The organism is Marivita cryptomonadis, from assembly GCF_002115725.1.
GTDB classification, from domain to species: Bacteria; Pseudomonadota; Alphaproteobacteria; order Rhodobacterales; family Rhodobacteraceae; genus Marivita; species Marivita cryptomonadis.
In genome coordinates this window covers 230,025-287,695 of record NZ_JFKD01000001.1, presented here as the reverse complement: position 1 = coordinate 287,695, position 57,671 = coordinate 230,025, and the positions used below count along the sequence as shown (strand labels likewise).

General features: G+C 59.2%; 49 protein-coding genes (1 of these 49 only partly in view). 32 read left to right on the top strand and 17 right to left on the bottom strand.

All coding sequences use genetic code 11. From position 1 onward, the window contains the following. The first annotated feature begins 105 nt into the window (after positions 1-105). From MCRY_RS01335 to MCRY_RS01310, 6 genes are read left to right on the top strand one after another with little or no spacing between them, the layout of a single operon-like run. A complete protein-coding gene (locus MCRY_RS01335) occupies positions 106-1,287 on the top strand; it encodes a 2-aminoethylphosphonate--pyruvate transaminase (RefSeq protein ID WP_085627769.1) in 1,182 nt (393 codons plus the stop codon). 10 nt (positions 1,288-1,297) lie between these two features. Beyond that, the gene (gene phnA / locus MCRY_RS01330; protein WP_085627651.1) at positions 1,298-2,557 is read left to right on the top strand and encodes a phosphonoacetate hydrolase; all 1,260 of its coding nucleotides are present in this window, start codon (positions 1,298-1,300) and stop codon (positions 2,555-2,557) included. Further along, positions 2,554-3,996 (top strand): phosphonoacetaldehyde dehydrogenase, encoded by a 1,443-nt coding sequence (gene phnY, locus MCRY_RS01325; RefSeq protein WP_085627650.1) that lies wholly within the window; start codon positions 2,554-2,556, stop codon positions 3,994-3,996. The genes phnA and phnY overlap by 4 nt, the downstream gene beginning before the upstream one ends. Positions 3,997-4,025: 29 nt before the next feature. Then, entirely contained in the window at positions 4,026-4,784 is a 759-nt protein-coding gene (locus MCRY_RS01320; RefSeq protein ID WP_203276155.1) for a metallophosphoesterase, read from the top strand. Beyond that, entirely contained in the window at positions 4,784-6,127 is a 1,344-nt protein-coding gene (pbfA, locus tag MCRY_RS01315; protein ID WP_085627648.1) for a (R)-1-hydroxy-2-aminoethylphosphonate ammonia-lyase, read from the top strand. The genes MCRY_RS01320 and pbfA overlap by 1 nt, the downstream gene beginning before the upstream one ends. Next, positions 6,124-6,951, top strand: coding sequence for a DMT family transporter (locus MCRY_RS01310; protein WP_171046055.1), 828 nt, complete (start codon positions 6,124-6,126; stop codon positions 6,949-6,951). The genes pbfA and MCRY_RS01310 overlap by 4 nt, the downstream gene beginning before the upstream one ends. A gap of 2 nt (positions 6,952-6,953) precedes the next feature. On the opposite strand, the gene MCRY_RS01305 is transcribed toward MCRY_RS01310, so the two are convergent. Next, entirely contained in the window at positions 6,954-7,820 is an 867-nt protein-coding gene (locus tag MCRY_RS01305) for a MurR/RpiR family transcriptional regulator (RefSeq protein ID WP_085627647.1), read from the bottom strand. Between the two features lie 103 nt (positions 7,821-7,923). On the opposite strand from MCRY_RS01305, the gene MCRY_RS01300 reads away from it, so the two are divergent. From MCRY_RS01300 to MCRY_RS01265, 8 genes are all read left to right on the top strand, one after another. Beyond that, positions 7,924-8,694, top strand: a complete 771-nt coding sequence (locus tag MCRY_RS01300) for an N-formylglutamate amidohydrolase (protein ID WP_085627646.1) — start codon at positions 7,924-7,926, stop codon at positions 8,692-8,694. Next, on the top strand, positions 8,691-9,272 hold the full coding sequence (locus MCRY_RS01295; RefSeq protein WP_085627645.1) for a TRAP transporter small permease subunit: 582 nt from the start codon (positions 8,691-8,693) through the stop codon (positions 9,270-9,272). The genes MCRY_RS01300 and MCRY_RS01295 overlap by 4 nt, the downstream gene beginning before the upstream one ends. Beyond that, entirely contained in the window at positions 9,272-10,597 is a 1,326-nt protein-coding gene (locus tag MCRY_RS01290; protein WP_085627644.1) for a TRAP transporter large permease, read from the top strand. Before MCRY_RS01295 ends, MCRY_RS01290 begins: the two co-directional genes overlap by 1 nt. Before the next feature lie 59 nt (positions 10,598-10,656). Next, entirely contained in the window at positions 10,657-11,694 is a 1,038-nt protein-coding gene (locus MCRY_RS01285) for a TRAP transporter substrate-binding protein (RefSeq protein WP_085627643.1), read from the top strand. 71 nt (positions 11,695-11,765) lie between these two features. Then, positions 11,766-13,127: a glutamine synthetase family protein gene (locus MCRY_RS01280; RefSeq protein ID WP_085627642.1), complete on the top strand. Its 1,362-nt coding sequence runs from the start codon at positions 11,766-11,768 to the stop codon at positions 13,125-13,127. A gap of 2 nt (positions 13,128-13,129) precedes the next feature. After that, on the top strand, positions 13,130-13,531 hold the full coding sequence (locus tag MCRY_RS01275; RefSeq protein WP_085627641.1) for a YybH family protein: 402 nt from the start codon (positions 13,130-13,132) through the stop codon (positions 13,529-13,531). Next, positions 13,528-14,904: an aldehyde dehydrogenase family protein gene (locus tag MCRY_RS01270; protein ID WP_085627640.1), complete on the top strand. Its 1,377-nt coding sequence runs from the start codon at positions 13,528-13,530 to the stop codon at positions 14,902-14,904. Before MCRY_RS01275 ends, MCRY_RS01270 begins: the two co-directional genes overlap by 4 nt. Before the next feature lie 5 nt (positions 14,905-14,909). Next, positions 14,910-16,055 (top strand): iron-containing alcohol dehydrogenase, encoded by a 1,146-nt coding sequence (locus tag MCRY_RS01265; RefSeq protein WP_085627767.1) that lies wholly within the window; start codon positions 14,910-14,912, stop codon positions 16,053-16,055. A gap of 55 nt (positions 16,056-16,110) precedes the next feature. Here the strand turns inward: MCRY_RS01265 and MCRY_RS01260 are convergent, their stop codons facing one another. After that, positions 16,111-17,337: a urate hydroxylase PuuD gene (locus MCRY_RS01260; RefSeq protein WP_085627639.1), complete on the bottom strand. Its 1,227-nt coding sequence runs from the start codon at positions 17,335-17,337 to the stop codon at positions 16,111-16,113. Positions 17,338-17,436: 99 nt separating this feature from the next. On the opposite strand from MCRY_RS01260, the gene MCRY_RS01255 reads away from it, so the two are divergent. Then, entirely contained in the window at positions 17,437-18,345 is a 909-nt protein-coding gene (locus tag MCRY_RS01255; protein WP_085627638.1) for a LysR family transcriptional regulator, read from the top strand. A gap of 13 nt (positions 18,346-18,358) precedes the next feature. On the opposite strand, the gene MCRY_RS01250 is transcribed toward MCRY_RS01255, so the two are convergent. Together MCRY_RS01250 and uraH are read right to left on the bottom strand one after the other, a co-directional pair. Continuing rightward, positions 18,359-19,387 carry a DMT family transporter gene (locus MCRY_RS01250; RefSeq protein WP_238939721.1) on the bottom strand — a complete coding sequence of 343 codons (1,029 nt, stop codon included), beginning with the start codon at positions 19,385-19,387 and terminating at the stop codon, positions 18,359-18,361. Between the two features lie 289 nt (positions 19,388-19,676). Continuing rightward, positions 19,677-20,033, bottom strand: coding sequence for a hydroxyisourate hydrolase (gene uraH / locus MCRY_RS01245; RefSeq protein ID WP_085627637.1), 357 nt, complete (start codon positions 20,031-20,033; stop codon positions 19,677-19,679). Between the two features lie 149 nt (positions 20,034-20,182). Between uraH and puuE the strand changes: the two genes are divergently transcribed. The 5 genes from puuE (at position 20,183) to arsB (ending at position 25,344) form a co-directional block, all read left to right on the top strand. Then, a complete protein-coding gene (gene puuE / locus MCRY_RS01240; RefSeq protein ID WP_244897870.1) occupies positions 20,183-21,595 on the top strand; it encodes an allantoinase PuuE in 1,413 nt (470 codons plus the stop codon). Next, a complete protein-coding gene (locus MCRY_RS01235; protein ID WP_085627635.1) occupies positions 21,592-22,074 on the top strand; it encodes an ureidoglycolate lyase in 483 nt (160 codons plus the stop codon). The genes puuE and MCRY_RS01235 overlap by 4 nt, the downstream gene beginning before the upstream one ends. 52 nt (positions 22,075-22,126) lie before the next feature. Then, positions 22,127-22,528 carry a hypothetical protein gene (locus MCRY_RS01230; protein ID WP_085627634.1) on the top strand — a complete coding sequence of 134 codons (402 nt, stop codon included), beginning with the start codon at positions 22,127-22,129 and terminating at the stop codon, positions 22,526-22,528. A gap of 144 nt (positions 22,529-22,672) precedes the next feature. Continuing rightward, complete coding sequence (locus MCRY_RS01225; protein ID WP_085627633.1) at positions 22,673-24,088, top strand: uracil-xanthine permease family protein; 1,416 nt, start codon at positions 22,673-22,675, stop codon at positions 24,086-24,088. Positions 24,089-24,288: 200 nt separating this feature from the next. Next, a complete protein-coding gene (arsB, locus tag MCRY_RS01220; protein ID WP_085627632.1) occupies positions 24,289-25,344 on the top strand; it encodes an ACR3 family arsenite efflux transporter in 1,056 nt (351 codons plus the stop codon). A gap of 4 nt (positions 25,345-25,348) precedes the next feature. Here arsB and bhcD read toward each other — a convergent pair whose 3' ends face one another. The 6 genes from bhcD to MCRY_RS01190 form a co-directional block, all read right to left on the bottom strand. Continuing rightward, positions 25,349-26,314, bottom strand: coding sequence for an iminosuccinate reductase BhcD (gene bhcD / locus MCRY_RS01215; RefSeq protein ID WP_085627631.1), 966 nt, complete (start codon positions 26,312-26,314; stop codon positions 25,349-25,351). 136 nt (positions 26,315-26,450) lie between these two features. Next, on the bottom strand, positions 26,451-27,614 hold the full coding sequence (gene bhcC / locus MCRY_RS01210) for a 3-hydroxy-D-aspartate aldolase BhcC (RefSeq protein ID WP_085627630.1): 1,164 nt from the start codon (positions 27,612-27,614) through the stop codon (positions 26,451-26,453). Positions 27,615-27,720: 106 nt separating this feature from the next. Continuing rightward, entirely contained in the window at positions 27,721-28,689 is a 969-nt protein-coding gene (gene bhcB / locus MCRY_RS01205; RefSeq protein WP_085627629.1) for a beta-hydroxyaspartate dehydratase BhcB, read from the bottom strand. Further along, the gene (gene bhcA, locus MCRY_RS01200; protein ID WP_085627628.1) at positions 28,686-29,879 is read right to left on the bottom strand and encodes an L-aspartate--glyoxylate aminotransferase BhcA; all 1,194 of its coding nucleotides are present in this window, start codon (positions 29,877-29,879) and stop codon (positions 28,686-28,688) included. The genes bhcB and bhcA overlap by 4 nt, the downstream gene beginning before the upstream one ends. 209 nt (positions 29,880-30,088) lie before the next feature. Next, positions 30,089-30,922 carry a bifunctional allantoicase/(S)-ureidoglycine aminohydrolase gene (locus tag MCRY_RS01195; protein ID WP_085627627.1) on the bottom strand — a complete coding sequence of 278 codons (834 nt, stop codon included), beginning with the start codon at positions 30,920-30,922 and terminating at the stop codon, positions 30,089-30,091. Between the two features lie 132 nt (positions 30,923-31,054). Next, complete coding sequence (locus tag MCRY_RS01190; protein WP_085627626.1) at positions 31,055-32,059, bottom strand: NAD-dependent epimerase/dehydratase family protein; 1,005 nt, start codon at positions 32,057-32,059, stop codon at positions 31,055-31,057. A 176-nt stretch (positions 32,060-32,235) separates the two neighbouring features. Between MCRY_RS01190 and MCRY_RS01185 the strand changes: the two genes are divergently transcribed. From MCRY_RS01185 to MCRY_RS01170, 4 genes are all read left to right on the top strand, one after another. Next, on the top strand, positions 32,236-32,973 hold the full coding sequence (locus tag MCRY_RS01185) for a metallophosphoesterase (protein WP_238940437.1): 738 nt from the start codon (positions 32,236-32,238) through the stop codon (positions 32,971-32,973). Between the two features lie 92 nt (positions 32,974-33,065). Continuing rightward, entirely contained in the window at positions 33,066-35,273 is a 2,208-nt protein-coding gene (locus tag MCRY_RS01180) for an NADP-dependent isocitrate dehydrogenase (protein WP_085627625.1), read from the top strand. 960 nt (positions 35,274-36,233) lie between these two features. After that, positions 36,234-36,440 carry a hypothetical protein gene (locus tag MCRY_RS01175; RefSeq protein ID WP_085627624.1) on the top strand — a complete coding sequence of 69 codons (207 nt, stop codon included), beginning with the start codon at positions 36,234-36,236 and terminating at the stop codon, positions 36,438-36,440. A gap of 30 nt (positions 36,441-36,470) precedes the next feature. After that, complete coding sequence (locus MCRY_RS01170; RefSeq protein WP_085627623.1) at positions 36,471-36,677, top strand: hypothetical protein; 207 nt, start codon at positions 36,471-36,473, stop codon at positions 36,675-36,677. A 118-nt stretch (positions 36,678-36,795) separates the two neighbouring features. Here the strand turns inward: MCRY_RS01170 and MCRY_RS01165 are convergent, their stop codons facing one another. Together MCRY_RS01165 and MCRY_RS01160 are read right to left on the bottom strand one after the other, a co-directional pair. Beyond that, positions 36,796-39,042, bottom strand: a complete 2,247-nt coding sequence (locus tag MCRY_RS01165) for a glycosyltransferase family 2 protein (protein ID WP_085627622.1) — start codon at positions 39,040-39,042, stop codon at positions 36,796-36,798. A 44-nt stretch (positions 39,043-39,086) separates the two neighbouring features. After that, complete coding sequence (locus MCRY_RS01160) at positions 39,087-40,055, bottom strand: glycosyltransferase family 2 protein (RefSeq protein WP_085627621.1); 969 nt, start codon at positions 40,053-40,055, stop codon at positions 39,087-39,089. A gap of 224 nt (positions 40,056-40,279) precedes the next feature. Between MCRY_RS01160 and MCRY_RS01155 the strand changes: the two genes are divergently transcribed. Beyond that, positions 40,280-42,490 (top strand): hypothetical protein, encoded by a 2,211-nt coding sequence (locus tag MCRY_RS01155; RefSeq protein WP_085627764.1) that lies wholly within the window; start codon positions 40,280-40,282, stop codon positions 42,488-42,490. A 27-nt stretch (positions 42,491-42,517) separates the two neighbouring features. Next, positions 42,518-43,840, top strand: a complete 1,323-nt coding sequence (locus MCRY_RS01150) for an MFS transporter (protein WP_085627620.1) — start codon at positions 42,518-42,520, stop codon at positions 43,838-43,840. 23 nt (positions 43,841-43,863) lie between these two features. Here MCRY_RS01150 and galE read toward each other — a convergent pair whose 3' ends face one another. Further along, positions 43,864-44,880: a UDP-glucose 4-epimerase GalE gene (gene galE / locus MCRY_RS01145; RefSeq protein WP_085627619.1), complete on the bottom strand. Its 1,017-nt coding sequence runs from the start codon at positions 44,878-44,880 to the stop codon at positions 43,864-43,866. 236 nt (positions 44,881-45,116) lie between these two features. Between galE and MCRY_RS01140 the strand changes: the two genes are divergently transcribed. Continuing rightward, positions 45,117-46,163: a glycosyltransferase family 2 protein gene (locus MCRY_RS01140; protein ID WP_085627618.1), complete on the top strand. Its 1,047-nt coding sequence runs from the start codon at positions 45,117-45,119 to the stop codon at positions 46,161-46,163. Between the two features lie 16 nt (positions 46,164-46,179). On the opposite strand, the gene epsE is transcribed toward MCRY_RS01140, so the two are convergent. The 4 genes from epsE to MCRY_RS01120 form a co-directional block, all read right to left on the bottom strand. Further along, positions 46,180-47,403 (bottom strand): exopolysaccharide biosynthesis GT4 family glycosyltransferase EpsE, encoded by a 1,224-nt coding sequence (epsE, locus tag MCRY_RS01135; RefSeq protein WP_085627617.1) that lies wholly within the window; start codon positions 47,401-47,403, stop codon positions 46,180-46,182. 91 nt (positions 47,404-47,494) lie between these two features. Next, entirely contained in the window at positions 47,495-48,373 is an 879-nt protein-coding gene (locus MCRY_RS01130; RefSeq protein ID WP_085627616.1) for a DMT family transporter, read from the bottom strand. Further along, complete coding sequence (locus MCRY_RS01125) at positions 48,370-50,703, bottom strand: PIG-L family deacetylase (RefSeq protein WP_085627615.1); 2,334 nt, start codon at positions 50,701-50,703, stop codon at positions 48,370-48,372. Before MCRY_RS01125 ends, MCRY_RS01130 begins: the two co-directional genes overlap by 4 nt. Before the next feature lie 3 nt (positions 50,704-50,706). Further along, positions 50,707-51,882 (bottom strand): ROK family transcriptional regulator, encoded by a 1,176-nt coding sequence (locus MCRY_RS01120; RefSeq protein ID WP_138487782.1) that lies wholly within the window; start codon positions 51,880-51,882, stop codon positions 50,707-50,709. A gap of 119 nt (positions 51,883-52,001) precedes the next feature. Here MCRY_RS01120 and MCRY_RS01115 point away from each other — a divergent pair, with 119 nt between their 5' ends. From MCRY_RS01115 to MCRY_RS01095, 5 genes are all read left to right on the top strand, one after another. Next, on the top strand, positions 52,002-53,270 hold the full coding sequence (locus MCRY_RS01115; protein WP_085627613.1) for an extracellular solute-binding protein: 1,269 nt from the start codon (positions 52,002-52,004) through the stop codon (positions 53,268-53,270). A gap of 62 nt (positions 53,271-53,332) precedes the next feature. Next, positions 53,333-54,220, top strand: a complete 888-nt coding sequence (locus MCRY_RS01110) for a carbohydrate ABC transporter permease (RefSeq protein WP_085627612.1) — start codon at positions 53,333-53,335, stop codon at positions 54,218-54,220. Continuing rightward, positions 54,220-55,095, top strand: coding sequence for a carbohydrate ABC transporter permease (locus MCRY_RS01105; RefSeq protein WP_085627611.1), 876 nt, complete (start codon positions 54,220-54,222; stop codon positions 55,093-55,095). Before MCRY_RS01110 ends, MCRY_RS01105 begins: the two co-directional genes overlap by 1 nt. 64 nt (positions 55,096-55,159) lie before the next feature. Beyond that, positions 55,160-56,647: an argininosuccinate lyase gene (gene argH, locus MCRY_RS01100; RefSeq protein ID WP_085627610.1), complete on the top strand. Its 1,488-nt coding sequence runs from the start codon at positions 55,160-55,162 to the stop codon at positions 56,645-56,647. Positions 56,648-56,649: 2 nt separating this feature from the next. Next, a protein-coding gene (locus MCRY_RS01095) for an ABC transporter ATP-binding protein (protein ID WP_085627609.1) crosses the window boundary here: on the top strand, positions 56,650-57,671 show its 5' portion. The gene runs 34 nt beyond the window's last position; 1,022 of the gene's 1,056 nt are visible here — the first part of the coding sequence; it begins with the start codon at positions 56,650-56,652; the stop codon falls past the right edge of the window.

Genomic DNA, 57,671 nt, shown 5'->3' with positions numbered 1-57,671 from the left:
GCTAAATTTTCATAACCCTAGCCTATCAATCAATAGAGAACAAAGATTTTACATATGCCTGACAGCACCGCATATCCAAGACCAGATCAGCTTTGGAACCACACCATGTCTACTACACCGCTGCCTGCCCCGGAACTTGGGGAACCCTATCTTCTGACCCCTGGCCCACTGACTACGGCTTATGCCGTCAAGCAGGAGATGCTCAAGGATTGGGGCAGTTGGGATGACGATTTTCGGTCGATGACCCGCACGATGCGCACCCGGTTATTGGGGTTGATCGGCGATGGCGCGCCTGAATACGACTGCGTTCCGATCCAAGGTTCCGGCAGCTACTGCGTCGAAGCGATGTTGGGCAGCTTTGTCCCCCGCGACGGCAAAGTACTTGTACTGGCCAACGGCGCGTACGGCCTGCGCGCCGCGCAAACGCTGGGCTATCTGGGCCGCGCGTGTCATCTGCTCGACAAGGGCGACTACCTGCCACCGCGCGGAGATGAGGTTGCGACGATCCTCGCCAACGACCCCGCCATCACCCATGTTCTCGCGATTCACTGCGAAACCTCCAGCGGCATCCTGAACCCGGTCGAGGAAATAGCCGCTGCCACGCAAGCCGCCGGGCGCAAGCTCCTGATCGACAGCATGTCGGCCTTCGGTGCGCTGCCGCTAGACCCGATCAAACTGAACTGCGCCGCTTTCGTGTCGTCGGCCAACAAATGTATCGAAGGTGTCCCCGGTTTCGGCTTTGTCATCGCCCGCAAGGACGAGATCGAAGCCTCCAAAGGTAATTCCCACTCCCTGTCGCTCGACGTTCATGCGCAATGGTTCACGATGGAGAAAACCGGCCAGTGGCGGTTCACGCCCCCGACCCATGTTGTCGCCGCCTTTCTCAAGGCGCTCGACCTGCACGAAGTCGAAGGCGGTGTCCCCGCCCGTGGCGCGCGGTACACCCGCAACCGTGATGTGATGGTACAGGGTATGCGCGATCTGGGCTTCGAGACTCTGCTCGCCGACCGTTGGCTCAGCCCGATCATCGTGACCTTCTTCTGCCCCGCCGATCCGAACTTTACCTTCAAGGCGTTTTATGACGCCATGAAGCAACGCGGGTTCATCATCTATCCCGGTAAGCTGACAGTCGTGGACAGTTTTCGCATCGGGGTGATCGGGCAGATGGATGAACACGTGATGCGCCGCGTGGTGGATGCCGCCCGTGATGCGCTCGCAGATATGAACGTCAGCAGCGCGGCACCCCCTGCCGCCGCTTTGGAAGAACGCAAGAAACTCGCCGCCTGAAGGAAAAGATATGCCGATTAAGAGCCCCGTGGTCGCCAATGACCGCACCTACCCCGCGCCCAAGACCTGCGCGATTGCGATCTGTCTGGATGGCTGCGAACCCGAATACCTTGAGGTTGCCATTGCCGAAGGCCTGATGCCGACGCTCAAGCGCATCCGCGAAACCGGGACAGACCGTCTGGCCCATTCGGTGATCCCGTCCTTCACCAACCCCAATAACATGAGCATCGCCACCGGGCGCCCGCCCGCCGTTCACGGCATCTGCGGCAACTTCCTCTATGAGCCGGAAACTGGCGAAGAGGTAATGATGAACGACGTGCGCTTCCTGCGCGCGCCGACCGTGTTCTCCAAGTTCTACGAGGCAGGCGCACGCGTCGCTGTCGTCACCGCCAAAGACAAGCTGCGCGCGTTGCTCGGCGCTGGCCTGAAGTTCGACGAAGACCGCGCGATCGCGTTTTCATCCGAGCGGTCTGGCGACACGACCAAAGCGGAACACGGGATCGACAAAGCATCCGATTGGCTCGGCATGCCGGTGCCCGAGGTCTATTCCGCCGACCTATCGGAATTCGTCTTCGCCGCTGGTGTAAAGCTGCTGAAAGAGTGGATGCCGGACGTGATGTACCTGTCCACGACCGACTACATCCAGCACAAGTTCGCGCCGGATGAGCAAGGTGCGAAAGACTTCTACTCGATGTTCGACCGTTACCTAACGGAGCTGGACGCCATGGGTGCGGCAATCGTCGTCACCGCCGACCACGGCATGAAGCCCAAGCATGACACCAATGGCGATCCGGCGGTGATCTACGTTCAGGATTTGCTCGACGACTGGCTGGGCGAGGCGGCGGCGCGGGTGATCCTGCCGATCACTGACCCCTACGTGGTGCATCACGGCGCGCTAGGATCGTTCGCCACCGCATACCTGCCATCCGAAGCCGATCAGGCGGATGTCATCGCGCGACTCCGCGCTCTTCCAGAGATGCTCGAAGTGCTGGACAAAGCCACTGCGGTGCAGCGGTTCGAACTCCCCGCAGACCGCATCGGCGACATCGTGATGATCTCGACCGAGAACATGACGATCGGCACCTCGGCCCACCGCCACGACCTTGCCGCGCTCAAGGAACCGCTGCGCAGCCATGGCGGGCTGACCGAACAGGAAGTTCCGTTCATCGTGAACCGCGTGATCGACCTGCCCAACGCACCGACCCTGCGGAACTTCGATGCGTTCTTCTACGCCACAACCGCTGCCGCGCTAGAAGAGGTGCCCGCATGACTGAAATCCGTCACGAACAGATGCGCATCGGTGGTGAAAAGGTCGACACCGAGGCGCGGCTCGAAGTCCGCTATCCCTACACGGACGAGGTGATCGGCACCGTCCCCATGGGCACCGCCGAACACGCCCGCCGTGCCTTCGAGATCGCGGCGAACTATCAGTCGAAACTCACCCGCTATGAACGCAGCCAAATTCTGCAACGTGCGGGTGAGATCATTGGCGAAAAGCGCGAGTACCTTGCCAAATGGCTGACGCTGGAACTGGGCATCTGCCACCAGCATTCGATCTACGAGACCAAGCGCGCACAGGACGTCTACCAATTCGCCGCCGCCGAGGCGCTGAAGGATGATGGCGAGATTTTCTCGTGTGACCTGACCCACAACGGCAAGGCGCGCAAGATCTTCACGATGCGCGAACCCGTCCGCGCGATCAGCGCTATTACCCCATTCAACCACCCGCTGAACATGGTCAGCCACAAGATCGCGCCGTCGATTGCCACCAACAACTGCATGGTGTGCAAACCGACCGAACTCACACCGCTGACCGCGCTTACTTTGGCCGACATCCTCTACGAAGCAGGGCTCCCACCCGAGATGTTCCAGGTGGTCACCGGCATGCCCGCCGACATCGGCGATGAGATGGTGACGAACCCGAACATCGACATCATCACCTTCACCGGCGGCGTCCCCGTCGGCAAACTCATCGCCTCCAAAGCGGGCTACAAACGCACCGCACTGGAACTCGGCGGCAACGACCCGCTGATCATCTGCAACGACCTGAGCGATGCAGACCTCGACAAGGCCGCGACCATTGCTGTCGCGGGTGCCACCGGCAATTCCGGCCAACGCTGCACCGCGATCAAGCGCATCCTCGTGCAGGAAAGCGTGGCGGACAGGTTCGTCCCGCTGGTGGTCGAAAAGGCCAAGAAGATCAAATTCGGCGACCCGCAAGATCCGGCCACCGAACTCGGCTGTGTGATCCACGCCCAAGCCGCCGAACTCTTTGAAAAACGGGTCTACATGGCCGCCGACCAAGGCGCCAAAGTGCTCTACGATCCCGGTCGCAAAGGCGCGCTTCTGCCGCCCATCGTCGTGGACCATGTCCCCCATGACAGCGAACTGGTGATGGAGGAAACCTTCGGCCCGATCATCCCCATCGTCCGCGTTCCCGACAACGACGAAGAAGTGATGCGCATCTCCAACAGCACCGATTTCGGCCTGTCCTCTGGCGTCTGCACCAACGACCTGAACCGCGCGATTGCCTATATCAACGGCCTCAACGTCGGCACCTGCAACATCTGGGAACAGCCCGGCTACCGGATCGAAATGTCCCCCTTCGGCGGCATCAAGGACAGTGGCAACGGGGTGAAGGAAGGCGTTATTGAGGCGATGAAGTTCTTCACCAACGTCAAGACCTACTCCCTGCCCTGGCCCGGATAAACATGGGATTTACCCACAAGATCCTCTGGATGTCTGACCTGCACCAGACGGTCTCGGGGCAGGTCGAAGGCGTGAACAGTCGCACCCGGTTGCGGCAGGTGATCGACCAGATGAACCGCTATCACCCCGACGCGGCCTGCTGTGTCGTGTCGGGTGATCTGACCGACACGGGCACACCCGAAGAATATGCCGCGCTGACGGACAGGCTTGCGTCTTTAAACACACCCCTGCTGCCGATGATCGGGAACCATGACAACCGGGAAAATCTGCTGGCCGCACTTCCTTATTCCGGTTCGGGCCTCGAATCCTACTATCAATACCGCTTTGATATGGACGAGAACGTATCACTGCTTTGCCTCGACACCGCCCTGCCCGGCAGCGATGCGGGTGCGTTTGACCCGGTGCGCCTTGATTGGCTCGCGCAACGCCTGCACGACACGGCCGACAGGCGCGTTCTGGTTTTCACACACCACCCACCCGGCCCTTTGGGTCTCGGGTTGCTGGACGACATGCCCCTGCTCGATCATCAGCCCTTTATCGATCTGATCGCCAATGCCCCGCAGGTCGAACACCTGTTCTGCGGTCATGTGCACCGGCCCGTGTCCGGCGTGATCGGGGGCGTGCCGTTCACTGCCCTCCGATCCATTGCGCACCAGACCCGACCGCCGCATCAGACTTGGGACTGGTCCAATTTCGTCGCCCACGATGAACGCCCCCAATACGCAGTCATCCTGATCGGTCCAGATCGCATTATCGTCCAGATGACAGATATCGAGGACCCAGCCTGATGCGTCATACCGAAGGCGAAGCAAACACCAGCGCTGCACGGGCCGACTGGTCCGCACGCGAGACGCACAATGAAACGCGCGATTTGCTGGCACGCGATGCCGATGCGTTCCTGCATCAATCTCTCTCTTCGCCTTGCCTGTCGACCATCGCCAAGGCCGAAGGCATCTGGATCGAAGACACCTCTGGCCGCCGCTTCATGGATTTCCACGGAAACTCTGTGCATCACATCGGCTACGGCCACCCGCGCCTTGTGCAAGCCGTCAAAGACCAGATCGACGCGCTGCCCTTCTCTCCGCGCCGGTTCACCAATGATGTCTCGGTCACGCTTGCCGAACGCCTTGGCCAGATCGCGCCCAGCACTCTAAACCGCGTTCTCTTTACCACCGGTGGATCAGACGCCGTCGAAGTCGCCCTGCGCCTTGCCCGCGCCGCGACAGGCCGGTTCAAAACCATCAGCTTCTGGGACGCGTTCCATGGTGCTGGCTTTGGCGCGTCCAGCGTCGGCGGCGAGGCAACGTTCCGCAGCCATATCGCAGGCCCGCTCCTGCCCGGTGCTGAACACGTCGCCCCATTCCACTGCTACCACTGCGCTTACGGCCATCCCGGCCCCGAAACCTGCGCCCTTGCCTGTGCGAAAATGGTCGAATTCGCACTCGCCCGCGAGGGTGATGTGGCAGCGGTGATCGCAGAGCCGATGCGCGCCGTGCCCGTTGTCCCGCCTCCGGGCTACTGGCAAGCCGTGCAGGCTACCTGTCGCAAACACGGTGCGCTGCTCATCATGGATGAAATCCCCACCGGCCTCGGCAAGACGGGCCGCATGTTCGCCTTTGATCATGACGGGATCGAGCCGGACATCGTGGTTCTGGGCAAGGCGCTTGGCGGCGGAATGCTCCCCATCGCCGGGATCATTGCGCGGGACGATCTGAATGTGGCCGGAGACTTCGCCATCGGGCACTATACGCACGAAAAGAACCCAGTCACAGCCCGCGCCGCCCTGACAACGCTCGACATTATCGAAGACGAAGGCCTGGTCGACCTATCCGCCACTTTGGGCAAACACGCGCAAGACCGCCTGAAAGACGCCCTGCACGATCACCCGAATGTCGGTGACATCCGCGGTCGCGGCCTCATGTTCGGGGTCGAAATCGTCACCGACCGAGACAGCCGCACTCCCGATCCAGACCGCGCCGAACGCATCTATTACGCCTGCCTCGACCAAGGTCTCAGCTTCAAGATCAGTGCTGGCAGCGTGCTGACCCTATCACCCCCACTGGTGATCTCTCAATCCGATCTCGACACAGCCCTGAACATCGTCATTGACGCGATCCGGACAACCAGGTGAGCACAGCGGTCCTTCTGATCGTCCTGCTGGCCGCACTGCTCCACGCGCTCTGGAACGCACTGGTCAAGACCTCGGGCGATCGGGCGATCACGCTAGGGCTGGTGGCAATGGGTCATTCCCTGCCTGCCGTCGCTCTGATGCCCTTTGCACCCATTCCAGCCTTCGAGGCGTTTCCTTTCATCATCGCGTCTACGGTGATTCATTGGGCCTACTACTACGGCCTCAACACGTCTTACCGCTTCGGCGACCTGTCCCTGATCTATCCCATAGCCCGCGGCACCGCCCCCGTGATGGTCGCCTTGGGCGCGATGGTCTGGGCAGATGAATCCCTGCCGTTCTGGGCATGGATCGGCATCCTGATAGTATCCGGCGGCATCATGATCCTTGCCGCGATCCGTCATGCCGACAAACGCGGAATCGGTGCCGCCCTTGCCACTTCTGCGATCATCGCCGCCTATTCCGTGGTCGACGGTATCGGCATCCGAATGTCCGGCAGTCCCATCGGCTATGTCGTCTGGCTTTTCGCCGCCGAGATTTGCGTGGCCGTCTTCGTCATCGGCACTCGGTTCGAGCGCGCGCTCCGCATCAGCCAACGCTCCCTCGTCCTCGGCCTAGCGGGCGGAGTCATCTCTGGCCTTGCCTACGGCCTGGCCCTCTTCGCCAAAACACTAGCGCCCATTGGAATCGTGTCGGCAGTGCGCGAAACATCCGTGATCTTCGCCGCTCTGATCGGCGTATACTGGCTGGGTGAAGGCCCGGCGCAACGACGCCTTGTCGCCGCGTCAGTCGTGGCTCTGGGCGTGATCATCCTTGCCCTCAGCTAAGCTCAGGGTTTTCGGAAAATCCGTGTCGACCGGAACATATCTTCCAAGGCTTCGATACGCTCGCGGGCTGTGTCGGAGACTCGCGTCTGTACCTCAGCCACAAGCGCTTCGATGATCAGGTTGATGGCCAGCGTCGAATCCCAGCTCGACGGCACTTCGATCATCGCGTTCACCACATGGTCCGCCAGCCCAGAGATCGGCGACCCCCACTGATCAGTGAAGAGGATAATCTCGGCCCCGCGCTCTTTCGCCAACTCAGCAAGGCGTTCAAGATCCCGCTCATAGCGCCGGATGTCGAACAAAATCAGAACCGACGCGCGGTCCATGTCCAGAATGTATTGCGGCCAGACATTTGGCGACGCGCCAAGCAACGTCACCGCAGGGCGAATGATCTGAAGGTGGTTGTAGAAGTAATCCGCATTCGACCGCGTGATCCGGCCACCGGACAAGTAGACGGGCCTCTGCCGATCCGCGAGAACCCCAGCGATGGCATCCAGCGTTCCCGGCTCCAGCCGGTCAATTGTCCGACTCAGATTGTCGAACACGGCTTCGGCAAAGGCAGTAAAGGCCGCCGATCCGGGTTTGGTATCCCCCCAGCCTTCGCGCTTGCGGATAGGCGTCTTGAACTGCTCTGACGCCTCGTCGCGCATGGCGGCCTGCAATTCGGGGAAGCCGTCAAATCCCAGCTTGCGTGCAAGACGGATCACGGTCGGTGTCGACACCCCCGCCGCCTCGGCAATGCGGGTGATGGATTGCAAGCCACCCACCGGGTAATCGCGCATCAGAACGCTGGACAATTGCCGCTCTGCAGGTGTCAGCACACCGGCCTGCTCGTGCAGCCTGTCTTTGACCGAAAGGGGTTTCGCCATCGCCTGACGCCTTTTGTAGCAATCGCTACATTGATACTCATCTTGGTACAATAATCAACGAAATTGTCTTGACAGGTCCAAGACCCACAACCCTAATGACGGCGTGAGCACAGCCAAAGATCATACGATTCTGGGCCCGAATGACGGGCCGGCCGCAGAGGTGATCAATCCTCAAGGCGGGGCAGCGATATGTCTTGTCTGCGAACACGCAAGCGCCCTCATTCCACCCGCTCTGGCCGATTTGGGCGTTGCACCGGAACACCGGTTAAGCCACGCAGCGTGGGATATCGGCGGTCTCGATCTGGCGACGGCCTTGGCTGCGAAACTCGATGCGCCGCTGGTGGCCTCGCGCGTGTCGCGCTTGGTTTATGACTGCAACCGCCCGCCCAGCGCCCCCGGCGCGATCCCCGAACGGTCCGAGGTCGTAGATGTTCCCGGCAATGTCGGCCTGTCCGATGTCGCCCGCGCTGCACGTGTGTCAGACGTCTATGACCCGTTCAAAGACCTGCTCCGCACGACGCTTGAGCGTTTCGCGACACCGCCTCTGCTTGTCACCATTCATTCCTTTACACCCATCTGGTTCGGCCAACCGCGCGAGGTGGAACTGGGCCTGCTTCACGATAGCGACGACAGGCTGGCGCGCGCGATGCTGGCCAACAGGCCGGACGGTTTAGATGCACGGCTCAACGCGCCCTATTCGGTGACCGACGGCGTCACCCACACACTGCGCGAGCATGCCATCCCGCGCGGGTTACAAAACGTTATGATCGAAGTACGCAACGACCTGCTCTCTGACACTACGGGAGTTGCACGGTTTGCTGATGTCATTGCCACCATGCTGACCAAAGCTCTCGCTAAGCAGGAGGCGCTATGATCCGCGTGCTGCAGGCCTATGTCAGCGTGATCGACCCGGTCAACCGCATGATCGGGCGTATTGTCATGTACGGTATCTTCGTGATGATGGGCATCCTGCTCTGGTCATCCGTGACCAAGGTGTTCTTCCTGCCGTCGCTCTGGACACTGGAAATGGCCCAGTTCGCAATGGTCGCCTATTACATCCTTGGCGGGCCGTACTCGATCCAGATGGGGTCGAACGTGCGAATGGACCTGATCTATGGCGAAATGTCCGACCGCCGCAAAGCCGGGATTGACGCAATGACGGTGGTTTTCCTGCTGATCTATCTCGGCTTCCTGCTTTACGGCGGCATCGCTTCCACAGCCTATTCCTTTGGCTATTTCGGGTCCGAGCCCATCGGCTTTTTCGCGGGCCTCGTCACGGGAAGCGAAGAAATCGGCTTTATGGAGCGCAGCCCAACTGCATGGCGACCCTACCTGTGGCCCATCAAGACCATCATGGTGATCGGCATTTTCCTGATGCTGCTGCAAGTGCTGTGCGAACTGGCCAAGGACATCCTGCGCCTTAAGGGACATGACATGGGGGCCAAGGTCTGATGCCGTACGAGATGATTGCGGCGCTCATGTTCTCGACCATGATGCTGATGCTTCTCACGGGGCAGCGCGTGTTTGGCGCTATCGGCTTTGTGGCTGTCGTTGCCGCGTTCTTCCTCTGGGGGGATCGTGGCGGATACGACCTCGGCTTCTCGGCGGCGATGAAGCTGATGAAGTGGTATCCGCTTCTGACCCTGCCGATGTTCATCTTCATGGGCTACGTGCTGTCGGAAAGCCGCATCGCGGATGATCTTTACAAGATGTTCCACGTCTGGATGGGCGGGCTGTCGGGTGGTCTTGCCGTGGGCACCATCGGGCTCATGGTTCTGATCTCTGCCATGAACGGACTGAGCGTGGCCGGCATGGCCATCGGCGCCACCATCGCGCTGCCCGAACTTCTGAGGCGAGGATACGACAAACGAATGGTCACCGGGGTGATCCAAGCCGGGTCCTCATTGGGAATTCTTGTGCCACCCTCGGTGGTGCTGGTTCTCTACGCGATGATCGCCCGCCAACCCGTTGGCCAGCTGTGGCTCGCCGGTGTGATCCCCGGCCTGATGATGGCGACGATGTTCGTCGTCTATATCGTGGTCCGTTGCAAACTGAACCCGTCGCTTGGCCCCGTCCTGCCAGCAGAAGAACGCGACATCCCCCGCGCCGAAAAGCTGCGCCTCCTGCGCGCTGGTCTCCTCCCGCTAGCGATCTTCTTCATCATGATGGTCCCCTTCGTGAACGGCTGGACCTCGCTGGTCGAAAGCTCGGCCATCGGTGCCATCGCCGCCTTCATGGCTGCTGTTCTCAAGGGTCGCATGACCCGCGAGGTATTCGAAAATTCGGTGCGCAACACGCTCGGCATTTCCTGCATGTTCATGTGGATCATCCTCGCCGCACTGGCCTTTGGCGCAGTGTTCGACGGTCTGGGGGCCGTCAAGGCAATCGAGAACCTCTTTACCGATCAACTCGGCCTCAGCCCTTGGGTGATCCTGATCCTGATGCAGCTTAGCTTTATCGTCATGGGCACATTCCTTGACGACACCGCAATGCTGGTGATCGTCGCGCCACTCTACGTCCCGTTGGTGGGCGCGCTTGGCTTCGACCTGATCTGGTACGGCATACTCTATACGATCACGACCCAGATCGCCTATATGACACCACCCTTCGGCTATAATCTCTTCTTGATGCGCGCCATGGCCCCGCCAGAAATCGGCCTGCGTGACATCTATGTGTCGATCATCCCCTTCGTCTTGGTGATGGTCATCGCGCTGGCCGTGATCATGATTTTCCCGCAAATCGCCCTTTGGCTGCCGGAATACGTGTATGACAAATAACCACAATCAAGACTCCGCGAACGGAGCGCAGAAACCCAAACCAACTGAGAGGACATAATATGACCACCAGACGTAAGTTTCTAAAAACCGCAGGGATCGCCGGTGTCGGAACCCTTGCCGCCCCCGCGGTCGTCAAGGCGCAATCCGCGATCACTTGGCGCTTCCAGACCTATGCCGGGGCCGCCTTGGGTGAACACGTGACCAAACCGGTCATCGACTACATCAACGCCAATTCCAACGGCGAACTCCAAGTCGAACTGTTCTACGCGGACCAGATCGTGCCCACTGGCGAACTGTTCCAAGCGCTTCAGCGCGGCACCATCGACGGCGTGCACTCGGACGACGACTCCATGGCGTCCCCGACCCCGCTGCGCCAGTTCGGCGGCTACTTCCCCTTTGCCACCAAGCACATCCTCGACGTGCCGGTGCTGTTCAACCAGTACGGCCTCAAGGAAATCTGGGAAGAAGAGTACAACAAGGTCGGCGTAAAGTGGATCTCGGCCGCAGGTCAGGATCCGTGCAACTTTAACACCACCAAGGAAATCACCTCGGTCGCCGACCTCGACGGCCTGCGCCTTTACACCTTCCCAACCGCTGGTCGCTTCCTGTCCAAATTCGGCGTCGTCCCTGTGTCGATCCCTTATGAGGATGCCGAAGTCGCGGTTCAGACGGGCGAGCTTGATGGCATGGCATGGTCCGGCATCACCGAAGACTACACCGTGGGCTGGGCTGACGTGACCGACTACTTCCTCACCAACAACATCTCTGGTGCATGGATCGGATCGTGGTTCATCAACCAGCAACGCTGGGCTGACCTGCCGGATCACCTCAAATCCGTTGTCATGGCGGCAACCGAAGCGGGCCACACCTACCGCAACCAGTGGTACTGGGGCGGCGAAGCGGCACTGCGCGCCAATGGCGACAAGCTGCAACTGCGCCAGGTGCCGCCAAGCGAATGGGCCGAGGTTGAAAACGCGGCCAAGGAGTTCTGGAATGAGGTTGCTGCGGAAGGTGAGATCCAAGAGAAGATCATCAACATCTTCCGCGAGTACAACAGCGTGATCAACCAAGCTGGTGCGCCCTACAACTTCGAATAATCGAACAAGGCAGCACTCCGAAGCGATCCCCTGCGGGGGGTCGCTTTGATCGTGAATGAAAGGACGAAACGATGGCCCACATGACCCTTGATGACCTGCAAGCCAAAGCCGAAACCGGCGCAATCGACACTGTTCTGGTCTGCATGGTCGACATGCAGGGACGTCTGATGGGCAAACGCTTCCACGTCTCGAACTTCATTGAGTCAGCATGGAAAGAAACCCATTGCTGCAACTACCTGCTGGCCACCGACCTCGAAATGGCCACACCCGATGGCTACAAGTCCACAAGCTGGGAAGCGGGCTATGGCGACTACGTCATGAAGCCAGACCTGACCACGCTGCGCGTGATGCCGTGGCTTGAAGGCACGGCGATGGTGCTCTGCGATCTGATCGACCATAACACGCACGAACCCGTACCCCATTCCCCGCGCCAGATGCTCAAGAAGCAGGTCGCACGCCTTGATGCGATGGGCCTGACGCCAATGATGGCGACCGAGCTGGAGTTCTTCCTGTTTGAACACAGCTACGACGAAATCCGAAAATCGGGCTTCCGCAACCTGACCCCGATCAGCGGTTACAACGAGGATTACAACATCCTTCAGACCACCCGCGAAGAACACGTGATGCGCCCGATCCGCAACCATCTGGTGGCCGCCGGTGTGCCCGTTGAAAACTCAAAGGGCGAGGCCGAAACTGGTCAGGAAGAGCTGAACATCCGCTACGCCGATGCACTCGCCTGCGCCGACAATCACACGATCGCCAAACACGCGGTCAAGGAAATCTCCCAGATGCACGGCCATGCGGCAAGCTTCCTGCCCAAATGGCACGCGGCCAAGGTCGGCAGCGCCGCCCACGTGCACCAGTCGCTGTTCAAGGGCGACACCAACGTGTTCCACGACGCAGATGCCAAGCTGACCATGTCGGACACGATGAAGTCCTACGTCGCGGGCCTGATCAAATACGCCCCGGATATGACCGTCTTCCTTGCGCCTTACGTCAACAGCTACAAACGCTTCCTGCCCGGCACCTTCGCCCCGACCAAAATCGCATGGTCGGTCGACAACCGCACCGCAGGCTACCGCCTTGTGGGTGATGGCACCAAGGGCGTGCGGATCGAATGTCGTATCCCCGGCTCCGACATAAACCCCTACCTCGCCTGCGCCGCGCAACTTGCCGCTGGCATCGCCGGGATGGAGGAGAAGCTGTCTCTGGAAGAACCTGTTTCGGGCGACGTCTATAACATGACCAGCATCCCCGAGATCCCCAACACCCTGCGCGCCGCCACCGAAACACTGCGCAGTTCCGACATGCTCCGCAAAGCGATGGGCGATGACGTGATCGACCACTACACCCGCGCCGCCGAAGTGGAACAAGAAGCCTTTGACGCCGTTGTAACCGACTGGGAACTCCAACGCGGATTTGAACGAGCCTGACCATGACAGCTGTGGTGCAATTCCAAAGTCTCATGAACAGCTACCTAGAAAGGTACGCAGCTCATGATTCCGAAGGATGCGCAGACCTATACGCTGAGGATGCGGTAATCCTTTCGCCCTACGGACCTCCGGCCATAGGCCGGACTGCTATCCGCGACGAACATGCCGCATGGTTTCTAGAAGGCGAAACAAACAAGTCGATGACCGTGCTCGACGCAGCTCTGGATGGTGCTACAGGTTTTTGCCTCGTTGCCTATTCGGCAGATATTTCGGGCGAGCAGGGGCAAACTCGCATCTACGGAGCAAGCTTGAACACTCTGAAAAAAGATCCAGACGGAAAATGGCTGATCCACCAGACCAGCCTGAACGAACTCGAACATGACATGACACAGGCAATCAAATGACCAAGACCGTAGACCTGATCTCACCGATTGACGGATCGGTGTATCTTACGCGCGAAGTGCTGACCAAAGACGCTGCCTTTGCCGCCGCCAACCGCGCCAAAGCCGCCCAAGCCGACTGGGCCGCGCGCCCTGTCTCCCAACGCATCGCGATGGTCCGCAAAGCAGCCGAGATCATTGGCACGCAGCAAGACCGCATGACGACCGAACTGGCGCACCAGATGGGCCGTCCGATCCGCTACGGTGGCGAATTCGGCGGCTTCAACGAACGTCTGACCTACATGGCAGACGTGGCCGAAGACAGCCTCGCCCCACTGGAGATCGAAGACAGCGATGCCTTCCGCCGTGTGATCAAGCGCACCCCGTGGGGCACCGTTCTGGTTATCGCGCCGTGGAATTACCCCTACATGACCGCAATCAACACCGTGGCCCCTGCCCTTATCGCGGGCAATACCGTGATCCTGAAGCACGCTGGCCAAACGCTGGCCGTAGGCGACCATCTGGCCGAAGCCTTCCATGCGGCGGGCGTTCCTGCGGACGTATTCCAGAACCTCGTCCTCGACCACGACACGACCTCTGCCCTGCTTTCGGAACGGGCAGTGGACTTCGTAAACTTCACCGGATCGGTCGGCGGTGGTCAGGCCATCGAACGCGCGGCGGCTGGTACGTTCATGCCCGTCTCGACCGAACTTGGCGGCAAAGACCCCGGCTATGTCCGCGCCGACGCCAATATCGACGCGGCAGTCGATACGCTGCTGGATGGTGCGATGTTCAACTCGGGCCAATGCTGTTGTGGCATCGAACGCATCTACGTACATGAAAACCTCTACGACCAGTTCGTCGAAAAGGCCGTCGCATGGGTCAACGCGCAGAAACTCGGCAACCCTCTGGATCCGGACACAACCATGGGACCCATGGCCAATGTGCGTTTCGCCAAGGAAGTCCGCGCTCAGATCAAAGAAGCTCTGGCCGATGGCGCGAAAGCGCATATCGACACCATGCCAGCCGACGATGGCGGTGCTTACCTGACCCCACAGATCCTGACCAACGTCACCCACAAGATGCGCGTCATGCGCGACGAAAGCTTCGGCCCCGTTGTCGGCATCATGCCCGTCAAAGACGACGAAGAAGCCATCGCCCTGATGAATGACAGCCAATTCGGCCTCACCGCCTCCATTTGGTCCGCCGACATCGCAACCGCTGAGGCGCTTGGTGACCGGATCGAAACCGGCACCGTCTTCCTCAACCGCTGCGACTACCTCGACCCCGCGCTCTGCTGGACTGGGTGCAAAGACACCGGCCGCGGGCAAGGTCTATCGAAACTGGCGTATCAGGCTCTGACTCGCCCCAAATCCTACCACCTCAAGAAGGCATGACCGCAATGGCACTCACTGCAAACTGGTCCTACCCCACCGCCATCCGCTTCGGCGCGGGCCGCATCTCGGAAATCGCCGAGGCGTGCCTTGCCGCTGGCATCTCCAAGCCGCTCCTCGTCACCGACCGGGGCCTTGCGGATATGGAGATCACCACCAAGACCCTGAACCTTGTCGAACAGGCGGGTCTGGGCCGCGCGATGTTCTCGGATGTCGATCCCAACCCGAATGAAAAGAACGTCGAAGAAGGCCTCAAGGTCTACCGTGAAGGCGGTTTTGACGGCGTCATCGCCTTTGGCGGCGGCTCCGGCCTCGACCTTGCCAAGACACTGGCCTTCATGGCGGGTCAGTCCCGCCCGCTGTGGGACTTTGAGGATATCGGCGACTGGTGGACCCGCGCCGACCCTGCTGGCATCCACCCCATCGTCGCCGTGCCCACAACCGCTGGCACCGGATCTGAGGTGGGCCGCGCCAGCGTCATCACCAATTCGGAAAGCCACGAGAAAAAGATCATCTTCCACCCCAAGATGCTGCCCGCCGTGGTGATCTGCGACCCCGAACTCACCGTGGGCATGCCCAAGTTCATCACCGCAGGCACCGGGCTTGATGCCTTCGCCCACTGTGTCGAGGCCTATTCCAGCCCGCATTACCACCCGATGAGCCAAGGCATCGCGCTCGAAGGAATGAAACTTGTCGTCGACAACCTGCCGCGCGCCTATGCCGACGGGACAGACATCGAAGCCCGCGCCAACATGATGAGCGCCGCCGCCATGGGCGCGACCGCCTTCCAGAAAGGCCTCGGCGCGATCCATGCGCTGTCGCACCCCATCGGCGCGCATCACCACACGCACCACGGCACCACCAACGCCGTCTTCATGCCCACCGTGCTCAAGTTCAACGCCGACGCGATCCGCGACCGCTTTGACCGCGCGGCGGGCTATCTCGGCATCGACGGCGGCTTCGACGGCTTCTGCGCCTTTGTCGATCAGTTCAACGCGGGCTTCGCGATCCCGAAAACGCTCACCGATCTGGGAGTAAAGGATGCCAACCTCGACGTGCTGGTCCGCGACGCTTTGAACGACCCGTCCACAGGCGGCAATCCGGTCGAGATGACCGAGGCCAACACGCAGGCGTTGTTTGAGTCTGTGCTTTAAGGGCGCGCAATTCTTCGAAGAATTGCGGGAGACTTTTCGAAAAGTCTCCCGCCGATCAATCCGCGTTCCGATACCACGCGACGATCTGCGCCCGCGCTTCGGCATCCATCTGGATCGCGTTCGGCGGCGGCATCGCGTGCGACCGTCCCGCTTGCAGGTAGATCTGCTGCGCGTGCTGCGCCACGTCCGCCTCGGTCTCCAGATAGACACCCTTGGGCGCCCAGCGGATGCCATCCCAAAGCGGCTCACGGGCGTGGCACATCGAACAATTGCCCTGCACAACGTTATAGGCATCCTCAAACCCATCAGCAGATGCAAACTGCTGCTCGAAGGCTGTTAAAGGACGCTCCGCCGCCTCGTCATAGGTCTCGGTCCCGCCCAGCGTCGACAGCCATGCAATCGCGATAAAGATCACTGCCGTCACAGCCCAGGTCCAGTTCGGCTGGCCTTTGCCCGCATGCATGGAGTTGAAGTAGTGCCGGATCGTGACCCCCATCAGGAACACCAGTGACGCGATCAGCCACGCGAACTCGGTGCCAAAGGCCAGCGGGTAGTGGTTCGACAGCATCAGGAAGATCACCGGCAGGGTGAGGTAGTTGTTGTGCGTCGATCGCAGCTTGGCGATCTTGCCATACTTGGGATCCGGCGTGCGCCCAGCCTTGAGGTCTGCCACCACGATCCGCTGGTTCGGCATGATGATAAAGAACACGTTGGCCGTCATGATCGTCGCCGTGAACGCCCCCAGATGCAGCAGCGCCGCACGGCCCGTGAACACCTGATCATAGCCCCACGCCATGATCACAAGGATCACGAACAAAAGTACCATGAGGAGGGTCGGCTGTTCCCCCAAGGACGACTTGCACAGGAAGTCATAAAGCAACCAGCCAATGGTCAAAGACAAACCCGAGATCGCAATCCCCTGCCAAAGCGCAAGATCAGCCTTGGTCGGGTCGAGCAAGAACAATTCGCCCCCGACCCAGTACACGATCATGAGCAAAGCCGCCCCAGACACCCAGGTGATATAGCTCTGCCATTTGTGCCAGATCAGGTGTTCGGGCATGTTCTCGGGGGCGACCAGATATTTCTGGATGTGGTAGAACCCCCCGCCATGCACCTGCCATTCTTCACCCGACACGCCAACAGGCGCATGGGCGGCCTTTCTCAATCCCAGATCCAGAGCGATGAAAAAGAATGACGCGCCGATCCATGCCATCGCGGTGATGACGTGCAACCACCGTACCGCAAAGGCGATCCAGTCCCAAAGAACGGCGAAATCATACATGGCAAGAGGCTCCCTTTGGCAGTTTCCGACAACCTAGCGGCAGAGCCATTCTTCTGCTATTCCGATGAAAACCCAAGCTGTATCAAGAATCTCCGAATAATGTCCTATCTCGACAACATCAGAACCTTCGTTCGTGTCTACGAATTGGGCAGCATGTCCGCCGCTGGTCGCGATTTGCGCATTTCGCCTGCCGTCACCTCGACGCGGATCGCACAGCTTGAGGAACATCTGTCCGTCCGCCTGTTCCAACGCACCACCCGCAACCTGACACCGACCGAACAGGGACGGCTGTTCTACGCCGGCGCCGTCGAAGTGCTCGAAGCGGTTGAGGCCGCCGAGGCGCAGGTGGTCGACATCACCGAAAACCCGAGGGGGTCGATCTATGTCGCCGCCCCCTTGGGCGTCGGTCGCCGCCTGATCGCGCCGCAGGTGCCTGCCTTTATCGAACAGTACCCCGAGGTGTCCGTACGGTTGCGCCTCACGGACCGTAAGGTTGACCTGACCACAGAAGGCCTCGACCTCGCGGTGTTTCTGGGTGAACCCGAAGACAGCACGCTACGTATCCGCAAGATCGCCGATGTCGATAGGGTGCTCTGCGCAGCACCCGGTTATATCAAGGCACGCGGCATGCCCAACACGGGCGACGACCTGCTGAGTCAGAACCACGAATGCCTGAACCTGCGGTTTCCGGGCGCGACCGAATTCCAATGGCGGTTGCAAACCGCCGACGGCCCCAAGCGGTTCAAGGTCCGGGGACGGTTCGAATCCGATGATGGCGATGTGCTGACAGACTGGGCGCTGGATGGTCAGGGCATCGCGCTCAAACCCGTGTTCGAGGTTGCCGACCACCTGCGCGCCGGGCGTCTTGTCGCTGTGGCCAAAGACACGCCACCCGTCCCTGTTCAGATGGCCTGCCTTTTCACCCATCGGCGCAGGCAGGATCCGAAAACGCGGCTCTTCATGGATTTCGTCATCGGCAGGATCGGGACCGCGATCAAAAGCGCATGAAACGTGCCTGACGTCATTCCCGGGACGGCACCTCCTGTTCCGGATCAGCCGCTTCGGCATCCAGCGCATCCACTAAGATCACAGCAGGAGCGCCGGGCGTAAAGACCGTTTGGGCCGTTGGCGGGTTGTCGTTGGCCTCGCGCTCGATACGCAACTCGCGGTAGGCCGTGTACATGCCGCTGCTCACGATCAGAACCATGCCCACAAAGGTTGTGAAATGCGGAACTTCGCCCCAAACGAGGTATCCAAGAAGCGCGGCAAGCGGCAGGTAGCTATAGTCAAACGGGGCGATCACGCTGGCGTTCGCGATCTGGTAGGCGCGCGACACCAGCGTGTAGGCCACTGTCCCAATAGCCCCCAGCAGCGCCAACATGCCAAGACCATCAAAACTGGGGACGGGCCATGTCATGCGAAGATGGATAAGCTCCGGCGTGATCTCGATCATCTGCGTCACCGCAAAGCCGATTGGGATGATCACCACACCGGACAACGAGATCGTATAAAGACCGATCACAAGTGATGTGTCCTGCTCTCCGATCTTGCGCACAATAGTCTGGCTGATCGCGTAGGTCAGCGCCGTCATGACCGGCAGGATCGAAACCCAGCCGAAGGATCCACCCGTCGGGTTCACCGCGATCACAACGCCCAAGAACCCCACCAGCAACGCAAGAATGCGGTGAATCCCGATCTTTTCCTGCAAGAACACAGCCGCGAGGGTTGCCGTCATCAGCGGTGCCGCGAAAAACAGCGTGGTGACCTCGGCCAGACCCATAAAGGGAAAGGCCGCGTAAAACATCGCAAAACCGCCGGCAAACAGAACCGCACGGGCCAGATACCACGGCCAGAGCGGCGTAGAGATGCGGTGCGGCGCACCCAGCCAGAGGACCAGTGGAAGCAGGGTCAGCAAGGCAACAACCGAACGGACGAAGATCAGCATCCACACGGGGTAGATGGTCAGCATACCCTTCATCAAAAGGTCCTGACCAACAAACAGCACCATTCCAGCCACCACACAAACGATGCCTTGAAGCGTGCGGGACATTGGCGGCCCAGCTGTATGTGTCGAAACGGTCATGGACACAAACTGACCGTTTCCACGCATCCATCCCGCCAGACAGCGACCCGGATGTCGGTTTCATCCTCACTTGCCGATTTTCACACGATCATCTCGAGGGCGCTTTAAGACGGATATCAAGAACTCACGTCGACGCATAGTTTGACCCGGTACGGATCAACCAAGCGGCATGAAACCTAAACCAGATGCATCTTGATTCAGGCGCAAAGCAGCCCGAAACAGCAGGGCCACTTCAATGACAAAAGGCGCAGTCTTCTTAACTGCCCCGATAGGTCGAATACCCGTAAGGCGACAGCAGCAACGGCACGTGATAATGCGCCGCCGCGTCCGACATGCCAAAGCGGATCGGCACCTGATTAAGGAACAGCGGATCGTCTCCCGCCTGTCCTGACGCCCGCAGGTAATCCCCCGCAAAGAACACCAACTCGTAGGTCCCAGTCTGGAACTGCTCTGCCGGAAGGATAGGACGATTGGTGCGCCCATCGTCGTTGGTCACGGTTTCTGCGATCTGCTCAAGCCCGGCATCGGTCACGCGGGACAGAACAATTCTGATCCCCTCGGCGGGGCAGCCCCGCGCGGTATCCAGAACATGGGTCGTCAAATAACCGGACATTGCGCTCTCCTCGTGTGTGAGTGCCTCTTTATGCAGCCATCTTCGCAAAATGCGCAAACGATAAGCCATTTGAGACAGCTTTCGGGATTTCTTGAAAAACGATTTGGATTATTCGGATTACACAGACAACCACTCAGGAGGACACCGACGTGAAACGCTACCCCCGTGACATGACAGGATACGGCCCCAACCCGCCCAAGGCCAATTGGCCCGGTGGCGCCAAGATCGCCGTACAGATCGTGATGAACTACGAAGAGGGCGGCGAGAACAACATCCTGCACGGCGATGCCGCATCCGAGGCGTTCCTGTCCGAGATCACCGGCGCACAGCCGTGGCCGGGTCAGCGACACTGGAACATGGAGTCGCTCTACGAATACGGATCGCGCGCCGGGTTCTGGCGTCTGCACCGGATGATGAAGGACATCCCCATTACCGTCTATGCCGTGACCAGCGCCTTGGCGCGTGCGCCTGAACAGGTCGCTGCGATGAAGGACGCCGGGTGGGAGATCGCCTCGCATGGCCTGAAATGGGTCGAACACAAGGACATGCCCGAGGCCGAGGAACGCGCCCAGATCGTTGAGGCGATCCGCTTGCACACCGAAGTGGTCGGGGAACCGCCCAAAGGCTGGTACACCGGGCGTTGTTCGAACAACACGGTGCGTCTGGTCGCGGAACAGGGCGGGTTCGATTACGTCGCCGACAGTTATGCCGACGACCTGCCCTATTGGTCGCGCTTTGGCGAAATCGACCAGCTCATCATGCCCTACACGATGGATTGCAACGACATGCGGTTCGGCATTCAGGCGGGCTTTACCACCGGTGACCAGTTCGAAAGCTATCTCAAGGACAGCTTCGATTACCTCTATGCAGAAGGCGCCGAAGGGTCGCCCAAGATGCTTTCTATAGGCCTGCACTGCCGCATCGCCGGTCGTCCCGGTCGCGCCGCCGCGCTCAAACGGGCCTTGGATTACATGGCGGGACACGAGGGCGTCTGGTTCGCCACGCGTCAACAGATCGCGCAGCACTGGGCCAAGGAACACCCCGCGCCCACCGCGCAGCGTCCGTCTGACATGTCACAGGAAGATTTCGTCACAGCCTTCGGTGGCATTTTCGAGCATTCCCCGTGGATCGCTGAACGCGCTTGCGCCTACGAATCCGGCCCGACCCATGACACCGCGCGCGGCGTGCACAGCCTGCTCTTCCGCGCCTTCCGCACAGCCACGGACGACGAACGCCTTGGCGTGCTGAACGCCCACCCTGACCTTGCCGGCAAACTCGCCGCTGCGGGTCGTCTGACCGCCGAGTCCACGGCCGAACAGGCGGGTGCAGGCCTCGACATGCTGACCGACGACGAACGCGTCACGTTCCAGAAATTGAACACCGACTATGTCGCACGCCACGGGTTTCCGTTCATCATCGCGGTCAAGGACAACACCAAGGCAAGCATCCTCGACGCGTTCCACCGTCGCATCGAAAACGACCGCGATACCGAATTCGCCGAAGCATGCCGTCAGGTCGAACGCATCGCCGAATTGCGGCTTTTGGACAAGCTAGGCGCATGACCCGTCAGATCCTCACAGAGCCGATGACGGCCACCGCCTTCGCCCCGTTCGGCGACCTGCTCGATTGCGCGGGCGACCCGGACAAGCTCATCAATCAGGGCCTTTGCGGCCGCTACCATGACCGCGCATCACTCGACTTCGCAGATGGTCGCGCCGGGATCAGCCTCTTCAAGGCCGAGCTGCGCAGCCTGCCCTATACGCTCGACCTGATGGAACGGCACCCTTTGGGCAGTCAGGCCTTTGTCCCGATGAGCCATGATCCGTTTCTGGTGATCGTCGCCCCGGACGCTGGCGGCGCACCCGGCGCACCGCGCGCCTTCCTGACTCAAGGCGGTCAGGCGATCAACATTCACCGCAACACCTGGCACGGGGTTTTGACCCCGCTGGCCGGAACCGGGCTGTTCGCCGTGATCGACCGGATCGGCGATGGGGTAAATCTGGAAGAACACTGGCTCGATGAGCCATGGACCGTTTCGTGAGCCAATCGTCTCTCATCGCGTGGAGAAAGCATAAACGGGAAGGACGCGTGCATTGCAGTCACTGACCCGACAGATCGGATTGGGCCTCTGTATTGGCGTGTTCATGGTTTTCTGGCTCAGCATCATGATCGCAGCCTTTAGCGCCAGAGAATGCCGGGGAACGGACAACCCTCCGGAAACGAAGCTTAAGTACTGCGAGAGGTCACTAAAGTATGGAGGCTGGATGCGCTTTATTCCAATCGAGCGCGCCGAAGGTTCGATCTTGCACTTGGAAAGAGGTATCGCTCTTGCTGCTCTTGGAATGGAAAACGAGGCCGTCACCAGCTTCCAGAGAGCATTGAACGATGTTGGAGCAACGTCCGGAACTAGGAAGGACGATTTGCTGGTGCGCATAGCCCAGGAGAACGGCGTCGAGATTCAACAAGCTTGGAACAAAGCTTTGAACACACAGTGACATCTTCCGGATTGATGAGAGCGCGACGTCACAAAAGAGCTTGGTTCAACGCACTTGGAAAAGTCGTGAAGAACCAAAACTAACCGGACGGTTCAGAGGAGGAGCCCCCGGCAATAAACAAATGGTTACGAGGGAGAAGGAACCATGTCAGACGCATCTATCGGCACGCCGGAGCAGCTCCGCGATCCGAATTACACACCCCCCATCGCCAAGGCGGTGCCTCTTGGCATCCAGCACGTTCTGGCGATGTTCGTGTCCAACGTCACCCCCGCGATCATCGTCTGCGGCGCGGCAGGCTTCGGCTTTGGCTCGAACAGCCCCGACTTCCCGCAGATGATCTACATGATCCAGATGTCGATGTTCTTTGCAGGCATCGCCACACTGTTCCAGACGATCGGCATAGGCCCGGTCGGTGCGCGCCTGCCCATCGTGCAGGGCACCAGCTTTGCCTTCATCCCGATCATGATCCCGCTGGTCGCGGGCAAGGGTGTTGATGCCATCGCCGTTCTGATGGGCGGTATCCTTGTTGGTGGTCTCTTCCACGCGTTCCTTGGCCTGTTCATCGGCAAACTGCGCTTTGCCCTGCCACCACTGGTGACGGGCCTTGTCGTTACGATGATCGGTCTCGCACTGGTCAAGGTCGGCGTCCAATACGCGGCAGGCGGCGTTCCCGCCATCGGGACCGAGGAATACGGCTCGCTCTTGAACTGGACGATGGCAGGCACGGTGATCATCGTCACACTGGGTCTTAAGTTCTTCACCCGTGGCATGCTTTCAGTCTCAGCCGTTTTGGTCGGTCTCTTGGTCGGCTATGCGGTGGCCTTCGCACTGGGTCAGGTGAACCTTGGCAATGTGGGCCGTGCGGCCAGCTTTGCCTTGCCGAACCCGCTGCATTTCGGGTTGGAATTCTCCTTCGCGGCGATCCTCGGCTTCTGCCTGATGTCCTTTGTATCTGCGGTCGAAACCGTTGGCGACGTCTCCGGTATCACCAAAGGCGGCGCAGGTCGCGAAGCGACCGACAAGGAAATCCAGGGCGCGACCTATGCAGATGGTCTGGGTACAGCGATTTCCGGCCTCTTCGGTGCACTACCCAACACCTCCTTCAGCCAAAACGTCGGCCTCATCGCCATGACCGGCGTGATGAGCAGGGGTGTGGTCACCATCGGTGCGATCTTCCTGATCCTCTGCGGTCTGATCCCCAAGGTCGGCGCAGTGATCTCGTCGGTGCCGATCGAAGTGCTCGGCGGCGGTGTAATCGTCATGTTCGGTATGGTTGTCGCAGCGGGCATTTCGATGCTGTCCGACGTGAACTGGAACCGCCGCAACATGGTGATCTTCGCCATTGCCCTGTCGCTGGGCCTTGGCCTGCAACTTGAACCCGACGCACTCCAGTACCTGCCACAGACGCTCAAAGTGCTCGCCACCTCCGGCATCCTGCCCGCCGCGTTGATCGCCATCGTGCTGAACCTTGTTCTGCCCGAAGAACTGGCCGGTGAGGCAACCGAGGAAGTCTCGGGCGGCATGGCTGGCCATGGGAAAGGGTCCATGCCCGGAGAATAACTGCTCCATAGTCCATAATCAGAAAGCCCCCGATATCCATATCGGGGGTTTTTCATTTGCAGAACCCAAAGATCAAAAGTTGCGCCTTCCACAACGCGAAGATATCGCTGATCGTTGAACAGGGTGCAGCGCGGCCGGACTGACGGGCTTTCGAACAGCGGCGCGTGCGATCAATCGCAAGTGCTGCAAGGACACGACGCATGACCGATACTTCCAAAGCCACAAATGCAGGTCTCGGAACGTTCGAGCGCTGGCTGTCGCTCTGGGTCGCTCTGGCCATCGGCGCAGGACTTATACTTGGAAACCTCGTGCCCAGTCTCTTTGGGGCATTGGCGTCACTAGAAGTCGCCAAAGTCAATCTGCCGGTCGCGGTTCTGATCTGGGCGATGGTGTATCCAATGATGGTGGGCGTGGACTTCGGTTCGCTCAAGCATGTTGGTGACAAGCCCAAAGGCCTCGTCATCACAGTTATTGTGAATTGGCTGATCAAACCCTTCACGATGGCCGCCCTAGGCGTACTTTTCTTTGAAGTCATTTTTGCCGATCTGATCCCACCCGATGATGCACAGGCCTATCTCGCCGGGGTCATCCTGCTGGGGGCGGCGCCTTGTACAGCAATGGTTTTTGTCTGGTCACACCTCACCAAAGGCGACCCGACATATACCTTGGTTCAGGTCAGCGTGAACGACGTGATTATGGTGTTCGCTTTCGCACCCATCGTTGCGATCCTGCTTGGCGTGACCGACATCACCGTCCCTTGGGACACGCTTCTTCTCTCTGTTGGTCTGTATGTCGTCCTGCCCCTGATTGCGGGCTACATCACTCGTCGCAGGCTTCTTGCCAGAGGCGATGAGCCTGCAATCGACGCATTCAAATCCCGGGTCCAGCCCTTCTCCATCTTCGGCCTGCTTGCAACGGTCGTGCTGCTGTTCGGGTTTCAGGGTGAAGTGATCCTTGACCGTCCCTTGATCATTGCACTGATCGCGGTGCCGCTTCTGATCCAGTCATACGGTATCTTTTTCGTCGCCTACTTCGCGGCGCGACTATGGCGGGTTCCGTTCAACGTTGCCGCGCCCTGCGCTCTGATCGGCACATCGAATTTCTTCGAACTCGCCGTCGCGGTCGCAATCAGTCTCTTTGGACTGAACTCTGGCGCAGCACTTGCCACGGTGGTCGGTGTGCTGGTCGAAGTCCCCGTGATGCTGTCCCTTGTCGCGTTCGCCAACCGAACGCGACACTGGTTCCCCAAAGGCTAGCGGATCAGAAATCCACCTCGATCGCCACGCCCCGCTCAATCGCCAGCTCGACAACCTTGGACGCAACCGCCAAGTCCTGAAGCCCGACACCTGTGCCATCAAACAGAGTGATGTCCGCGTCCGACGTCCGCCCCTCATGGGTGCCGTTGATCACGGCACCAATCTCGATCACATCGCTCTGTGCAATCAGCCCAGCTGCCACCGCATGCTGTGCCTCGCCGATGGAAATCGACTGCGCCACTTCATCCGTGAACACCTTGGCCTTTGCCAAAAGCGCTGCCTCGACCTCTTGCTTGCCTTTGGTATCGGTGCCCATGCAGGCGATATGCGTGCCAGCACTCACATGATCGGCCATCAACGAAGGAGAGAACGCCGAGGTGATCGAGATAATCACATCCGCCTCTTGCATCCCGGGCAGATCAACAGCTTCGAACGGCACACCGGCCTCATTCGCGACCTTCTCGATATTCGGCAGCATCTCGGGGTGGTAGTTCCAACCAATCACCTTTTCGAACGACCGCTGCTCCAATGCCGCGCGCAACTGGAACGTCGCCTGATGGCCCGCGCCGACCATGCCCATCACCTTGGCATCCGCCCGCGCCAGATGCTTGATCGACACCGAAGACGCCGCCGCCGTCCGCAACGCCGTCAAAAGGTTACCGCCAACCATCGCATGAACCTTGCCCGTATCCGGATCGAACAAAAACACCGTTGACTGGTGGTTGATCAGCCCGCGTTTCTCAAGATTGTGCGGCCAGTACCCTCCAGCCTTAAGGCCCAGCGATCCGCCAACCCGGTCGAACCCGCCTTTAAAGCCGTACAAAGCATCTTCATGCCCAATCGCCTCGCGCACCACCGGAAAGTTATAGGCATCCTTGGCCGCCATCGCGGCGAACACCTGCTCCACCGCCTCGAAAGAGGCTTCGCGTGACACCAGATCAGCGATCAAGGCTTCTGGAACGATATACATGGTCTCTCCCTCATGAAAAACGGTGCGACAGTCCACACTGCGCACCGTCCTGTCTTCTTCTTTTCAAAAATATGCCGGGGGTTTGGGGGTGGAACCCCCAACCAGTCGGATCGGGCATGCCCGATCCGAAACCAGATCAATACGCGCGACCGCGGGCTGAAACCGGCCAGACTGTTTCCACAACCCCGTTGCGCACACCGACATACCAGTCGTGCACGTTGCAGGTCGGGTCACAATGGCCCGGCACCAGCTTGAGCTTGTCATTGACCTTCAGCACACCATCCGTGTCCATCACGACGCCATGCTCGTCCGAGCATTTGACATACTGAACATCGTCACGGCCAAAGATCACCGGCAGGCCTGAATCAACCGACTGCGCCTTGAGACCCGCATCCACGATAGCCTTATCCGCCTTCGCATGGCTCATCACCGAGGTCAGGATGAACAGCGCGTTCTCCCACTCGCCCTGGTCGATACGCTTGCCGTCTTTGTCGAGGATGCGGCCATAATCCGCGTCCATGAACGCGTAGGATCCGCACTGAAGTTCGTTATACACGCCCGAGTTGGATTCGAAGTAGTACGACCCGGTGCCGCCGCCGCCAACGATGTCACACTCGATGCCGTCCGCCTTAAGCGTGTCGACAGCATCTTTCACCTGCGCCACAGCAATCGCGATCTTGGCTTTACGCTCTTCATACGAGTCCATGTGCTGCATCGCGCCCTGATAGGCTTGGATACCAGCGAATTTCAGACCCTCTGCCGCATCGATCGCCTTGGCAATTTCGACAACCGCGGGCGTGGTCGTCACACCGCAACGGCCCGCACCGCAGTCGATTTCGACCAGACATTCGATTTGGGTGCCATGCTTGACCGCCGCTGCCGACAGATCGGCGACGTTTGCCAGATCGTCCACACAGCAAATCGTCCGCGCGCCCAGCTTGGGCATACGGGCCAGCCGGTCGATTTTGGCCGGATCACGCACTTGGTTCGACACCAGCACGTCTTTGATGCCGCCGCGCGCAAACACTTCAGCCTCGGACACCTTCTGACAGCAAACACCACAAGCGCCGCCCAGTTCGACCTGAAGCAATGCAACGTCCACCGACTTGTGCATCTTGCCGTGCACGCGGTGACGCATACCGTGCGCCTTGGCGTAGTCACCCATCTTCTTGATGTTGCGCTCAAGCGCGTCAAGGTCGAGCACGAGGCAAGGCGTCTGCACCTCCGACTCAGCCATACCCGGCTTGGCAGGAATATCGAAACCGACTTCAAAGTCGTCCAGAATGCTCATGTCTTTCATTGCGTCTCTCCGATTTTAAGCCGTACCCGGTCATCGCGTGGAAGCGGCATGTGTCGTATAATCTTAGAAGTTTCCTATAGGAAACACAGCATGGAGGAAAGAGCGTTTAACTCATCATCCACGGCAGTTTATCAAGGTCAACATTGCCACCAGTGACGATGACACCGACGCGCTTTCCGGCGAAAGCTTCTTTGTTCTTGAGGATCACGGCCAGCGGGACGGCGCAGGACGGCTCCATCACGATGCGCAGGTACTTCCACGTGATCTTCATCGCGTCGATGATCTCTTGCTCTGACGCAGTCATGATGTCGGACACATGGTTCGACACGAAATGCCAGGTCAGATCCTTGAGCGGCACCTTGAGTCCGTCAGCAATCGTTTCGGGCGCGTCATCGGCGATGATATGTCCCGCCTTGAAGCTTCGATAGGCATCGTCGGCCTGTTCCGGCTCGGCAGCAATGATGTTGACCTCGGGCGCCAGTGTCGACAGCGTCAGACACGTGCCCGAGATCATCCCCCCGCCCCCGATGGGTGCCACCATCATGTCGAGACCGTCGGTCTGCTCCATGAATTCCTTGGAACACGTGCCTTGCCCGGCAATGACGCGCGGGTCGTTGTAGGGGTGCACAAACTCACCACCGGTGCGCGCTTGAACTTCGGCAAACACAGCCTCACGCGAAGTGGTCGATGGCTCGCATTCGGTGATCGTACCGCCATAACGGCGCACCGCGTCCTTTTTGGCCTCCGGTGCGGTACGCGGCATGACCACGTTGCACGGGATACCGCGACGTCCGGCAGCATAGGACAGGCACAAAGCGTGGTTGCCGGACGAATGGGTACAGACGCCCTTTTTCGCCTGTTCATCGGTCAGGCCAAACACTGCATTCGATCCACCACGCACCTTGAAGGCACCCGGCTCCTGAAAGTTCTCGCACTTGAAGAACAACTGTGCGCCGGTCAATTCGTTTAGGTAATCAGACTGCATGACCGGCGTGCGGCGGATATGCGGCTTGATGCGCTCATGCGCTGCCAGCATATCGTCGTAGGTCGGGATAGTCATAGCCAGGTCTTTCATTCTGCGGCCACCTTCGCTGCAATCTTGGAACCATGCCGATAGTATTCCTGAGCGGCGGCAACCCCTGACCCGAGCTTGATATCAAGCCCAAGGTCCACCATGCACATCTCGGCAGTAGCAATCCCCGACAGGGCCATCACGTCCGTGAGGCTGCCAAGATGGCCGATGCGGAACACCTTGCCAGCGACCTCACCCAGACCCACACCAAATGCAACGCCATAGGCGCTGGCCGCATGGGTCACGATATCTGTCGCGTTAAAGCCTTCGGGGGTGCGAATGGCCGACACGGTATCGGAATACAGATCCGGCGTTTCCGCACACAGCTTTAGGCCCCAAGCGTCCACCGCTGCACGCACGCCTTCGGCCATGCGCGTGTGGCGGGCGAACACGTTTTCCAACCCTTCGGCTTGCAACATGCGGCAGGCTTCGTTGAGACCGTTCATCAGACCAACGGCGGGCGTGTACGGATACGCGTTGTTGGCATAGCCTTTCATCATGTCGTTCACGTCGAAGAACGTGCGGAACAGACCAGCTGTCTTGGTTGCCTCCATTGCCTTTTGGCTGAACCCGACGATGGCCAGACCCGCAGGCAGCATGAAGCCCTTTTGCGAACCCGTCACGGCAACATCGACGCCCCAGTCGTCAAACCGGAAATCCATCGACGCGATCGAAGATACGCCGTCCACCATCAGAAGCGCCGGGTGTGTGGCGGCATCCATAGCCTTGCGAACCGCGCTGATGTCGGACTTAACGCCTGTCGCGGTCTCGTTGTGTGTGGCCAGAACCGCTTTGATCCGGTGCGACGTGTCTTTGCTAAGGATCTCTTCAAAGCGGTCAGCGGGGATACCCTTGCCCCACGCCACATCTACGATGATCACATCAAGGCCAAAGCGTTCGCACATGTCGATCCAGCGATGCGAGAACATTCCATTGCGCGCCACCAGAACGGTGTCACCCGCACTAAGCGTGTTGGTCAGCGCGGTCTCCCATCCGCCCGTACCGGACGCCGGGAAAATGAACACCTCAGCGCTGGTGCTTTTCAGGATTTGCTGAACCGCCTTGCGGGCAGGGTGCAGGATTTGTCCAAACAGCGGCGACCGATGGTCGATGGTCGGCATATCGCACGCTTTGCGAAGCGATTCAGGGATGTTCGTCGGACCGGGAATGAAAACAGGGTTCTGGAAACTCATGGTGTATCTCCTCCAATTGAACGTATCCTACGCGATCCAGCCCCCGCATTCAATTTTTTCGAAATTATTTTTCATTTTTGGAGGAAGTGGAAAAATAAGCGATATCAGTGCATTAATTTTTTCATCTTATGAAATGATTTTTCGAAAAACAAAAGCGCACCTCCAAAAAGATGCGCTTTTCATCCATTTCAAACAGAATCGGAAGGCCTTTACCGTCCTGCGCCCAAGCGCAACGGCATGTGCCGGTTTACATCCTTGTAAAGCAGATACCGGAACCGCCCCGGTCCACCTGCGTAACACGCTTGCGGGCAGAACGCGCGCAGCCACATGTAGTCCCCAGCCTCGACCTCGACCCAATCCTGATTGAGCCGGTAGACCGCCTTGCCTTCGAGCACATAGAGCCCGTGTTCCATCACATGGGTTTCTGCAAACGGGATCACCGCGCCGGGTTCAAGCGTCACAATGGTAACATGCATATCGTGGCGCAGGTCACTCGGATCGACAAAACGGGTTGTTGCCCACTTTCCATCCGTACCCGGCATCGGGGATGGGGCAACATCTGCTTCGTTCTTCACGATCACTTCGGGATGGTCGAGTCCTTCAACCGCTTGATACGCCTTGCGCAGCCAGTGAAAGCGCACCGGCTCTGTCCCGGTGTTGCGCAGCGTCCAACCCGATTGAGGCGGCAGGAATGCGTAACCGCCGGGCATCATCTCATGTGTTTTACCACCCACGGTCAGGCTCATGGACCCTTCGACCACGAACAACACACCTTCGGCCTCTGGATCGGTCTCGGCGCGATCTGACCCGCCACCGGGGCCAACCTCCATGATGTAATGCGAAAAGGTCTCGGCAAAGCCGGTCATCGGACGCGCGATCACCCAAAGGCGGGTGTTGTCCCAGAACGGCAGAAAGCTCGTGGTGATGTCCCGCATCGTGCCTTTGGGGATCACCGCATAGGCCTCGGTGAACATGGCGCGATCCGTCAAAAGCTGATCCTGCCCGGGATGCCCGCCCTTGGGCGCGTAATAAGACGTGGTCATGCGCGATACTCTCTGCTGCTGATGCGCCAAGTATCGCGCCGCGCAGCCCAGCCGACCATGCCTATCGGCAATCAAGACTTTTCGGCTTTCCTTGATAATCGCCCGGGATTGCCTTGGAACCGCAATCAATCGTCAAACGCGGTAATAGTCCCGATACCACTTTACGAACTTCGCCACCCCATCCCGCACATCGGTCTTGGGCGCATATCCCGTCAGGTTCCGCAGCAAGGACGCATCGGCCCATGTGGCAAACACATCGCCTTTCTGCATCTCCATATAATTGCGCTTGGCTGAAATCCCGGTCTCGGCCTCGATCGCCTCGATGAAATCCATCAGGCGCACCTTGTCAGAATTGCCGATGTTCACGACCCGGTAGGGCGCTGCCGGGCTGAGCGTATCCCCTTCAACCGCGGTTTCCGGCCCACCGGGCACCGCATCCATCAACAGCCGGATACCGCGCACGAGATCCTCGACATAGGTAAAGTCGCGATACATGTCGCCGTGGTTGTAGATGTCGATGGGCGTGCCTTCAAAGATGCCCTTGGTAAACTTGAAGAGCGCCATATCGGGCCGTCCCCACGGGCCATAGACGGTGAAGAACCGGAACATGGTGGTCGGGATGTTCCACAGATGCGCATAAGAATGCGCCATGCTCTCATTCGCCTTCTTCGTTGCCGCGTAGAAGGTTAACTGGGTATCCGCCTTGTCGGTCTCGCGAAACGGCATCTCTTCGTTGGCACCGTAGACTGACGACGTCGACGCCATCAGCAGATGCTCAACCTGCAACTGCCGCGCGGCTTCCATCACGTTGAACGTACCGACCAGATTGCTGTCCAAATAGGCGCGCGGATTCTCAAGCGAATAACGTACACCGGCCTGACCGGCGAGGTGAACAATGATGTCCGGCGCGAACTCAGCCGCGACCCGGTCAAACGTGCCGTTCTCCTCTAACGTCGCATGGGTAAAGCTGTAGCCCGGAGATTGCAGCAACATCTGGTTACGGCGTTCCTTGAGCGTCACATCATAGTAATCGGTGATCGCATCATAGCCGTGGACAACAAAGCCTTCCTCCAGCAAAAGCCGCGCGAGATAGAACCCGATAAACCCGGCGGTTCCGGTGACAAGGACACGTTTCATAAAGCCGTTTCGTATATGAGATCGTTCGGAGTGTGCTCGCGCCTAGCACGAAAGACAGACGGCGACCACCAAATGAAATCCCCTCTGGTCTTTGTATTGACGATGAGGACACCATATTCCCCTGTAGAAACGCCCAAAAAACTGGCAAATGCCAAACGCTCAAACAAGAAGACTGCATGATGTTCTCCAATCTTTTCGGCAAACGCAAAACTTCCGAGCCTGAGGTTGTCTTCGAGCCGGTTGAACCGGAATCGCGGTTTTGCGTGATCGGAGACATTCATGGCCGCTATGATCTGCTGACCACTTTGGTCGACGCCCTGCCGCAGGACATGAGCATCATCTGCGTCGGCGACCTGATAGATCGCGGCGACCACAGCAAAGATGTGCTCGAGTACGTCATTGGGCATGATCGCATCACATCGCTGATGGGCAATCATGAACAACTCATGCTGAACTTCCTCAAGTCGCCGGAAAGCCAAGGGCGCAGATGGCTTCGCAATGGTGGCCTGCAAACATTGGCCAGCTTTGGCGTGTCCGGTGTCACCGATTCATCCGGGGCAGAAGGCCTGACGCGGGCGCGAGATAATCTATACGATACAATGGGCGAAAAGATGGTCGCGTGGGTCGCAGGACTCGATTGTATTGCATGGTCCGGAAACGTGGCAGTCGTCCATGCGGGCGCGGATCCAAGCACTCCGCTTGAAGAGCATGCACCTGATACGTTCATCTGGGGACACCCCGAGTTCCGAAAAAAGCCTCGCGAAGATGGGTTCTGGATCGTCCACGGTCACACGATCGTCGACAGACCCAAGATGCAGGACGGCCGCATTTCCATCGACACAGGCGCCTACGCCACGGGGCAATTGACCGCTGCAGTATTCGCGCCGGACGGGGTCGAGTTCATTTCGACCTGAACCGCTGATTGCGGCAATGTATACCACTGTATGCTGTTTACGACTCAGCTGGTTTGGCCTATTGCATGGGCAAATCATGAAAGGCGTGACCCATGGCTGATTCCACAACCCCCGACATCATCTATACCAAGGTAGACGAAGCGCCCGAGCTGGCCTCGGCCTCGTTCCTGCCGATCATCCAGAAATTCGCAAGCGCCGCAGGCGTAAGCGTCGGCACCAAGGACATTTCGTTGGCAGGCCGTATCCTTGCCACCTTCCCCGAACACCTGACCGAAGGTCAGCGCCAGTCCGACGACCTTGCAGAGCTTGGCCAGCTGGTGAAGACGCCCGAAGCGAATGTGATCAAGCTGCCGAACATCTCGGCATCAGTGCCGCAGCTGGTCGCCGCGATCAAAGAACTGCAAAGCCAAGGCTATGCACTGCCGGATTACCCGGAAACACCCGAAACGGATGCCGAAAAGGCGGTCCGCGCCAAGTATGACACGATCAAAGGCTCCGCCGTGAACCCGGTCCTGCGCGAAGGCAACTCCGACCGCCGCGCAGCCAAGGCGGTCAAGGCCTATGCCCAGAACAACCCGCACCGCATGGGCGACTGGTCTGCCGACAGCAAGACACGCGTGTCCTCCATGACCGGTGGAGATTTCCGCTCGAACGAGAAATCCGCGACCCTCTCTGCAGAAAGCACAGCAAAGATCGTGCTGGTCAGTGAAGACGGTTCTGAAACTGTCCTGAAGGACGGTCTCAGCTATCCCGCAGGCACCGTTGTCGACGCGACATTCATGTCGGCAAAGGCGCTGGACGCCTTCCTTGCCGAAGAGATCGCCAAGACCAAGGAAGAAGGCACGCTCTTCTCGCTTCACCTCAAGGCGACGATGATGAAGGTCTCCGACCCAATCATCTTTGGCCATGCGGTCAAAGCCTACCTTCAGCCAGTTTTCGACAAGTTTGGTGATCAGATGGCCGCTGCGGGCATCAACCCGAACTCGGGCCTTGGTGATCTGATGGCTCATGTCGACAACATGCCCGATGTCAAAGCCGAAATCGAAAAAGTGCTGGCCGACCGCGCGCCGTTGTACATGGTGGATTCCGACAAGGGCATCACCAACCTGCACGTACCCTCGGACGTGATCGTCGACGCCTCCATGCCTGCCCTGATCCGCGCAGGCGGCAAAGGTTGGGGGCCGGACGGCAAGGAACACGATGCAAACTGCGTCATCCCCGACAATTCCTATGCACCGATCTACGAAGAGACGATCAACTACTTCAAGGAAACCGGTAAACTGGACCCGGCAACCGCGGGCACAGTGCAGAATATCGGACTGATGGCGCAAAAGGCCGAAGAATACGGCTCGCACCCGACCACATTCGAAATCCCGCACAACGGTACGGTCAAGATGATCCTCGGCGATGGTACGGTACTGCACGAACATGCGGTCGAAACGGGCGACATCTGGCGCTCTGCCTCGACCCGCAAAGCACCAATCGAAGATTGGGTACAGTTGGCCATCGACCGTCAGAAAGCCGAAGGCTGCGAAGCAATCTTCTGGCTGGATGCGACCCGCGCACATGATGCCGAACTGATCAAATACGTTACGCCAATCCTTGCGGCCAAAGGCCTGACGGACACGTTCAAAATCATGGCACCACGCGAAGCAACCCGCGCGTCGCTGGAAACGATCCGCGCAGGCGACACCTCGATTGCGATTACAGGCAACGTGCTGCGCGACTACCTGACCGACCTGTTCCCGATCCTCGAACTGGCCACATCGGCCAAGATGCTGTCGATCGTGAAGCTGATGAACGGCGGCGGTCTTTTTGAAACGGGCGCAGGCGGCTCAGCGCCGAAGCACGTGCAACAGCTGATGGAACAGAACCACCTGCGCTGGGACAGCCTTGGCGAATTCTGTGCACTTGGCGAAAGCCTGCAGTTCCTCGCGGATGTGCGGAGCAACGAAAAGGCCCGCGTGCTGGGCAAAGCCGTGGACGCCGCGACGCAGGGCATTCTCGATGACAATCGGTCGCCCTCGCGCAAAGTCGGTGAGCCGGACAACCGCGACAGTCACTACTGGTTCGCCCGCTACTGGGCCGAGGCCTTGGCGGCGCAGTCTGAGGATGCCGACTTGGCTGCCCATTTCGCACCCATCGCGGCTGCTTTGGCTGAGAACGAGGCGACAATCCTGTCAGAGCTGAAAGCGGCTCAGGGAGCACCTGCGGATCTTGGTGGGTATTACCACACCGATACTACAAAAACTGCAGCAGTGATGCGCCCCTCGGCCAAACTGAACGAGATCATCGGCTGAGAGCTGGCGGTGCAACGGTCGCAAGCCCGTTCGAACGGGCTTGCGCATCGCGTTCGAAGCGCGGGACCAAGCGCTCGCCTCATTTCCAAGTTCTTAACCCGCGCAATTCACCTTCCCCGCCACAAAGCGCTTTGAGCGGGAAGGGTCACTCCCATGCCGCGATACGACAAAATGACATTTCTCTCACATGCCGGAAGGCTGACCTTGAGAGACCGGTCTGAACAGGCTTCGGCACCCCCGGAGTACAGGTCACGCGTTAAATCGCGGACGCGAGAGAACCGTCATGCCCACGGGGCGGCGCCGCTTCTACTCTTACAACATGCAGCCATCCTAGGACGCAAGCCTGGGACCCTATGCCAGCCAGACCCTTGGCCAAGCACAAGGATCTCCATAAAGCAGAACGACAGTTCACCGGGTCCCGCCCGGTGAAACCGCTTGGGCGTTTCTAATCGCCCCTGCACAACGATCTGTCACAGACTGCTCTGCGCAGGCCTGCCTCAAAAAATAGCCCGCTTGCCCCGACCGACTCACTTCAATTTTCAAAATCCACCCAAGCCGCCTGACACATGGATCACGGCCGTGGTCTCGGCTGCTCGCACCCCGGTGTTCCCATTGAAACATATGCCCTTTTCCGGACCGTCACATTTTCTTGATACGTCATAGGACATCGCCGAACCCGTGATCTCCGTCACGCGGCAGTGTCAAATCCTGCCATCCGAACACCGCCAAAAACCCAACAAATCCTGACCCGCACCAAGCCTGTGCAGCCGCGCGCAGGGGGTGATCGCCCGCCCCTCGCGTCAAGGCCACTTTTGCGAGAGCCGCTGTGCACGAGCTGTGAATTCAAAGCCCGCCGCACCAACCCTAACTTGATTGGTGTCGGACAGACAGACCGACGACAGACACAACCGAAAACCGCGCCACACGGCGCATCTCAATACAAACCAAAGGATCAAACATATGAAAACGCTCATCGCAGCAACCGCCCTCGCCCTCACCGCATTCTCGGCATCCGCCATGGTCGACACCTCGGGCATCTCGCAATTCGCACCAAACGTCGATGTCTCCACGCTGACCGAAGCCGAGGTCAACACCATCCTGTCCGTCATCCATTCCGGTGACAGCAACGGCGAAAAGCGCGCCGTCATCCAAGCCCTCGTCAAGTAAACCAACCCTCATACAAAAGGACTTAAGAAAATGAAAACTCTGATCGCAGCAACCGCCCTCGCCCTCACCGCATTCTCGGCATCCGCAATGGTCGACACCTCGGGCATCTCGCAATTCGCACCGAACGTTGACGTCTCCACACTGACCGAAGCCGAGGTCAACACCATCCTGTCCGTCATCCATTCCGGTGACAGCAACAGCGAAAAGCGCGCCGTCATACAAGCTCTGGTCAAGTGATCCAGACACGGCCCATGACGGTCGCACACCACTCCCCGCGACGCAGCCTCTGACACAAGCTCCGTCGCGGACGATGAAAAGGCCGCCCCAAATGGGCGGCCTTCAATCGTTTAGGGGGTCAATGTGCGGTTTCACCAGTGAGTTCGACGGTGAAGAACCAATCTTCCTCCGGATCTTTGAGCAAGACTTCATCCGGCACCACCTCGGGACCAGACAGGAACACGTTTGACCCAAAGTGATTGTGCAATCGCGACAGCTTCTCAAGCCGGCCCCCCGTCAAATCCGCATAGAAATTCGCGTAATTCTCTGTTGCGCGCAGCGCGTCGATCTTGGTCTTGTGCGCCGCCACTGCGCTGTCATGTGCCGCGCCGATCTCGGGGTCTGACAGCAAGCGCTCCAGTTCCGCCTGCATCATCGGCAGGCGTAATTGGATCGACAGCTCTTCCTCGTAATTGTTGTTCATCCGAAACCAATAAGCGAGCCCCTGATCCCGGTCGACATGGTTCACTCGCCCGCGATCGCGTTTCACAAGAAAACTCTCGGCAGAGCGTACGGCGTAGTGGTTCAGTTGCACTAGGTCATAGCCATACGTCTCGGTCGTGGAGCGCCAGCCATTGCGGAACATCTCGCGCGGCAGAGGGTTGCCTGATCCGTTGACCCAGTTGATGTCCTCCCAAAGCTGCGGATTCAGACCCTTGGGTCGGTGCACCCCCATCTTCTTGAAGAGACCAATATTCTTGAAAAGCGTCTTGAAGCCCCAGGCCTGATGCGGTTTACGGGCAAACTCGGGCGCAGAGCGCAGGAACTGTTCGGTGATCGGGCGATCGACGTATTCATGCACGTCGCAATTGCCAAAAAGCCGCCATGTCATCGCAATCATGTTGGCGTCGGGCACGGCGTCGAACAACGCATCCAGCGTGCCATCGCCCACCTTGATGTTTACGAATTCGTCTACGTCGATGCAGGTCACCCAAGCCGCATTCTTGACCACCGGTTCATCATCCGAAGCCTGCAACGCCGCGTGTTGTGGCTTTAGCCCGCTTTCGCGAAACGGGTTTTCCCGGTGCTGCACGAACCCCTTCCGTTCGAGCATTTGCAGCATCGTATCAGTGCCGTCGGTGCAATCATTGGTGTAAACCAGAATGTCGTCGAACCCGATCGCACGGTGATAGGCCAACCATTCAAGGATGAACGGCCCTTCATTCTTCATCGTGGTGACGATGGCGCGGCGGCCCTTTCCCTTGGGCAGCGCATCGGCCTCCAGTTCGGGCATCCGAACAGGTTTGTGCCCCCAGTACTGTTCAGACATTTCGATCAGCGGCGGGTGCTCGATAAGCGAGGTCTTGGGCACGATCTTTGAGATCGACGGCGTCGGATGCCGCAGCGCCATGTGCCGGTAGAACAGTTGCGTGCGACCCCGGTCCGGTATCGCATTGCCGATCCGGATCATCCGCCAGATCGCCGCCTCGGGTGCCTTGGCAGGAGCAATACACCAGCGTTGTCGTCCCCCCTTGGCATCGAACTGGACGCAGATGTGATCGGCGAAGCGTGTCGGATCGTCCTTGCGCACGCGCCAAGGGTAACAGTGGCGGCCAAACAGCGCGATCACCCCGCCATCAGCCTCGACCGCGCTGTCGAACATGTTGGGCGCATCCAGAGGCATGAGATCGTGCACTTCGATGTTGCTGACCGCCCGCGCCTGCCCCAAAAAACGGGCGCGTAGGATCTCGTAAAGCGACATCGCACCAAGGGGCGAATCCCACGGTGACGGCTTTGGCACTTTCATCCGGTCCTTGCCGGGGGCTTCGGGCACGCAGAAAGGATGCGCCTCGGCCGGGGTATCGGTGCGGCCCAGCGGCAAATCGCTGGTCAGGATCGTCACATCACAATCAACCGAGAGGCGGTTCAGTTCGGCTGCCAGACCCGACGCAAAAGCAGGGTCGGCCCCCGGTTTCGCGCGGTCCACGATCACGACCGCCTGAAGCGATTGGGTCTTCACATGATGCTGCACCCAAACCGCAACGGTCTGTGCATCTTCGCCATTGCGCACAGCGGCGATGCAGTTCAATCCTTCGAACCGGTCCTGTTCCGACGCCACCGGGGTGATGTCCACCGGAGCACCATCAAGCGTCAGCCGTAGGTGGCCATCGGCGGGCAAAGGATAGGTGATGCATGCCGCACCACCGACACTGATCTGTGACAGCGGCACCACACCGTCTGCATGCGCCAAGGACGACAAATCACTGCCCGCCGCAAAAAACAAAGTCGCGCTGCGGTCATCCTTTGGCCCCGTCGCAACTGCGTCCAGCAGGGTGATCTGCCCAAGGCTCAGACCCAGCAAGCGTCGTTCGATCACCTGTCCCATGTCGTCCTTACCTGTGGTTCAACAGCCGATCGGTCGCGGCCCGATCACAACGCTGCCTTCAACCCGTTGACCAGTTCGTCCATATCCGGGTCCATCTTCAGCGATGCGGCCTTGCGCGTGTGCCAGTCAACCGCGCGGGCGTGTAGATCTTTCAGCACCGGATCGGACTTCAATTCCTTGGCAAGCTTGGTGACCTTGGTCTTGTAGCGGTCGATCGAGCTGTCTTTTTCGTCGTTCAGATTGAACCGCTCCCAATACTCCATCCCCAGCACGTGATGCGAATGGTTGGCGCGGCCACGCGCCCGTTTGACAAGGAAACTGTCCATCGACCGCAGCGCGTAATGATTGACCTGCGCATGGGTGAAGAGCGGCGGATTGGCGGTGCGTTCGCCGTTGATCACATAGTCGATCCCGCCGGGCAAAACGCGCCTTGTGTCGGCCACGTGTTCCTCAAGCGACACTGGCGCGTGCAGGCCCATGCGCTGAAACTTGTGCTGGTTGGTATAAAGCGATTTGACGAACTTGCCGGTTTCGGGGCGCAGGTCTGCGTCCCATTCGTATTCGCCCTTGCGGAATTGCTGTGTCACGGGTTTATCCGCAAAGCCTTCGATCCCGTCTGATCCGAACACGCGCCATGGGACCGAGATCACATCGGCACCGGGGCCAGACCCTTCGACCAGCGCCTGCACCGATCCGTCACCCATATGCACGTTCAGGTATTCGTCCACGTCACAGACAAAGACCCATGTGGCATCCATCACGATATCATAGCGACGGCTGGCCTGCCGCAGAGCCGAGCGGTGAATTCCCGCACGTCGCACGATGGTATTGTGTTGCGTGACCAAACCCATCTCTTGCAGACGCAAGAGAATATCGACGGTCGTGTCCGTGCAATCGTTGGTGCAGACCAGTATGTGGTCAAATCCCAGCGTTTTGTAATGGGCCACCCAATCAATGATATAGGGGCCTTCGTTCTTCATGGTTGAGACAACCGTGTAGGTCTCACCGCTCATCTTATGCCTCGCCTCGCGGTTCGTTTATTGACCGCACTCATTACTATTTTGCGAAAAAACTACGTGTCAGCCAGCGTTCTTGCAAGCTGCATGGCAGCAAAGGCACGAATGGCGCAAAAACTGAGTCAGATATCACGCAGGCTACACAATGCACTGATTTGCGCTTAGCATTCCTCAAAACGACAGCGCCCGATAAGAAAAGAGGCGCGTATGAGGACATGCAGATGCCACGCACGCGCGAGGTTGGAACGCTCTGGATCGGTGGGCCGCTCAGTTGGCTGGAACAGCTGTGCCTGAAGTCCTTTGTCGACAAGGGCCAGAAGATCACCTTGTTCAGCTATGAAGACATCCCGAATGTCCCCGATGGCGTGATCCGCCGCGATGGGCGCGAGATCATAGATACAAACGATTTCATCAAGTACGAGCAAAAGAACAGCTATGCGCTGTTTGCCGACTGGTTCCGCCTGCACATGATCCACCAGAACCCCGGCATGATCTGGGTCGATACAGACGTCTATTGCTACCGTCCTATGGACTACGACAGCGATTACGTCTTCGGTTACGAATTGCCCGGCGAACATCGGGTGAACAATGCCGTTCTTGGCTTGCCAGCCGACAGCGACGCTTTGCGCCAAATGCTCGACTTCACCAGCGACCGCTATTCCATCGCGCCCTTCCTGCCGAAGAAGCGGAAAGAAGAGATGCGCAAGAAAGCCGAGAAAGGCAAACCGGTTCACATCACCGAACAGCCTTGGGGCGTGTGGGGGCCGATGATGGTGACCCATTATGTACATGCGCTGGGTCTGGAAGAGCATGTGCAACCGCTCAATGCCTTCTATCCGATCACCTTTCGGGAACGGTTCAAGTTCATGCGCCGCGGCGAACTGGCGGATGGGCTCATCACCAGCCAAACCACCGCGCTGCACCTTTGGGCGTCGAACAAGCGGCAGTTGGGCAACCTGCATGACGGGTTGCCGCCAAAGGGGTCATACCTTGAAAAGCTGGTGCAAGAGCATGGCATCACCCCAGCACTGGCCCCGATCAAAGGACGCGGCAATACCACGTTTGACGGTGCGCTGATCGACGAGTTGGACCTTGATGAGGTCAGCAGCGTCGCTGATTTGGTTGGGACAGCCCGCAGTTTTGTCCTTGCGCTCCATCACAAGTTCGATTGTGACATCCAGCTTGTGAACACGAACCGCCGGGCCAAATTCAAAGACGAGGATATGCCTTGGCTGGCCGACTACATCACCTTCCTGACCGAGAACGAGGTGGATCCCGACCGGATCAAGGTGATCCGCGCCGAGGCCGAACTTCGCCCGGTGGATGTGCTGTGCAATCTCCAAGGCTTTGGCGATCAGTGGAAGACGCAGTTTCTGGAACCATTCCTGCAACGCTGCATTCATTCGGACACGCGCGTGTTCATGGACGTCCGGCGCGGTTCCGGGGCGTTTCCGTTTCTCAAGCCCTATGGCAGCAACACCGCGCTGTCGACGCGCGAAGACGATGGCAAACAGATCACGCGCATTCGAGTCACACCGAACCCACCCGAACCCGTCGCCGATGAAAGCTGGGACGCCATCGCGCTCAAGCTTGCTGGCATGAAGGGATGGTACCGTGCAGGGGATAACGGGCACAGTTTCGTCTACATTCCACGCGACTCCGACACGCTGGTCGTGTCCTTTGACAACCTTGATATCGCCATGACTAAGCGCGAGGACCGACGCCCTTGGGGCTACAGCTTTATCAAGGATCAGGGATGGTCGATGATGGGCGTGCTGGCGGGTGGCTGGACGTGGTATCGCGAACAATGGGTGTATGATCAGTTCGACGAGTTGAAAAACAGCGGTTTCTTCACGCAGTTCAAACGCGTTGTGTTCTACGGCGCGTCGATGGGCGGATATGCAGCCTGTGCCTTTTCACCGGCAGCACCAGGATGTGATGTTGTCGCCATCTCACCGCAATCGACGGTCGATAAATCCATCGTCCCTTGGGAAACCCGGTACAAGGTGGTCTGGGACCGCGATTTTACCGGAACGTACGGCGACGCGTCAGAGGTCAGCAAGGCTGCCAATCGCGTGTCGATCCTGTATGACCCCTACGAACCGCTCGATGCGCAACACGCAGCGCGTTTTACCGGCGACAACGTGCAACACCTGCGTGCGCCACTTTTGGGGCACCGTCTTGGCAGTTCGCTGAACCAGATGGGCATCTTGAGTCCGATCATCCTTGGCGCACTGAACGGCACGCTCAGCAACGACGCCTATTATAAACTGCTTCGCGAACGTCGAAATTTCCCACGCTACCAACGGGAATTGTTCAACCGCGCCGTGGAAAAGGGACACACCACCTTGGCGAAATCGCTTGGTGAGCACATTCTCAAACAGAACCCCAACCGGGCCGTTCGCATGGGGATGAAGGAATTGCTCGGCTAGATCACCAAGACAGGAGTCCTCACAACCGTGGCCTCACCTCTGACCAATCCGAACTTCCGGTGGCTGTTCAGCGCGCAGATTTGCTCGTTGGTGGGGGTTGGACTTTTGACCGTGGGTCTCTCACTTGCCGCCTACCGGATCGGCGGGGCCGAAGCGGCGGGTCAGGTTCTGGGGTTGTTGCTGGCGCTTAAGATGGTGGCCTATGTGGGCCTTGCGCCACTGGCCGAAAGCCTTTTGTCGGGCGTGCCGCGCAAGGCCGCGCTGGTGGCGCTGGATATCGGGCGCATGGTGCTTTTGATCCCGATGGCTTTTACCACAGACATCTGGCAGATCGCAGCGCTGTCTTTCGTCTTTTTCTCGCTCTCCGCTGGATTCACCCCGCTTTACCAGTCTGTGATCCCGGACGTGGTGCTGGGTGAAGACCTTTACACAAAAGCGCTGTCCTGGTCGCGGGTTGCTTATACGCTTGAAGCGGTGCTCAGCCCGGTGATCGCAGGGGCTCTGTTGACCGTCTTGGACGGGTCCTCCCTGTTCCTTGTTGCTGCATTGGCCTTTTCGGTCTCGATCGCAGCGATCCTTTTTTCAAAGGTCCCGCAACCCTCGGCACCCGACGGGAAAAGACCGTTCTGGCACCGCGCCTCCAAAGGGCTGCGGATCTATGTCCGAACACCGCGGCTGCGCGGGTTGTTCCTGTTGAATTTTGCACTGTCGCTGTCGATGGCATGGGTTCTGGTGAACACGGTCGCCTATGCGGGGGCACGCTTGGGCGATAGTGAACGATATTTCCCGGTACTGATGGCGTTCTACGGCTTGGGCGCAGGGTTGGGCGCGTTCAGCGTTCCACGACTTGTGAAACGCACCGGAGAACGACGTGCGATGGCTTTGGGTGCGTTTGCCTTTGCTGCCTGTGGCGTGGGATTTGCCGTTTGGTCCCAACCTGCTCTTGCCGCTTTGGCTATGATCTGGATCGGGTTTGGCCTGTCGTCATCGCTTGTTCTGACACCCGGCGGTCTCGTGATCACGCGGTCGGCGCACACCTCGGACCGCGCAGCGGTTTTTGCGGCGCAGTTTTCCCTCAGCCATGCGGGCTGGCTTTTGGCCTATCCGTTGGCAGGCTGGCTCGCGACGCAGGTCTCGCTTGAGATGGCAATGCTGATGCTGTCGGCGCTGAGCTTGGTTGTCACTCTGATCGCTCTTTGGGTCTGGCCAGCGCACGATCCTTTGGAGCGTGTCCATGCGCACCCCGAGCTGCCATCAGACCATCCGCATCTGCGCAACCCAGAGGCAATCGCACCTAACCACAAACACAAGCACGCCTTTCGCATCGACGATCTGCATCCGCATTGGTAGCAGCGGCACCTGTTCTTCAGACCTCAATCCATGGCTTGCGTTGCGTTCTGCATCCACATCCAGCTTGTCCGGCACATATCGTGTAGATCGTATTTCGCCTCGAACCCCAACAGGGTCTTGGCGAGACTTGGATCGGCATAGCTCGACGCGGCATCGCCCGGACGGCGTGGCGCGATCTTGTAGGGAATGTGCTGGTTGCTGGCACGGGCATACGCCGCGATCACCTCGAGCACGGAATACCCGCGCCCGGTGCCTAGGTTTACGACATGCCCGGTACCATCACGTTCAAGCGCCTGAAGCGACAGAACATGTCCCTGTGCCAGATCACTGACATGAATGTAGTCGCGCACCCCGGTGCCATCCGGCGTCGGGTAGTCCCCGCCGAACACTGACAGAACAGGCAATTCCCCCGCTGCCACTTTGGCGACATAGGGCATGAGGTTGTCGGGAACCCCAGCCGGGTCTTCGCCGATCAACCCCGACGGATGTGCGCCCACAGGGTTGAAATATCGCAACACACCCACCGCCCAGCGCGGGTCAGCGGCAGCGGTCTGTTCGATGATCTGTTCGCAGATCAGTTTGGAATGACCGTAAGGGTTCCCATATCCCAAAGCAGCGGTTTCCGGCGTCGGCAACTCTGCGGCCTCGCCGTAGACGGTTGCAGACGAGGAAAATACCAAACGGCGCACGCCGGCTGACTCCATCGCCTGCATCAACGTCACCAGTCCACCGACATTGTTCTGCATATAGGCCAGTGGGTTGCGCACACTCTCGCCCACGGATTTATACGCCGCAAAATGCACCACTGCGTCGATCGCGTTGTCGGCAAAGACCCGATCCAGCGCCGCGCGATCCAGAACATCCGCTTGGATCACCTGCACATCATTGCCCGTCACCGCAGACAGACGCGTTGGAACCTCACGCGACGCATTGCAGAAATTGTCGACTATCAGAACGTCATACCCTGCCTCGACCAGCGCTGCATACGTGTGCGACCCGATATAGCCGGCCCCGCCTGTCAAAAGGACGCGTTGTTTCACCGAACACTCTCCTACAAATTCTGCTACACTTCATTTTACGACAGTCACACATGCCGCGCGAATTGCGGTTTCATAAAACAATAGTTTCCCACGCGGTACCGTATCGTGGCGAGAATCGGTCTCGCTCTGGACATGGCGATCCGGTTTCGCGATCATTCCGCCGCAGTTTGGCCAAAAATATCGGCTAACATCGCGAAATATGCGCCGTTGAGTAAGAGAGTAATGTTTATATCCCCATGACCCTAAGCTGGACCCTGACAATCTGCACCTACAATCGGCCACATTTCTTGGTCGAAACACTGCGCCATGCCCTGAACCAGACGCGACCTCCGGTTGAGGTTGTCGTGGTCGATGCGTCGGACAACTGGGAAGAACATCGAGACAGAATGCAGTCCGAGTTCGCGTCGGACTGGGACAACGTGTCCTTGGTCTACGCGCCTGCCGAGGTGCGGTCTTTGACCTTTCAGCGAAATCAGGCGTTGGGTCTTGCGACGTCGGATATCGTGTTTTCGCTGGATGACGACATCTACCTGTATCCGGACGCTGCGGAAAACGTGATGGACGTGTACGAGGCGGATACCGATTGCGAAATCGCGATGGTTACCGGGTTGTTCACCCCCGGCCCTTACGACCCGGATGCAGCGCCCACCGCGGCTGTTGCTCTGGCGGGACAGGAAACCAGCGGCATGCGGGCATGGGTCGAAGAGCAGTTGACCCTAGACAGTCATTTCGTTCCCTACTCAGACCCTGTTGATATGGGCCCGTTGCCCGCTTCTGTTCAGCATCTGAACGTTGCGCCCAGTGGATTGGTGAATGGCGGCCGCACCACATTCCGCCGGAAATTTGCACAGGATTCCGGCTGGACCGAACTTTTGCGGTACTATGCGACACATGAGGACAGCGATTTTTCATATCGCATGTCGCGGTATGGCCGATTGGTTGTGGCGCCGGATGCAGGGTTTTTCCATGCAGACGGTAATGAAAGCACCGCCAGCCGGTTCCTGATCAACAAGATTCGTGTGCGCAACCTGCTGGCTCTGCATGCCGTTCACAGCAGCAACCGCGTGCGGTCGGCTTTGCGCTGCTGCGCGTCCTTCGCCAAGTTCGCAAGCCTCTACCTTGCCATCGACGCCGCGCAGAAACGACTGAGCTTCCCCACTGTCAGAGCCTATCTATACGGGATTTCCCAGATACCGGTGTTTCTGTTCATGCCGATCCGGGACTTCCGGAAATGGTACACCAACATGCAAGAGCGCATGTATGGAGACAGGTACAAATCCTGATTGGGCCGGGCGTGGATCAGTCTCGCCAAATTTCCCGCACCAGCATATCCGCTCCACGGCTTGAATCGAACGCCGCAACCACCCGCGCGCGTCCCGCCTGCGCCAGTGTGACTGCCACCTCAGGGTTGTCAGCCAAATCCGTCAAGACGACCGCGAGCGCCTTTGGGTCTTTTGGCGGCACCAAAAGCCCGTCCTTGCCGTTTGTGATCAGTTCGGGCACGCCGCCCGCGTCAGTGCCCACGGTCGGAACCTCGCAACTCATCGCCTCCATATAGGCGACACCAAGAGGTTCTGACCAACTGGCCAGCACAAAGACATGCGCGGCCATCAGCTTGTCGTGCACCGCTTCGGCGCTGATTGCGCCCAGCAAGGTGACATGGTCCTCAAGCCCAAGTTCCACAACGCGTTGTTGCAGTTCGCCGCGAAACCCCGATCCGCCCGCATCGTCTTCGCCCGCAATCTCGAGCTGCACCGGCTGGCCTTGGTCAATCAGCAGTCGAACGGCTTGCATCAGGTCTTGATGGCCTTTGACGACATTCAGGCGGCCGCAACTGAACACCCGCAACGGCTCTCCGGGAATGGGGGGCACATAGGGCACATCACGCCGGAATGCGCTTGTATCCACACCCATCGGCTGCAACGGCAGACGTGTCGGCAGGGCGTCCCCCAACTGGCCGGGCAAAAGGTCGAGCAGGGCGCGGGTGATGATGCTGACAAACGCAGCGCCCCGCCATTTGAACCGTTGTCCAACGCCGTAATCCTGTAACGGGCCATGCAGGGTCAGGCTGTAGGTCAGCCCGTGTGCATAATGGGCAAGAGCCGCGATCAGGGCAGCGCGTCCGCATGAATGTGCGTGTATGTGGGTGATCCCACGCTGCTTGCAATCTTGGGCCAGTTTTTCAGCCGCCGGTGCGCTGATGATGACATCCTTGAGAAACGCCCTCGCCTCAATTTTGGGCATCAGACGGGCTTCCCTGAGGATCAGGCCCCAGGGTAGGCGCGGCAGGATCGCCAAAAGCAATGCCGGATTGCGCGACGCAAGATAGGTGGTGCGCGCCATCGCATCTTCGGACCATTGATGCGAGATCAGCCCGGCAGGTGGAACGGTGGTGCTGTAAAGAACCGGCGTCACGCCCTGCGCTTCGAGTGCCGCAATTTCGCGCCAGAAGAAGATATGGGTCTGACCGGGAAACTGCGGCACAAGATAAGCGAATGATCTGTTCGACTTTGCTGCTGACACGTTACCCAACCTTCCGATTGGCGGCGACGATAGGTGTGCAAAGACATATGCGCCAGCCAATTTTCCTGAACAGTCTGTTGAACCAACGCCGTCACCGCACCCGCATCACCGGAGGCCTGCGGCGAGACACCGTTAGTGACGCGGCTGCCAGAACGACCAAAGCGGCCCCTGCGTAAAACCGCAGCGCCGGCGTTTCCGCAAAGGCGAAATATCCCGCTGCTGTCGACAACGGGAGGCTGACATAGCCCAGCACTGACAGAACGCCAGCATCGCCGTTGTAATGCGCCCGCAGGAAACAGGCCTGCGCGGTTTGGGCGAACACTCCGACCGCCAGCAGTGGCGCAAGATGGTCTGTCGGGATCGGCTGCCATGACCAAAGCGCGAACGGCAAGGTGCACAAACCAAGACCGACGGTGTAGAAAGTCATCAGAACAATGGTTGGCGTGTCCCGCAACCGGCGGGTGACAATCACCGCACCAGAGCCTGTTAGAATAACCAGTGCCAGTGCCAACAGCCCCGGCCCAAACATCGTGCCATCGGGGTCAATGGCGATGACCACGCCGATCATGGCAATGGCTGCGGCCCCCCATTGCGACGGCGTGATCCGTTCCCGCAGCAAGAGTGCGGCAAGGACCATGACAACCAATGGGCGGGTGAAGTTCATTGTCGTGAACAGCGCCAGTGGCACACGGGAAATGGCGAAATAGCTGGCGGTGAGTGTCGCAGCACTTAGACCGACGCGCAGGATCTGGAGTGGGAGGTCCGGGACACTGGCAAAATCGGTGCGGTTTCGAATGATCCACGGCGACAGCAGCAGAAGGCCAATGGCTGCGCGCAAGAACACAATCTGCGCCACCGGGTAGCCAAGACCCAACGCTTTGACGATGCCCAGCGCCCAGATGTTCAGCGCCATGTCGGCCAAGAGCCATGCGCCCCCTTTGAAGTTGTCGCGGGGCGCGTTTGTGCTCATCGGCGTGGGGCGATCAGGTTCGCCATCAGGCGAAAGGCGCCGGGCACCAGCTTGGCCATCTGGTGATGCAGAATAAGGCTGCAATGGGTGTGACGGCCTTTCCCGATGTCAGCGGTCAAGAGCGCGCCGGTGAGAGGCGCTTCGTCAGGGTCGGACATGGAGAGTAGCGGCGTATAGGCGTCGTCCCAGCTTTTGGCAAAATAGAGACCGCGTTCCTTGACCCAGCCATCCCAATCTTCGACCGTGATCGCGTTGGGCGTGGACAAGAGCGGATGATCGGTGAGATGCGTTACCTCGGCCTCTGCATCGGTCACGCGCCACCGCAGCGACGGTTGCCCGATTTCCAGCTTTCGGGGTGAAACAGTGTCTGGATCCCAATTGTCCCAAGGGCGGTGATACAGGGTGACAAGCGTGCCGCCTTGTTCCACCCATTCGCGCAGGCGGGGCATTTCCGACACCAGCCCATCGCGGAAACGTAGCGCGAAGATACCAACCACGATCGTGTCGAACCCGGCGAGCGCCTCGTCACTGGTGATCTGATCGTCAGTCAATGCGGTGACATCGGCACCAAGCGCGGTCAGCCAGTCGGCCACCGCGTCATGGCCGCTGCCGATATAACCAACCTTGGCCTGCGGCAGAGCCACATCCAGCACGCGCACCGACAGCGCTGCGGGTTGGGCATAAACGGTTGGGTCAACGTGGTCATGCGCGATGCGCTGTTCGGTCATTGCCGGGGCATTTCCGACAAAAAGTGGGAGCGTATAGCGACCCGGTTCAGGCTCGTCGGGTAAATTGACCTCGATACCGCCAGCGCCCTGCTGCATCGACCAACCGTCGGGCAAATCAAAGCTGACTTTCGCACCCGCCGGGCTGACATCTGCGATGGCGACCGACACTGACCGATTTGGCGTTTTGAGGTTGATCAGAGCCGCATCAGGCGCGATCAACGCCGCCCGGTCAGGTAGGACCACCGGAGGGATATCGAACGGAACCGAGACCGTTGTTGTTTCAAGCTGGATGTCGATGCGCGGAAGCGGTGGGTCGGCGGGATCGTACTCGGCACGGTACGGGTCGGTCTGGTTGGCGTCGGACGAGATTGTGATCTGACCGTCGTCTTCAGACCAGCCATAAGGCAAGGCGAGGCTATGGCTGCACGACGTGGCATCGCCGGGGTCGAATTCGAGTGTCACCTGTGTCGTAGCACCGGGACGCAACCACGTCTGGTTGGTCCGCGCGTTCGCCTCAACGCCAAGAGCCAGACGCAAGACATAGGCCAACTGGCGGTGCTTGGCCTCTAGACGGTGGGCAATATGATCGGGCGCATCGGCTTCGGCCTTTTGCAGGTGATGCAAAGCCTTCTGAGCCGTCTTTGCGATGTGGCGAACGTGGGGAAAAGCGGACACGGTTTCGGTGATGAACCCGTGCGCAATCAAGAGATCCTGCGCAATATCAGGCACTCCATCGGCCAAATCTGCGAGGGTTTGCGGCAGGCCAGTGCCCAGCGCGGTATCAGGCCCGTCGACATGGCTGATCGCCAAATGCAGCGGCCAATCCTTGCCGGGGCCAGCAGGCACCCAGCGGCCCATGCCTTGGGTGCGGTGGTAGGCGCGGGACATTTGGCCGATGCGGGCATAGCTCCAGCCCGACATCGGGTCTTTGCCAGCGCCACTGACCGTCAGAGTAGCCTCGGGTGGGGGCAGATCGTCGTCATAAGCCTGACCTGCGCCCGACCATGCGGGCAGGTACATCTTGGACACCTGCCATGGCGGCAGGTTTGACGGGAAGTCAGGATCGGCGGCAGCCGCCATGACCTCGTACGCGGCTTGGGTCATGGCACGGTGGTGGCCGTGCTGGCCCGGCACATCGAGGAAGGTCGGCAGGATGATGTCGGGGCGGTCGGTGCGGACGATTTCGACAAAACGGTGCAACAGGTGATCATGGCCCCAGATGCCCATCGTTTCCGTGCCGCTTTTCGAAAAGCGGAAATCCCGGATCGGATCGTCGGGCGAGGTGCCGTGCCAGTAAAGGCGCATGTTGAGCAGATCGCAGGCGCGCTCCATCTCGCGGGTGCGCAATGCGCCCAATGCTGGGCCGCTTTCGGTGCCGATGTCGTTCTGCCCGCCTTCGCCGCGTGTGGAACAGGCGTAGCTGAGGTTGATGCCGTCGCGCAGACCGATGGCGGCCAGCAAAGCAGTGGTCTCGTCATCAGGATGGGCACCGGTGTTCATCAGACGCACCACCGATTGCAGCGGGCGCAGCGCCCACCATAGGTCCAGAATGCGCGGGCGCATGCGGGTCTGTTCAAGGCGAATCTGGTCAGGGGTCGGCATGGGTTACCTCGCTTCGGCGATGGTGGGGGTGAACGCCTGATGCAGCACAAGGGCGGCTGCGCCCAGCGTCGCTGTCATACGGCCCGACGTGCCGCGCATCAGGCGCGGATGCACCCGGTCGGGGCGGTTGGACACAGACCGTTCAGGCAGCGCGGTGCGGGCGATGATGTGGTCCAACAACACGTCAGGCATCGCACCACCAAGGATCACGGTTTGCGGATCAAACAGATTTTCAATGATCGACAATGCTGAAGACAGCGCTTGCGCGGCTTTGTCCAGCCAAACCAACAAATGCCGGTTTGCGCTGGAATAGAGACTGATCAGGTCTTCCATGTTCGTCACGTCCAATCCCTCGCGGGCAAGACAGGCCTGTACCGACAAACGGCTGGTGGCACTTTCGAGTTCCACCGCATGTCCGTCGACAAGCACCTGAATGTGACCGATCTCTCCGGCGTTGCCGAAGGCGCCCTGAAGGATTTGACCGTTCTGGACGAGACCCAATCCCAAACCTTGACCGAAATAGAGGTAGGCGAAATCGTCAAGTCCACGCGCGACGCCGTTCATCCGCTCGGCCATCGCTGCCGCGTTGGCGTCATTCTCGACGAAGACCGGAAGATTGAGCGTGTTGGCAAATATCTCGGCGGGGTCGCCGGTGTTCCAGCCGGGAAGCTCGGACTCCGTGCCCGTCAGTCCGGTGTCACCAAAGGGGCCGGGCATGACGATGCCTGCACCCATCAACGCACCTTTGCTGATCCGTGCCTCTATCAAAGCGGAAGCGAGTTGGGCTGAAACAGTCTCTAAAATCGTCGATTTCCCCGCGTTGCGCAGCGGGGTGCGGCGGGCCAACACAGGGGTTCCGACCAGATCGACCAGCGCGGTGAAAACAGCCGTCGGGCGGACCTCAACGCCGAAGGCATACCCGCCATCGGGTTTGATCGCGTATTGCTGCACCGGAAGGCCGCGCCCGGCGCTGCGCACGCCCTGTTCGATCAACAGGCCTTCACCCAGAAGATCAGAAATGATGTTCGACACCGCCTGTGTCGACAGCCCGGATGCGCGGGCGATCTCGGCGCGACCGACCGCGCCGACATGGCGAATGGCGCGCAGAACCAACTGTTTGTTGTGGCTTCGCGCCCGTTCGGGATTGGCCCCGAGTTGAGGTTTCAGCGTACTGACCATGCTTTCGCTTAACGCACCAAACTTGAACACTCAAGAAAGTTGAGTTAACGCTTGGAGGATGACCGGTCGCGAATAAGAATGGATCGGCACATTCAACAGATCTCAACAGGGAGAGGTCCATGTCCTTCTTCAACGTCAAAGCACTGGCCGTTGCGACAGCAACCAGCGCCGCTGCACTTTTCAGCACCGCCGCAGAGGCGGTGGAAATCGAATACTGGCAGTATTTCTTCGATGCCCGCGTACAAGCGATGGAAACGCTGATCGAGAACTTCCAAGAGGCGAACCCGGATATCACGGTCAAAATGACCCATTTCCCCTACGCCGATTACCGCACCAAGGTCGCCGCCGCGATCCCGGCGGGCGAAGGCCCGGATGTGGTACAGTTGTTCTACGGCTGGCTGAACGATTACGTCGCAGCCGATCTGATCCAGCCGCTCCCTGCCGATGTGTTCCCGGCCAGCAAGATCGACGAAGAGTTCTTTCCGATGGTGCAGGCGATGAAGGACGGAGACGCCTATTGGGCGTTGCCGACTGCTGTGCGCTCTCTGGCATTGTTCTACAACGAACGCCTGCTGGAAGAAGCGGGTGTCGAGCCGCCGACCACGCTGGACGAGATGATTGCAGCCGCCAAAGCGATGACCAAGCGCGATGGTGCTGGGAATCTGACGCAGGTCGGCATGACCGCTGGGATGACAGCGCAAGACCACCATTGGTGGCGCGAAGGTTTGATCCGCCAATTCGGTGGTGAGCCGTATGTCGATGATTACCAGACGGTGAATTACAACAATAAGGCCGGGCTTGAGGCGTTGAATTTCTATGCGTCACTTTTCAGTGGCGACGACGCAGTTTCTGCCATTGGGTTCATGGATGAACCGCAGGCCGCGTTCAAAGCGGGTCGCGCCGGGCTTCATATCGACGGATCATTCCGCATCGGATCGCTGAACAACACACGCGGCTTGAAATGGGGAGTGACCGAGCTTCCGGCGACGGCGGATGGCACACGGTCGAATTATTCATCCTACTGGGTCAACGCGATCACAACCAAAGCCGAGGGCGAAAAGTACGACGCTGCGGTCAAGTTCATGGAATACGTGACAAGCGATGAGGCAATGCAGGTCTGGCTTGACGTCGTGGGTGAATTGCCCGCGAAACCGTCGGTTGGTCTAACCGACGCAAATTCGAATGATCCCGTGTTCGGACCATTCATCAAAGGCCTTGCCTATGCTCATACCACCAAGTTCGCCAATGAAAGCGGGCAGCGTCAGCTGATGGTGGAGATGGTCGAGCGGATGACCCTGCAAGGCATGAGCGCGGAAGACAGCCTCGCCATTGCGGCAGAGGCCGAGCAGAAGATCCTCGACGAATACTACAACAGCGCATCCAACTGAGCGCGCGGCACGGACGCCCCGGTTCCCTCCCGGCCGGGGCGTCACTTTTTTCGGGCTGAGGCATGTATCGAAATCTGACCATCCGGCAGAAGCAGATCGTATGGGCGTGGGCGTTCCTTGCGATCCCAATCCTGTTTTACACGGTTATCCGGTTCTATCCGACGGGCAACGCCATCCTGATCAGTTTTCAGGACTGGAACCTGCTGGGGGACCGGACCTGGACCGGGTTCGACAATTACCAAAAGCTGTTTGCCGATCCGGTGTTCTGGAAGGTGTTCAAAAACACGTTTGTCTATCTGCTGATCGGCACGCCCGTGAGCCTGATCATTTCCTTCGTGATTGCCTATCATCTGGATCAGGTGCGGTTCATGCATGGGTTTCTGCGCATGCTTTATTTCCTGCCATTCATGACCAGTGCGGTGGCGATGGCTTGGGTCTGGCGCTGGTTCTATCAGCCGGTCCCGGTGGGGTTGTTCAACAATGCACTGGCCAGCATCGGCATCCCGCAATTCCCGTTCCTGCAATCGACCACATGGGCGCTGCCGTCGGTTCTGGCGCCTGCGGTGTGGGCCGGATTGGGGTTTCAGGTGATCATCTTCATGGCCGGGCTGCGGGCGATCCCGCGCAGCTACTATGAGGCGGCGCGCATCGACGGGGTGTCGTGGTGGACAGTGCTGTGGGAGATCACGTTGCCGCTCTTGAAGCCGACCATCGTGTTCATCGTTGTGTTCTCCTCCATCGGGTTTCTGCGCATCTTTGACCACGTTTTCAACATGACGACGAACAATCCCGGTGGGCCTTTGAATAGTACGAAACCATTGGTTCTGATGATTTATGAGACCGCGTTCAGTGCCTTCGACATGGGGTACGCTGCGGCGCAGACGGTGGTTCTGTTCCTCGTTCTGCTGGTGGTGAGCCTGATCCAGCTGCGCATTCTGAGGGACAGCTGATGACCGCGACAGAGATCCGTCCCACGACTGACGCGCTGCTCAAGACCGAAGCGCCCAAAAAGCCTGCGAATATGGGACAGATCCTGCGCTGGATGCTGCTGTTTTTGGGCGGTGTGGCGATGGTGATGCCCATTGCCTACATGATCTCGACCTCGCTGAAGTGGCCACACGAGGTCTATAACCTTAAGCTGATCCCGGACGAGCCGCATATCGAGAATTACACTTATGTGCTGGAGGACGGGCGGTTTTACTGGTGGTTTGTCAATTCAATGATCATCGCGGTGATCACGACTGTTTGTAATGTGATCTTCGACTCTTTGGTGGGCTACACCCTGTGCAAGTTCCGCTTTCCAGGCCGCTATATTGTCTTCATCGCTATCCTGTCGACACTGATGATCCCGACGGAAATGCTGGTGATCCCATGGTATCTGATGAGCCAGCAGTTTGGATGGCTGGACTCTTATTGGGGCATCATGTTCCCCGGTTTGATGACCGCCTTCGGCACCTTCCTGATGAAGCAGTTTTTCGAGACTGTTCCGGACGATTTCATCGAAGCGGCGCGGATCGACGGGCTGAATGAATTGCAGATTTGGTGGACCGTGGCGATGCCCTTGGTCAAACCGGCGCTGGCGGCCTTGGCGATCTTTGTCTTCCTGGGCAACTGGACCGCCTTCATCTGGCCGTTGATCGTGACCAATTCTGTCGAGATGTATACCCTGCCCGTGGGCCTGTCGTCCTTTGGGGATGAAGCCGATGTGGCGTGGGAGTTGATCATGACGGGGGCGGCGATTTCGACCATTCCAACTCTGATCGTGTTCCTGATCTTCCAGCGGTATATCATTCAAGGTGTGGTGATGGCGGGCTTGAAGGGATGAGCGTGATCTCTTTGGAAGTCGTTGCGTTTGCATATTTGGAAAAAGAAGAAGCAGGGGGCGGTGCATGACGGACCAGAGCGTGTTTCCGGACCCGACCTATCGGGACACGGTGCTGGCGCCTTTGTTCGATGGGGTGAAGGAGCATTACGCGGGGCACATGGCGGCGATCAACCGGGCGCATCTGGTGATGCTGACGGAGACCGGGATTTTGGGTTCTGGGGACACGGGCGCGATTGCGGGTGCGTTGCGAGATATTGATGCCGAGGTGGACCTCGATGCGCTGAGCTATACCGGCGAGTTCGAGGATTACTTCTTTCTGGTCGAGGCGGAGTTGAGGCGCAGATTGGGCGATCTTGGCGGGGCTTTGCACACGGCGCGGTCGCGCAATGACATGGACCATACGCTGTTCAAGCTGGCCTTGCGGAGGCGGGTCGCCGTGCTGCTGGATCAGGCGTTAACCTTAACGGAGGCGTTGATCGCCAAAGCGGAGGCTGAGAAGGCGACGTTGATCGTCGCTTATACGCACGGGCAGCCTGCGCAGCCGACGACTTGGGGGCATTACCTCGGGGCAGTGATCGAGGTGTTGTTACGCGACATCACGCGGCTCAATGCGGCGGCGGATGGGTTGGAGCATTGCCCGATGGGGGCTGCCGCGATCACCACCAGCGGGTTTCCGATTGATCGGGCGCGGGTTGCCGAGCTTCTGGGGTTCGAGGCGCCTTTGGTCAATTCTTATGGCTGTATTGCATCCGTCGATTACGTGACCGGGCTTTATTCCGCGATGAAGCTGATGTTCCTGCATCTTGGGCGGGTCATTCAGGACATGCAGTTCTGGACCGCGTTCGAGGTCGGGCAGCTTTACGTGCCCAACAGCCTTGTGCAGATCAGTTCGATCATGCCGCAGAAGCGCAACCCGGTGCCGATCGAACACCTGCGCCATCTGGCGAGTGCGACGGTCGGGCAATGTGATGCCATTGTGGGCGTGATGCAGAACACGCCGTTCACCGACATGAATGACAGCGAAGGCGAGGTGCAGCAGCTGGGCTATGCCGCATTCGAGCGTGGTGCGCGGGTGTTGCAATTGCTTACGGCACTGGTTCCTGCCTGCCGGGTGAATGCGGATCGGGTGCGGAGGACGACAGATGCGGCTTGTATCACGATAACCGAACTGGCGGACACATTGGTGCGCGACGAGGGTCTGACTTTCCGCACGGCACATGAGATTGCGGCATCGACGGCCAAGGCGGTGATTGCCGAAGGCGCATCACTGGGCGACGGGTACGCGGCGTTCTCGGTGGCGTTCGAAGCGTTGACAGGGCGCTTGCCGGAGTTGAACGAGACCGCGTTTCGGACAGCGGTTGCGCCGGAGACCTTTGTTGCGCGGCGGGATCGGATCGGTGGGCCAGCGGAGACAGCGCTGCGCGAGGCTTTGGCGGGGTACGCAGCGGAGGCATCGGCGGCGCGGGCTGCCTGTGACGTGCGCACAAACAGACACAAAACTGCGGAACAGAGACTGAATACGGCGTTTGACGCGCTGCTGGTGAAGGACTGAGCATGGCCGATCTTGCGATCCGAAATCTGGTCAAACGCTACGACAAGACCGAGGTGCTGCATGGCATCAGCCTTGATGTCGAAGACGGGGAGTTCGTGGTGTTTGTCGGACCATCTGGCTGCGGTAAATCGACGACGCTGCGGCTTATCGCGGGGCTGGAGGACGCGACACAGGGCGAGATCGCTATCGGCGGGCGGGTGGTGAACAACCTCGAACCCAAGGACCGCGACATCGCGATGGTATTCCAGAACTACGCGATTTACCCGCATATGACCGTGCGCAAGAATATCGGGTTTGGCCTGCGGACCGCGAAGATGTCGAAGGCGGACAAGGAAGCGCGCATTGACGAAGTGGCGGGCATTCTTGGTATGACGGATCTCTTGGCGCGCAAGCCAAGCCAGTTGTCCGGGGGTCAGCGCCAGCGCGTGGCGATTGGCCGGGCGATGGTACGCGATCCGGCAGTGTTTCTGTTTGACGAGCCGCTGTCGAACCTTGATGCGCAGTTGCGCACCCAGATGCGGCTGGAGATCAAGAAACTGCACCAGCGGGTGGGCAATACGATCATCTTTGTGACCCATGATCAGGTCGAGGCGATGACCATGGCGGACCGGATCGTGATCATGAAGGACGGGCATATTCAGCAAGTGGGCACGCCGGCCGAGGTTTATCACAAGCCTGCGAATACGTTTGTGGCGCGGTTTATCGGGGCTCCTTCGATGAACATGCTGTCAGGGACGGTGACGAATGGCGCGCTGCGAATGGCGTCGGGGAGCACGCTTGAGCTAGGTGATAACCTGCCGGAAGGGCGCGACGTGACTGTTGGTGTGCGCCCCGAGGACCTGCATCCAGGCGATGGGCCTGCCTTGGTGCGCGGGCCGGTCACGGTGCGTGAACCGCTGGGGCATGAAACGCTGATCTATGTCGGGACCGAAGGACAGGAGGTGATTGCCAAGGCGGATGGGCGAACACCGCCACAAGTCGGGGAAGAGGTGACGTTGACGGCTGCCGTCGACACGCTTCATAT

Coding starts and splice junctions, on each gene's coding strand:
- bhcA (WP_085627628.1), bottom strand. CDS start 29,879: ATGAGTTTCCAGAACCCTGTTTTCATTCCCGGTCCGACGAACATCCCT.
- MCRY_RS01265 (WP_085627767.1), top strand. CDS start 14,910: ATGGCACTCACTGCAAACTGGTCCTACCCCACCGCCATCCGCTTCGGC.
- MCRY_RS01255 (WP_085627638.1), top strand. CDS start 17,437: ATGTCCTATCTCGACAACATCAGAACCTTCGTTCGTGTCTACGAATTG.
- arsB (WP_085627632.1), top strand. CDS start 24,289: ATGACCGATACTTCCAAAGCCACAAATGCAGGTCTCGGAACGTTCGAG.
- phnY (WP_085627650.1), top strand. CDS start 2,554: ATGACTGAAATCCGTCACGAACAGATGCGCATCGGTGGTGAAAAGGTC.
- MCRY_RS01250 (WP_238939721.1), bottom strand. CDS start 19,387: ATGTCCCGCACGCTTCAAGGCATCGTTTGTGTGGTGGCTGGAATGGTG.
- MCRY_RS01115 (WP_085627613.1), top strand. CDS start 52,002: ATGTCCTTCTTCAACGTCAAAGCACTGGCCGTTGCGACAGCAACCAGC.
- MCRY_RS01160 (WP_085627621.1), bottom strand. CDS start 40,055: ATGAGCGGTGAGACCTACACGGTTGTCTCAACCATGAAGAACGAAGGC.
- MCRY_RS01190 (WP_085627626.1), bottom strand. CDS start 32,059: ATGAAACGTGTCCTTGTCACCGGAACCGCCGGGTTTATCGGGTTCTAT.
- MCRY_RS01295 (WP_085627645.1), top strand. CDS start 8,691: ATGATCCGCGTGCTGCAGGCCTATGTCAGCGTGATCGACCCGGTCAAC.
- MCRY_RS01335 (WP_085627769.1), top strand. CDS start 106: ATGTCTACTACACCGCTGCCTGCCCCGGAACTTGGGGAACCCTATCTT.
- phnA (WP_085627651.1), top strand. CDS start 1,298: ATGCCGATTAAGAGCCCCGTGGTCGCCAATGACCGCACCTACCCCGCG.
- MCRY_RS01120 (WP_138487782.1), bottom strand. CDS start 51,882: ATGGTCAGTACGCTGAAACCTCAACTCGGGGCCAATCCCGAACGGGCG.
- bhcC (WP_085627630.1), bottom strand. CDS start 27,614: ATGAAAGACATGAGCATTCTGGACGACTTTGAAGTCGGTTTCGATATT.
- uraH (WP_085627637.1), bottom strand. CDS start 20,033: ATGTCCGGTTATTTGACGACCCATGTTCTGGATACCGCGCGGGGCTGC.
- MCRY_RS01175 (WP_085627624.1), top strand. CDS start 36,234: ATGAAAACGCTCATCGCAGCAACCGCCCTCGCCCTCACCGCATTCTCG.
- bhcB (WP_085627629.1), bottom strand. CDS start 28,689: ATGAAAGACCTGGCTATGACTATCCCGACCTACGACGATATGCTGGCA.
- MCRY_RS01285 (WP_085627643.1), top strand. CDS start 10,657: ATGACCACCAGACGTAAGTTTCTAAAAACCGCAGGGATCGCCGGTGTC.
- MCRY_RS01165 (WP_085627622.1), bottom strand. CDS start 39,042: ATGGGACAGGTGATCGAACGACGCTTGCTGGGTCTGAGCCTTGGGCAG.
- MCRY_RS01235 (WP_085627635.1), top strand. CDS start 21,592: ATGACCCGTCAGATCCTCACAGAGCCGATGACGGCCACCGCCTTCGCC.
- MCRY_RS01305 (WP_085627647.1), bottom strand. CDS start 7,820: ATGGCGAAACCCCTTTCGGTCAAAGACAGGCTGCACGAGCAGGCCGGT.
- MCRY_RS01275 (WP_085627641.1), top strand. CDS start 13,130: ATGACAGCTGTGGTGCAATTCCAAAGTCTCATGAACAGCTACCTAGAA.
- MCRY_RS01180 (WP_085627625.1), top strand. CDS start 33,066: ATGGCTGATTCCACAACCCCCGACATCATCTATACCAAGGTAGACGAA.
- bhcD (WP_085627631.1), bottom strand. CDS start 26,314: ATGTATATCGTTCCAGAAGCCTTGATCGCTGATCTGGTGTCACGCGAA.
- MCRY_RS01155 (WP_085627764.1), top strand. CDS start 40,280: ATGCCACGCACGCGCGAGGTTGGAACGCTCTGGATCGGTGGGCCGCTC.
- MCRY_RS01290 (WP_085627644.1), top strand. CDS start 9,272: ATGCCGTACGAGATGATTGCGGCGCTCATGTTCTCGACCATGATGCTG.
- MCRY_RS01320 (WP_203276155.1), top strand. CDS start 4,026: ATGTCTGACCTGCACCAGACGGTCTCGGGGCAGGTCGAAGGCGTGAAC.
- MCRY_RS01185 (WP_238940437.1), top strand. CDS start 32,236: ATGATGTTCTCCAATCTTTTCGGCAAACGCAAAACTTCCGAGCCTGAG.
- MCRY_RS01125 (WP_085627615.1), bottom strand. CDS start 50,703: ATGCCGACCCCTGACCAGATTCGCCTTGAACAGACCCGCATGCGCCCG.
- MCRY_RS01270 (WP_085627640.1), top strand. CDS start 13,528: ATGACCAAGACCGTAGACCTGATCTCACCGATTGACGGATCGGTGTAT.
- MCRY_RS01195 (WP_085627627.1), bottom strand. CDS start 30,922: ATGACCACGTCTTATTACGCGCCCAAGGGCGGGCATCCCGGGCAGGAT.
- argH (WP_085627610.1), top strand. CDS start 55,160: ATGACGGACCAGAGCGTGTTTCCGGACCCGACCTATCGGGACACGGTG.
- MCRY_RS01140 (WP_085627618.1), top strand. CDS start 45,117: ATGACCCTAAGCTGGACCCTGACAATCTGCACCTACAATCGGCCACAT.
- pbfA (WP_085627648.1), top strand. CDS start 4,784: ATGCGTCATACCGAAGGCGAAGCAAACACCAGCGCTGCACGGGCCGAC.
- MCRY_RS01105 (WP_085627611.1), top strand. CDS start 54,220: ATGACCGCGACAGAGATCCGTCCCACGACTGACGCGCTGCTCAAGACC.
- MCRY_RS01170 (WP_085627623.1), top strand. CDS start 36,471: ATGAAAACTCTGATCGCAGCAACCGCCCTCGCCCTCACCGCATTCTCG.
- MCRY_RS01225 (WP_085627633.1), top strand. CDS start 22,673: ATGTCAGACGCATCTATCGGCACGCCGGAGCAGCTCCGCGATCCGAAT.
- MCRY_RS01130 (WP_085627616.1), bottom strand. CDS start 48,373: ATGAGCACAAACGCGCCCCGCGACAACTTCAAAGGGGGCGCATGGCTC.
- MCRY_RS01110 (WP_085627612.1), top strand. CDS start 53,333: ATGTATCGAAATCTGACCATCCGGCAGAAGCAGATCGTATGGGCGTGG.
- MCRY_RS01260 (WP_085627639.1), bottom strand. CDS start 17,337: ATGTATGATTTCGCCGTTCTTTGGGACTGGATCGCCTTTGCGGTACGG.
- MCRY_RS01280 (WP_085627642.1), top strand. CDS start 11,766: ATGGCCCACATGACCCTTGATGACCTGCAAGCCAAAGCCGAAACCGGC.